Origin of the sequence: Kosakonia pseudosacchari (assembly GCF_900184035.1) — a bacterium.
Taxonomy (GTDB): Bacteria; Pseudomonadota; Gammaproteobacteria; order Enterobacterales; family Enterobacteriaceae; genus Kosakonia; species Kosakonia pseudosacchari.
In genome coordinates this window covers 1-57,348 of sequence record NZ_FXWP01000011.1, presented here as the reverse complement: position 1 = coordinate 57,348, position 57,348 = coordinate 1, and the positions used below count along the sequence as shown (strand labels likewise).

At 54.7% G+C, this 57,348-nt stretch carries 55 protein-coding genes and 1 rRNA gene (1 of these 56 only partly in view); 16 read left to right on the top strand and 40 right to left on the bottom strand.

Translation table 11 applies throughout. The features are described 5' to 3' along the window. The 11 genes from sseB to trmJ form a co-directional block, all read right to left on the bottom strand. Positions 1 to 115, bottom strand: the start of a protein-coding gene (sseB, locus tag BN2591_RS08885) for an enhanced serine sensitivity protein SseB (protein ID WP_086870761.1). Its footprint begins 662 nt before the window's first position; 115 of the gene's 777 nt are visible here — the first part of the coding sequence; it begins with the start codon at positions 113 to 115; its stop codon lies off the left edge, out of view. Positions 116 to 160: 45 nt separating this feature from the next. Beyond that, on the bottom strand, positions 161 to 1,447 hold the full coding sequence (gene pepB, locus BN2591_RS08880) for an aminopeptidase PepB (protein ID WP_086870758.1): 1,287 nt from the start codon (positions 1,445 to 1,447) through the stop codon (positions 161 to 163). Positions 1,448 to 1,507: 60 nt separating this feature from the next. Then, positions 1,508 to 1,708: a Fe-S cluster assembly protein IscX gene (gene iscX, locus BN2591_RS08875; RefSeq protein ID WP_007370809.1), complete on the bottom strand. Its 201-nt coding sequence runs from the start codon at positions 1,706 to 1,708 to the stop codon at positions 1,508 to 1,510. Position 1,709: 1 nt separating this feature from the next. Next, a complete protein-coding gene (gene fdx, locus BN2591_RS08870) occupies positions 1,710 to 2,045 on the bottom strand; it encodes an ISC system 2Fe-2S type ferredoxin (protein WP_017459006.1) in 336 nt (111 codons plus the stop codon). Position 2,046: 1 nt separating this feature from the next. Then, the gene (gene hscA / locus BN2591_RS08865) at positions 2,047 to 3,897 is read right to left on the bottom strand and encodes a Fe-S protein assembly chaperone HscA (protein WP_086870756.1); all 1,851 of its coding nucleotides are present in this window, start codon (positions 3,895 to 3,897) and stop codon (positions 2,047 to 2,049) included. 18 nt (positions 3,898 to 3,915) lie between these two features. Continuing rightward, positions 3,916 to 4,431 (bottom strand): co-chaperone HscB, encoded by a 516-nt coding sequence (hscB, locus tag BN2591_RS08860; RefSeq protein WP_086870754.1) that lies wholly within the window; start codon positions 4,429 to 4,431, stop codon positions 3,916 to 3,918. 73 nt (positions 4,432 to 4,504) lie between these two features. Beyond that, positions 4,505 to 4,828: an iron-sulfur cluster assembly protein IscA gene (gene iscA / locus BN2591_RS08855; RefSeq protein ID WP_017459009.1), complete on the bottom strand. Its 324-nt coding sequence runs from the start codon at positions 4,826 to 4,828 to the stop codon at positions 4,505 to 4,507. A 17-nt stretch (positions 4,829 to 4,845) separates the two neighbouring features. Further along, entirely contained in the window at positions 4,846 to 5,229 is a 384-nt protein-coding gene (gene iscU, locus BN2591_RS08850; protein ID WP_017459010.1) for a Fe-S cluster assembly scaffold IscU, read from the bottom strand. 26 nt (positions 5,230 to 5,255) lie between these two features. Continuing rightward, complete coding sequence (gene iscS / locus BN2591_RS08845; protein WP_017459011.1) at positions 5,256 to 6,470, bottom strand: cysteine desulfurase; 1,215 nt, start codon at positions 6,468 to 6,470, stop codon at positions 5,256 to 5,258. A 119-nt stretch (positions 6,471 to 6,589) separates the two neighbouring features. Next, complete coding sequence (gene iscR / locus BN2591_RS08840) at positions 6,590 to 7,081, bottom strand: Fe-S cluster assembly transcriptional regulator IscR (RefSeq protein WP_020454728.1); 492 nt, start codon at positions 7,079 to 7,081, stop codon at positions 6,590 to 6,592. A gap of 189 nt (positions 7,082 to 7,270) precedes the next feature. Next, positions 7,271 to 8,002, bottom strand: coding sequence for a tRNA (cytosine(32)/uridine(32)-2'-O)-methyltransferase TrmJ (gene trmJ / locus BN2591_RS08835; RefSeq protein ID WP_086870752.1), 732 nt, complete (start codon positions 8,000 to 8,002; stop codon positions 7,271 to 7,273). A 117-nt stretch (positions 8,003 to 8,119) separates the two neighbouring features. On the opposite strand from trmJ, the gene suhB reads away from it, so the two are divergent. Further along, on the top strand, positions 8,120 to 8,923 hold the full coding sequence (gene suhB, locus BN2591_RS08830; protein WP_086870749.1) for an inositol-1-monophosphatase: 804 nt from the start codon (positions 8,120 to 8,122) through the stop codon (positions 8,921 to 8,923). A gap of 42 nt (positions 8,924 to 8,965) precedes the next feature. On the opposite strand, the gene BN2591_RS08825 is transcribed toward suhB, so the two are convergent. Both BN2591_RS08825 and BN2591_RS08820 read right to left on the bottom strand, forming a co-directional pair. Next, on the bottom strand, positions 8,966 to 9,946 hold the full coding sequence (locus tag BN2591_RS08825) for a nickel/cobalt transporter (protein WP_086870747.1): 981 nt from the start codon (positions 9,944 to 9,946) through the stop codon (positions 8,966 to 8,968). Beyond that, positions 9,937 to 10,575: a DUF1007 family protein gene (locus tag BN2591_RS08820; RefSeq protein ID WP_086870745.1), complete on the bottom strand. Its 639-nt coding sequence runs from the start codon at positions 10,573 to 10,575 to the stop codon at positions 9,937 to 9,939. Before BN2591_RS08820 ends, BN2591_RS08825 begins: the two co-directional genes overlap by 10 nt. 124 nt (positions 10,576 to 10,699) lie before the next feature. Here BN2591_RS08820 and csiE point away from each other — a divergent pair, with 124 nt between their 5' ends. Then, positions 10,700 to 11,977: a stationary phase inducible protein CsiE gene (gene csiE / locus BN2591_RS08815; protein WP_086870743.1), complete on the top strand. Its 1,278-nt coding sequence runs from the start codon at positions 10,700 to 10,702 to the stop codon at positions 11,975 to 11,977. Here the strand turns inward: csiE and BN2591_RS08810 are convergent. Beyond that, positions 11,974 to 13,116, bottom strand: a complete 1,143-nt coding sequence (locus tag BN2591_RS08810) for a 3-phenylpropionate MFS transporter (RefSeq protein ID WP_086870741.1) — start codon at positions 13,114 to 13,116, stop codon at positions 11,974 to 11,976. The genes csiE and BN2591_RS08810 overlap by 4 nt on opposite strands. 127 nt (positions 13,117 to 13,243) lie before the next feature. Continuing rightward, a complete protein-coding gene (gene rcnR / locus BN2591_RS08805; protein ID WP_017459019.1) occupies positions 13,244 to 13,516 on the bottom strand; it encodes a Ni(II)/Co(II)-binding transcriptional repressor RcnR in 273 nt (90 codons plus the stop codon). A 143-nt stretch (positions 13,517 to 13,659) separates the two neighbouring features. Here rcnR and BN2591_RS08800 point away from each other — a divergent pair, with 143 nt between their 5' ends. Further along, a complete protein-coding gene (locus tag BN2591_RS08800) occupies positions 13,660 to 14,529 on the top strand; it encodes a nickel/cobalt efflux protein RcnA (RefSeq protein WP_086870739.1) in 870 nt (289 codons plus the stop codon). Positions 14,530 to 14,578: 49 nt separating this feature from the next. On the opposite strand, the gene glyA is transcribed toward BN2591_RS08800, so the two are convergent. Beyond that, on the bottom strand, positions 14,579 to 15,832 hold the full coding sequence (glyA, locus tag BN2591_RS08795; protein ID WP_008502165.1) for a serine hydroxymethyltransferase: 1,254 nt from the start codon (positions 15,830 to 15,832) through the stop codon (positions 14,579 to 14,581). Between the two features lie 316 nt (positions 15,833 to 16,148). Here glyA and hmpA point away from each other — a divergent pair, with 316 nt between their 5' ends. After that, a complete protein-coding gene (gene hmpA, locus BN2591_RS08790; RefSeq protein ID WP_086870737.1) occupies positions 16,149 to 17,339 on the top strand; it encodes an NO-inducible flavohemoprotein in 1,191 nt (396 codons plus the stop codon). 37 nt (positions 17,340 to 17,376) lie between these two features. Here hmpA and glnB read toward each other — a convergent pair whose 3' ends face one another. The 5 genes from glnB to purL form a co-directional block, all read right to left on the bottom strand. Then, complete coding sequence (glnB, locus tag BN2591_RS08785; protein WP_002438074.1) at positions 17,377 to 17,715, bottom strand: nitrogen regulatory protein P-II; 339 nt, start codon at positions 17,713 to 17,715, stop codon at positions 17,377 to 17,379. 74 nt (positions 17,716 to 17,789) lie between these two features. After that, the gene (gene glrR, locus BN2591_RS08780) at positions 17,790 to 19,127 is read right to left on the bottom strand and encodes a two-component system response regulator GlrR (RefSeq protein WP_017459023.1); all 1,338 of its coding nucleotides are present in this window, start codon (positions 19,125 to 19,127) and stop codon (positions 17,790 to 17,792) included. Further along, positions 19,124 to 19,861, bottom strand: coding sequence for a two-component system QseEF-associated lipoprotein QseG (gene qseG, locus BN2591_RS08775; RefSeq protein WP_086870735.1), 738 nt, complete (start codon positions 19,859 to 19,861; stop codon positions 19,124 to 19,126). Before qseG ends, glrR begins: the two co-directional genes overlap by 4 nt. Continuing rightward, positions 19,858 to 21,294 (bottom strand): two component system sensor histidine kinase QseE/GlrK, encoded by a 1,437-nt coding sequence (gene qseE, locus BN2591_RS08770; protein WP_086870733.1) that lies wholly within the window; start codon positions 21,292 to 21,294, stop codon positions 19,858 to 19,860. Before qseE ends, qseG begins: the two co-directional genes overlap by 4 nt. Before the next feature lie 535 nt (positions 21,295 to 21,829). Further along, positions 21,830 to 25,717: a phosphoribosylformylglycinamidine synthase gene (purL, locus tag BN2591_RS08765; protein ID WP_086870731.1), complete on the bottom strand. Its 3,888-nt coding sequence runs from the start codon at positions 25,715 to 25,717 to the stop codon at positions 21,830 to 21,832. A gap of 239 nt (positions 25,718 to 25,956) precedes the next feature. On the opposite strand from purL, the gene mltF reads away from it, so the two are divergent. After that, positions 25,957 to 27,549, top strand: a complete 1,593-nt coding sequence (gene mltF / locus BN2591_RS08760; protein WP_244172997.1) for a membrane-bound lytic murein transglycosylase MltF — start codon at positions 25,957 to 25,959, stop codon at positions 27,547 to 27,549. 19 nt (positions 27,550 to 27,568) lie between these two features. On the opposite strand, the gene tadA is transcribed toward mltF, so the two are convergent. After that, the gene (tadA, locus tag BN2591_RS08755; protein ID WP_425268950.1) at positions 27,569 to 28,093 is read right to left on the bottom strand and encodes a tRNA adenosine(34) deaminase TadA; all 525 of its coding nucleotides are present in this window, start codon (positions 28,091 to 28,093) and stop codon (positions 27,569 to 27,571) included. A gap of 45 nt (positions 28,094 to 28,138) precedes the next feature. Continuing rightward, positions 28,139 to 28,774, bottom strand: a complete 636-nt coding sequence (gene yfhb / locus BN2591_RS08750) for a phosphatidylglycerophosphatase C (RefSeq protein ID WP_086870725.1) — start codon at positions 28,772 to 28,774, stop codon at positions 28,139 to 28,141. Between the two features lie 193 nt (positions 28,775 to 28,967). Between yfhb and BN2591_RS08745 the strand changes: the two genes are divergently transcribed. Together BN2591_RS08745 and BN2591_RS08740 are read left to right on the top strand one after the other, a co-directional pair. Beyond that, positions 28,968 to 30,212 carry an MFS transporter gene (locus BN2591_RS08745; protein WP_086871056.1) on the top strand — a complete coding sequence of 415 codons (1,245 nt, stop codon included), beginning with the start codon at positions 28,968 to 28,970 and terminating at the stop codon, positions 30,210 to 30,212. Between the two features lie 130 nt (positions 30,213 to 30,342). Next, positions 30,343 to 31,191, top strand: a complete 849-nt coding sequence (locus BN2591_RS08740; RefSeq protein ID WP_086870723.1) for a MurR/RpiR family transcriptional regulator — start codon at positions 30,343 to 30,345, stop codon at positions 31,189 to 31,191. 34 nt (positions 31,192 to 31,225) lie between these two features. Here BN2591_RS08740 and BN2591_RS08735 read toward each other — a convergent pair whose 3' ends face one another. After that, positions 31,226 to 32,521, bottom strand: coding sequence for an SGNH/GDSL hydrolase family protein (locus tag BN2591_RS08735; protein ID WP_244172992.1), 1,296 nt, complete (start codon positions 32,519 to 32,521; stop codon positions 31,226 to 31,228). Between the two features lie 352 nt (positions 32,522 to 32,873). Here BN2591_RS08735 and BN2591_RS08730 point away from each other — a divergent pair, with 352 nt between their 5' ends. Continuing rightward, positions 32,874 to 33,134: a YfhL family 4Fe-4S dicluster ferredoxin gene (locus BN2591_RS08730; RefSeq protein ID WP_086870719.1), complete on the top strand. Its 261-nt coding sequence runs from the start codon at positions 32,874 to 32,876 to the stop codon at positions 33,132 to 33,134. Here the strand turns inward: BN2591_RS08730 and acpS are convergent. From acpS to rpoE, 11 genes are all read right to left on the bottom strand, one after another. Continuing rightward, positions 33,131 to 33,511 (bottom strand): holo-ACP synthase, encoded by a 381-nt coding sequence (gene acpS, locus BN2591_RS08725; protein ID WP_086870717.1) that lies wholly within the window; start codon positions 33,509 to 33,511, stop codon positions 33,131 to 33,133. The two genes, BN2591_RS08730 and acpS, sit on opposite strands and share 4 nt — an antisense overlap. Next, positions 33,511 to 34,242, bottom strand: a complete 732-nt coding sequence (pdxJ, locus tag BN2591_RS08720; RefSeq protein WP_017459035.1) for a pyridoxine 5'-phosphate synthase — start codon at positions 34,240 to 34,242, stop codon at positions 33,511 to 33,513. The genes acpS and pdxJ overlap by 1 nt, the downstream gene beginning before the upstream one ends. Before the next feature lie 66 nt (positions 34,243 to 34,308). Next, the gene (gene recO / locus BN2591_RS08715) at positions 34,309 to 35,016 is read right to left on the bottom strand and encodes a DNA repair protein RecO (RefSeq protein WP_086870715.1); all 708 of its coding nucleotides are present in this window, start codon (positions 35,014 to 35,016) and stop codon (positions 34,309 to 34,311) included. 134 nt (positions 35,017 to 35,150) lie between these two features. After that, the gene (era, locus tag BN2591_RS08710; RefSeq protein WP_086870713.1) at positions 35,151 to 36,056 is read right to left on the bottom strand and encodes a GTPase Era; all 906 of its coding nucleotides are present in this window, start codon (positions 36,054 to 36,056) and stop codon (positions 35,151 to 35,153) included. Further along, positions 36,053 to 36,733, bottom strand: a complete 681-nt coding sequence (gene rnc, locus BN2591_RS08705) for a ribonuclease III (protein ID WP_044489704.1) — start codon at positions 36,731 to 36,733, stop codon at positions 36,053 to 36,055. The genes era and rnc overlap by 4 nt, the downstream gene beginning before the upstream one ends. 210 nt (positions 36,734 to 36,943) lie before the next feature. Then, positions 36,944 to 37,918 carry a signal peptidase I gene (lepB, locus tag BN2591_RS08695; protein ID WP_020454748.1) on the bottom strand — a complete coding sequence of 325 codons (975 nt, stop codon included), beginning with the start codon at positions 37,916 to 37,918 and terminating at the stop codon, positions 36,944 to 36,946. 15 nt (positions 37,919 to 37,933) lie between these two features. Next, entirely contained in the window at positions 37,934 to 39,733 is a 1,800-nt protein-coding gene (lepA, locus tag BN2591_RS08690; protein WP_086870710.1) for a translation elongation factor 4, read from the bottom strand. 156 nt (positions 39,734 to 39,889) lie between these two features. Beyond that, positions 39,890 to 40,369, bottom strand: a complete 480-nt coding sequence (gene rseC, locus BN2591_RS08685; RefSeq protein WP_086870708.1) for a SoxR-reducing system protein RseC — start codon at positions 40,367 to 40,369, stop codon at positions 39,890 to 39,892. Beyond that, on the bottom strand, positions 40,366 to 41,319 hold the full coding sequence (gene rseB, locus BN2591_RS08680; protein WP_086870706.1) for a sigma-E factor regulatory protein RseB: 954 nt from the start codon (positions 41,317 to 41,319) through the stop codon (positions 40,366 to 40,368). The genes rseC and rseB overlap by 4 nt, the downstream gene beginning before the upstream one ends. After that, positions 41,319 to 41,969, bottom strand: coding sequence for an anti-sigma-E factor RseA (gene rseA / locus BN2591_RS08675; protein ID WP_086870704.1), 651 nt, complete (start codon positions 41,967 to 41,969; stop codon positions 41,319 to 41,321). The genes rseB and rseA overlap by 1 nt, the downstream gene beginning before the upstream one ends. Before the next feature lie 31 nt (positions 41,970 to 42,000). After that, positions 42,001 to 42,576, bottom strand: coding sequence for an RNA polymerase sigma factor RpoE (gene rpoE, locus BN2591_RS08670; protein WP_000003307.1), 576 nt, complete (start codon positions 42,574 to 42,576; stop codon positions 42,001 to 42,003). 423 nt (positions 42,577 to 42,999) lie between these two features. Between rpoE and nadB the strand changes: the two genes are divergently transcribed. Beyond that, on the top strand, positions 43,000 to 44,619 hold the full coding sequence (nadB, locus tag BN2591_RS08665) for an L-aspartate oxidase (protein WP_017459044.1): 1,620 nt from the start codon (positions 43,000 to 43,002) through the stop codon (positions 44,617 to 44,619). Here the strand turns inward: nadB and trmN are convergent. Next, a complete protein-coding gene (trmN, locus tag BN2591_RS08660) occupies positions 44,604 to 45,341 on the bottom strand; it encodes a tRNA(1)(Val) (adenine(37)-N(6))-methyltransferase TrmN (protein WP_086870702.1) in 738 nt (245 codons plus the stop codon). The two genes, nadB and trmN, sit on opposite strands and share 16 nt — an antisense overlap. Positions 45,342 to 45,470: 129 nt before the next feature. On the opposite strand from trmN, the gene srmB reads away from it, so the two are divergent. After that, a complete protein-coding gene (gene srmB / locus BN2591_RS08655) occupies positions 45,471 to 46,805 on the top strand; it encodes an ATP-dependent RNA helicase SrmB (RefSeq protein ID WP_086870700.1) in 1,335 nt (444 codons plus the stop codon). Positions 46,806 to 46,847: 42 nt separating this feature from the next. Here the strand turns inward: srmB and grcA are convergent, their stop codons facing one another. Continuing rightward, positions 46,848 to 47,231, bottom strand: coding sequence for an autonomous glycyl radical cofactor GrcA (grcA, locus tag BN2591_RS08650; RefSeq protein ID WP_020454756.1), 384 nt, complete (start codon positions 47,229 to 47,231; stop codon positions 46,848 to 46,850). Between the two features lie 314 nt (positions 47,232 to 47,545). Between grcA and ung the strand changes: the two genes are divergently transcribed. Beyond that, on the top strand, positions 47,546 to 48,235 hold the full coding sequence (gene ung / locus BN2591_RS08645; protein WP_086870698.1) for a uracil-DNA glycosylase: 690 nt from the start codon (positions 47,546 to 47,548) through the stop codon (positions 48,233 to 48,235). Positions 48,236 to 48,443: 208 nt separating this feature from the next. On the opposite strand, the gene BN2591_RS08640 is transcribed toward ung, so the two are convergent. After that, entirely contained in the window at positions 48,444 to 49,562 is a 1,119-nt protein-coding gene (locus BN2591_RS08640) for a tRNA/rRNA methyltransferase (protein ID WP_086870697.1), read from the bottom strand. A gap of 204 nt (positions 49,563 to 49,766) precedes the next feature. On the opposite strand from BN2591_RS08640, the gene trxC reads away from it, so the two are divergent. The 5 genes from trxC (at position 49,767) to BN2591_RS08610 (ending at position 55,482) form a co-directional block, all read left to right on the top strand. Next, entirely contained in the window at positions 49,767 to 50,186 is a 420-nt protein-coding gene (gene trxC / locus BN2591_RS08630; RefSeq protein ID WP_020454759.1) for a thioredoxin TrxC, read from the top strand. A 69-nt stretch (positions 50,187 to 50,255) separates the two neighbouring features. Beyond that, entirely contained in the window at positions 50,256 to 50,954 is a 699-nt protein-coding gene (locus BN2591_RS08625; RefSeq protein WP_086870695.1) for a tRNA-uridine aminocarboxypropyltransferase, read from the top strand. A gap of 32 nt (positions 50,955 to 50,986) precedes the next feature. After that, the gene (locus BN2591_RS08620; RefSeq protein WP_086870693.1) at positions 50,987 to 53,641 is read left to right on the top strand and encodes a bifunctional acetate--CoA ligase family protein/GNAT family N-acetyltransferase; all 2,655 of its coding nucleotides are present in this window, start codon (positions 50,987 to 50,989) and stop codon (positions 53,639 to 53,641) included. Positions 53,642 to 53,760: 119 nt separating this feature from the next. Further along, on the top strand, positions 53,761 to 55,116 hold the full coding sequence (gene pssA, locus BN2591_RS08615; RefSeq protein ID WP_086870690.1) for a CDP-diacylglycerol--serine O-phosphatidyltransferase: 1,356 nt from the start codon (positions 53,761 to 53,763) through the stop codon (positions 55,114 to 55,116). Positions 55,117 to 55,161: 45 nt separating this feature from the next. Further along, the gene (locus tag BN2591_RS08610; RefSeq protein ID WP_086870688.1) at positions 55,162 to 55,482 is read left to right on the top strand and encodes a YfiM family lipoprotein; all 321 of its coding nucleotides are present in this window, start codon (positions 55,162 to 55,164) and stop codon (positions 55,480 to 55,482) included. A 3-nt stretch (positions 55,483 to 55,485) separates the two neighbouring features. On the opposite strand, the gene BN2591_RS08605 is transcribed toward BN2591_RS08610, so the two are convergent. Further along, entirely contained in the window at positions 55,486 to 56,784 is a 1,299-nt protein-coding gene (locus tag BN2591_RS08605) for an MFS family transporter (RefSeq protein WP_086870686.1), read from the bottom strand. A gap of 442 nt (positions 56,785 to 57,226) precedes the next feature. Then, positions 57,227 to 57,342 (bottom strand): 5S ribosomal RNA (gene rrf, locus BN2591_RS08600). Between the last annotated feature and the right edge of the window lie 6 nt (positions 57,343 to 57,348).

Here is a 57,348-nt window from a genome sequence, read left to right as displayed (position 1 = left end):
TGCCTGGCACCCAAACGGTGGATTCCAGCAGCGTGCGGAAAAAGGCCGGACGATAAGCAGGCTCAGTTGCGGCCTGTTCCAGCAGGGTTTCTAATTCGTTTTTGCTTTCTGACATAGTGGTTCCAGAGAGTTTCCTCTCCCTTGCGGGAGAGGAAAAAAATTACTTCGCGGTTAACAGATTCGCCAGGGTACGTACGCCAAGGCCGGTCGCTCCCGCCGCCCACTGCTCAACCGCCGCTTTACGATAGGTTGCTGAACAGTCGATGTGCAGCCAGCCCTGCTGGTAGTTTTCAACAAAGTGCGACAGGAAACCGGCTGCCGTGCTTGCTCCCGCCGGGAATGAACCCCCTGCGGTGTTGTTCAGTTCCGCAAAGTTAGACGGCAGTTGATTGCGATGGAATTCGGCCAGCGGCAAGCGCCAGAACGGTTCGTTTTCCGCGCTTGCGCTGTCGAGCAAACGCCCGGCAAGCGCATCGTCAAAGCTGAACAGCGCATGATAATCATTGCCCAGTGCGGTTTTCGCCGCGCCGGTCAGCGTTGCCGCATCAATAATCAGCTGCGGTTTCTGCGCAGAGGCGTCGATCAGACCATCCGCCAGCACCAGGCGTCCTTCCGCATCGGTATTCATAATTTCTACGGTTTTACCGTTACGATAACGGATGATATCGCCCAGTTTGAAGGCGTTGCCACTAATCAGGTTATCCGCACAGCACAGGTACAGTTTGATGCGTTTATCCAGCCCACGATGGATGGCAAATGCCAGTGCACCGGTTACCAGCGCTGCGCCGCCCATGTCGGACTTCATTGAATCCATTGAGGAAGTCGGCTTAATGCTGTAACCGCCGGAATCGAAGGTAATGCCTTTACCCACCAGCGCGGCATAAACCGGCGCATCCGGGTTACCGGTCGGGTTGAAATCCAGCGCCAGCAGTACCGGCGGGCGTTCGGAACCACGGCCAACCGTATGCAGACCGAGATAGTTCTGCTCGCGCAGATCTTCACCTTTGGTGATGCGATAAGAGACATTGTCGCCGCCGACTTTATGCAACAGATCGACCGCGCGTTGTGCCAGTTGTTCCGGCCCCAGCTCTTCTGCCGGGGCATTGATGGTATCGCGTACCCAGTCGATGACCAGCAGGCGGCTATCCAGCTCTTTTTGCTCGGCGTCGTTAAGCTGCGCCCATTCCACTTTGCGCGTGCCTTTTGGCCCTTTATAACCGGCCCAGAACGCCCAGCTGCGATCCGCGTCCCAGCCTTCGCCGCTCAGGGCAACATGTTTGATGCCCATGCCGTCGATTTTACGTGCGGCGCGTTGGATCAGGCCTACGTCATCTTTCCCGGTCAGATGCAGTGCGATGCCGTCGTTATTGATGCTGTAAGCGGCTTTCTCACCCCAGCGCGCGTCGGCGCTTTGCGTTGTCAGCGTAATTTTCATAGCTTCTGTCATTATTTTTATCCTTATGGCTGTTCATGAAAACGGGCCGCCCGAAGGCAGCCCGTTTGATGATTACGATGCTTCGTCTAACCAGACTAGCAGAATCGCTTCGAGAATTTTTTCATTCGATGCATTCGGATCATCGTCAAACTCTTCCAGCTCGCAAATCCACTGGTGCATATCGGTGAAACGCACGGTTTTCGGATCCACATCCGGGCGGCTGTCGTACAGCGCCTCGCCGATTTCACGGCTATCGGTCCATTTCAGCCCCATATTAGTGCTCCCGCGCGTGGTTGATGGTGTAGCGAGGAATTTCAACGACCAGATCTTCATCGGTAACACGCGCCTGGCAGCCTAAGCGGCTTTCCGGCTCCAGACCCCACGCTTTATCCAGCATGTCGTCTTCCTCTTCGCTGCTTTCCGGCAGCGAGTCAAAACCTTCACGCACCACACAGTGACACGTGGTACAGGCGCAGGATTTTTCGCAGGCATGCTCAATCTCAATCCCGCCGCGCAGGGCGACATCAAGAATGGTTTCACCGCTCTTAGCTTCCAGAACTGCGCCATCCGGACAGAGATCCTGATGAGGCAGAAAAACAATTTTAGGCATATTAAACCTCGTCGACGGAATGGCCTTTCAGCGCGGTACGTACGGATTGATCCATACGGCGTGCGGCGAATTCCTGGGTTTGTTTATCTACATTTTTAATGGCTTGTTCTATCGCGTCGGTGTCATCGCCGTCGGCAACAGCGCGTAACTGCGCGACTGCGTCGTCGATCTCCGCACGCTCTGCGGCGCTTAACAGCGCGGCGTCAGCGGCAAGCGCGCTGGTAAGGCTTTCCAGCACGCGCGCGGCTTCCACTTTCTGCTCCGCCAGCATGCGCGCTTTCACGTCCTGCTCGGCGAAACTCATGGAGTCTTTAATCATGTCGGCGATTTCGCCATCGGTCAGACCGTAAGACGGTTTCACCTGAATGGAGGCTTCCACCCCGGTGGATTTCTCCATCGCGGTTACGCTGAGCAACCCGTCGGCATCCACCTGGAAAGTGACGCGAATATGCGCCCCGCCAGCCGGCATCGCCGGGATACCGCGCAGGGCAAAACGCGCCAGGGAACGACAGTCGGCCACCAGCTCACGCTCACCCTGCATCACATGGATAGACATTGCTGTCTGGCCATCTTTAAATGTGGTGAACTCCTGCGCGCGCGCCACCGGAATAGTGGTGTTACGCGGGATCACTTTTTCTACGAGGCCACCCATCGTTTCCAGCCCCAGCGAGAGTGGAATGACGTCCAGCAACAGCATTTCGCTGTCTGGCTTGTTACCCACCAGGATATCCGCCTGGATTGCCGCGCCAATCGCCACCACTTTATCCGGGTCAATCGAGGTCAGCGGCGTGCGGCCAAAGAACTCGCCTACCCGCTCGCGCACCAGCGGCACGCGCGTTGAGCCGCCGACCATCACCACTTCCAGCACCTCTTGCGCTTCCACACCCGCATCTTTCAGCGCGCGACGGCAAGAGAGCAGCGTGCGTTTAACCAGTGTTGAAATCAATTCATCAAACTGGCTACGTGTGATAGTCCCCTGCCAGCCTGCCACATTCACGGTAACGCTGTCGGCATCGCTGAGGGCGATTTTTGCGGCAATCGCCGCATCCAGCAATTCGCGCTGTTGACGTACATCGCTGCGATCGGTAATGCCCGCCTGTTCACAGATGAAATCCGCCAGCAGATGGTCGAAATCGTCGCCGCCGAGTGCGGAATCACCGCCGGTCGCCAGCACTTCGAAAACGCCACGGCTCAGGCGCAAAATCGAGATATCAAAGGTACCGCCGCCGAGATCGTAAACCGCAATCACGCCCTCCTGGCCGGAGTCCAGCCCGTAGGCGATTGCCGCAGCGGTCGGTTCGTTCAGCAGGCGTAACACATGCAAGCCCGCCAGACGCGCCGCATCTTTGGTGCCCTGTCGCTGTGCGTCATCAAAATAGGCAGGAACCGTGATCACCACGCCATCCAGCTCGCCGGAAAGGGTCTCCTGCGCGCGAGCGGCAAGGGCTTTGAGAATATCCGCCGAGACGCGAATCGGGTTAACCAGACCGCCACGCGTGACAATCATCGGCAGACCATTTTCACTGGGCTGGAACTGCCACGGCAGGTGCGGGTAACGCGCCTGAATGTCGGCCAGGCTGCGCCCCATCAGGCGTTTCACCGAACTGATGGTGTTTACGGAGTCCAGCGCAGCGTTGGTACGGGCGTCATAACCGACAACATGGCTGTCGGCCTGGTAGTTAACCACCGAAGGGAGCAGGTGACGTCCGGCGCTGTCGGCCAGCGTCTCCGCCTGCCCGCTGCGCACGGTGGCAACCAATGAATTGGTGGTGCCGAGGTCGATACCCGCCGCCAGACGACGCTGGTGCGGCGCAGCGCTCAGACCGGGTTCACTGATTTGTAATAAGGCCATGATGTGCTTCCAAAAAAATTAAAAACCGAGCAGTTTTTCTTCGAGTTGTTCTGTTGCGCTGCGCAGTTTATCGAGAAAACGCAGTTTACGCACGGTATCCGCCGCCGCGTCCCACGTCTGGCTGGCTAATTGCTCCACCATTTGCCGATGGCGCGTGTCATACATCCCTTTCACACGCTGTTGAAATGCGTCCAGACGGGTTGCGTCTTGCGCTTTTTCAATCTCGTCCAGCTCTTCACGCAGCTCAAGTTGTTCCATCAGGAAAGCGGTATCGCGCACCGTGTGCTGCTCGGAGGCCAAATCAAAACCGTGCAACGACAGCAGATATTCTGCGCGCGTTAGCGGGTTGCGCAGCGTTTGCCATGCCTGGTTAATGGTAGCGGATTGCTGGACGGCAGCCAGTTGTTCCGCCTGAGGGCGGCTCGCGAAGCGGTCGGGATGGAACTGACGTTGCAGATCCTGGAAACGTGTCGCCAGCGCCTGGACATCAAGCTGATAGTCGGCCGGCAACCCAAAGAGGGTGAAGTAATCCATAACAATTCCGGGTGTGCAATCGAAACAGACCCCACACGCAGGACGCTGCGGTGGGGTCATCGGATGATGGCGATTAAACGTTGAAGCTTTCGCCGCAACCGCACTCGTCTTTGACGTTCGGGTTGGTGAATTTAAACCCTTCGTTCAGGCCTTCTTTTACGAAGTCCAGTTGAGTGCCGTCAAGGAATTGCAGGCTTTTGCCGTCAACCACTACCTTCACGCCTTTGTCTTCAAACACCGTGTCTTCTTCGTTCGGCGCGTCGACAAATTCAAGGACATAAGCCATACCAGAACAGCCGGAGGTTCTTACCCCCAGACGCAGACCAAACCCTTTACCACGGTTGGCCAGGAAGGTATTGACTCGCGCGGCAGCACTGTCGCTCAGGCTAATGGACATGACAACAACCTCCCGCCTTATTTCGCTTCTTGTTTACTTTTGTAATCCGCAATCGCGGCTTTGATCGCATCTTCCGCCAGGATTGAACAGTGGATTTTCACCGGCGGCAGTTCCAGCTCTTCGGCGATATCGGTGTTCTTGATTGCCTGCGCTTCGTCCAGAGACTTGCCTTTCACCCACTCGGTAACCAGTGAGCTGGAAGCGATTGCGGAACCACAGCCGTAAGTTTTGAAACGCGCGTCTTCGATAATGCCTTTATCGTTTACTTTGATCTGCAGTTTCATCACGTCGCCGCACGCCGGTGCGCCAACCATGCCGCTTCCTACGGTGTCGTCGTTGTCGAACGAGCCAACGTTGCGCGGGTTTTCGTAGTGATCGATTACTTTTTCGCTATAAGCCATTTTTTCTTCTCCTGCTTGCGCAACAATTAATGATGAGCCCATTCGATGGTGGTCAAATCCACGCCCTGTTTGAACATTTCCCACAGCGGAGAGAGTTCACGCAGACGGCCGATGGATTTACGTACCAGCGCGATGGTGTAGTCAATTTCTTCTTCGGTGGTGAAACGACCTAAAGAGAAACGGATGGAGCTGTGTGCCAGCTCATCATTCATGCCCAGTGCGCGCAGCACGTAGGACGGTTCCAGGCTTGCAGAGGTACAAGCAGAGCCGGAGGATACAGCCAGATCTTTCAGCGCCATGATCAGCGACTCGCCTTCAACGTAGTTAAAGCTGACGTTGAGGATGTTCGGTGCGCCGTGTTCGAGATCGCCGTTCAGATAAACTTCTTCGATATCGTTGATGCCGTTCCACAGACGGCTACGCAGGCCACGCAGACGTTCCATTTCGCTGGCCATCTCTTCTTTCGCGATGCGGTACGCTTCGCCCATGCCGACGATCTGGTGAACAGGCAGAGTACCGGAACGCATGCCGCGCTCATGACCGCCGCCGTGCATCTGCGCTTCGATACGCACACGCGGTTTACGCTGCACATACAGCGCGCCGATGCCTTTCGGCCCATAAATTTTATGGCCGGAGAAGGACATCAGATCCACTTTCAACTGGCTCAGGTCGATAGGCAGTTTGCCCACGCTCTGGGTAGCGTCAACGTGATAGATAATGCCGCGCGCACGGCACATTTCACCGATTGCCGCGATATCCTGCACCACGCCGATTTCGTTATTCACGTGCATGATGGAAACGAGGATGGTGTCTTCACGCATCGCCGCTTCCAGCTCTTTCAGGTCGATAATGCCGTTGCTCTGCGGGGCGAGATAGGTCACTTCGAAACCTTCGCGCTCCAGTTGACGACAGGTGTCCAGCACGGCTTTGTGTTCGGTTTTGCTGGTGATAATGTGCTTGCCTTTTTTCTGATAAAAGTTGGCTGCACCTTTGATCGCCAGGTTATCGGATTCGGTTGCACCGGAAGTGAAGACGATTTCACGCGGATCCGCGCCAACCAGTTCTGCGATCTGGTTACGGGCGATATCAACGGCTTCTTCAGCTTGCCAGCCAAAACGGTGAGAACGGGAAGCAGGGTTACCAAAGGTCCCGTCCAGGGTCAGAAACTGCATCATTTTCTCGGCAACACGCGGATCCACCGGCGTGGTTGCGGAGTAATCGAGATAAATCGGTAATTTCATTGATCTTTAAACTCCGTACATCGCTCTAATGCAAGGAATCAGGCAACCGGCTGGATGTACGACCGCGTTAACAGGGCACGGTTTTGTGCCCTGGCCCGATTCTGAATTCTGTTTTTTTATTATGCGCGCAGTTTGACGTCGATAGCGTCTTGAGCACGGGTGGTGCGATGGGATTCGTTACTGTGCTGACGGTCGGACACATCAAGGATTTCCTGGTTATTCACCAGTTCGCCCAGCGTGATGTTGTTTAAGAAACCGGTCAGACGGTCGCTCAGATCGCGCCACAGCGCATGGGTCAGGCACTTATCGCCCCCCTGGCAGCCGCTTTTACCCTGGCAGCGGGTTGCGTCTACGGATTCGTCAACCGCGCTAATCACTTCACCAACAGCAATGGTATTTGCGTCTTTACCCAGCAGGTAACCACCGCCCGGGCCACGTACGCTGGCGACTAAGCCATTTTTACGCAGGCGGGAGAACAGCTGCTCCAGGTAGGAGAGGGAAATTCCCTGACGCTCGGAAATATCAGCCAACGGAACCGGGCCCGCTTCGGAGTTGAGTGCAACGTCCAGCATTGCGGTCACGGCATAACGCCCTTTAGATGTCAGTCTCATGTCTTACAAGCCTCAAACTCGCCCCTGCCCGGGGTGTATTATTAATATGTTAATGTTGCATAGCAGACGCAAGTCTGACATTCCCGACTAAATTGGTCAACTATTTAGTTGACTGTTTTAGTCAGGTATTTGTCGTTTAGTGCTTTCATAGAGTTAGGCCGAAAAAGGGCATTTTCCCGGCCTCGCGCGTTACTCTTTATGCTTCTGTTCGATGGACGCAAGAATGCCGCGCAGGATATTAAGCTCCTGACTTTCCGGACGCGCGCGGGTGAACAGACGACGCAATTTATTCATCACCTGGCCGGGGTGGTTTTCACGAATAAAACCAGTTGCCAGCAGGGTTTGCTCCAGATGCCCGTAAAAACGCTCCAGATCGTCGACCAGCGGGTACGGCGTCTCTTCATGCTCAACCGCCGGGGCACTGCTCTCTTGTGCGGCCAGCCACGCCATACGCACTTCATAAGCAATAACCTGAACCGCCATCGCCAGGTTCAGCGAGCTGTATTCCGGGTTGGCGGCAATCGCCACGTGATAATGACACTTTTGCAGTTCATCATTAGTCAGGCCAACGCGTTCGCGACCAAACACCAGTGCGACCGGCGCATGTTCCGCTTCGGCAACGCTTTTCAGCCCGCATTCACGCGGATCGAGCATCGGCCACGGCAGCGTGCGGGAACGCGCACTGGTGCCGACAACCAGGCTGCAACCGGCGAGCGCTTCATCAAGCGTGTCGACGATGTGCGCATTGCCAATCACATCGCTGGCACCCGCGGCCAGCGCGATAGCCTGTGAATCCGGTTTTACCAGCGGGTTCACCAGCCAGAGATTCGTCAAACCCATTGTTTTCATTGCACGAGCAACAGAGCCCATGTTGCCGGTGTGGGAGGTTTCCACCAGTACGATTCGAATATTTTGCAGCATAGATTTTCAACGGCTAAAGAATATTCGCGCATATTATCATAAAGCAAAGACATAATCCGAATTCGCTGCTATGATATGCGCCGTTTTCCGTTCTTTAACATCCAGTGAGAGAGACCGATGCATCCGATGCTGAACATCGCCGTGCGTGCTGCGCGCAAGGCGGGTAATTTAATTGCCAAAAACTACGAAACGCCAGACACCGTAGAAACCAGCCAGAAAGGCAGCAATGATTTCGTGACCAACATTGATAAAGCAGCCGAAGCGCTGATTATCGAAACAATCCGCAAATCTTACCCGCAACACACCATCATCACTGAAGAGAGTGGTGAGCACGAAGGCACTGACCAGGATGTGCAATGGGTTATCGATCCACTGGATGGCACCACCAACTTCGTTAAACGCCTGCCGCATTTCGCGGTATCCATCGCCGTTCGTATCAAAGGCCGCACTGAAGTCGCGGTGGTTTACGATCCGATGCGTAACGAACTGTTCACCGCCACTCGCGGCCAGGGCGCACAGCTGAACGGCTACCGCCTGCGCGGCAGCACAGCTCGCGATCTGGATGGCACCATTCTGGCGACCGGTTTCCCGTTCAAAGCCAAACAACACGCCACTACCTACATCAACATCGTGGGCAAACTGTTCACCGAATGCGCGGACTTCCGCCGCACGGGTTCCGCTGCGCTTGATCTGGCTTACGTTGCCGCTGGTCGCGTGGATGGTTTCTTCGAAATCGCGCTGAAACCGTGGGATTTCGCAGCCGGTGAACTGCTGGTACGTGAAGCTGGCGGCCTGGTATGTGATTTCACCGGTGGTCACAACTATATGATGACCGGCAACATCGTGGCGGGTAACCCGCGCGTGGTGAAAGCGATGCTGGCGAATATGCGTGACGAGCTGAGCGACGCGCTGAAACGCTAAGTCTGGCGGTGCCCGGCGCTGGTTCGCCACCACCGGGCACAATCAAAATGGCCGTAATCCGCCGCCCGGCGGTAACGCACTGACCCACATCACTACCGACGCGCTAACCAACAACACGCCACCGGCCAGCGCCAGCGTGGTCCAGCCAACCTGCCGCCACAATACCGGCGCACGCTCCCCGCTTAATTTCACTGCCAGTTGGCGAAAGCCATGAACCAGCAGCGCCAGCGAGCTGATAGTCAGTGACGTTCCGACCGCCATTGCCAGCGCGGATGCCACACCCCAGCTAAACACGCCAATCACTTTACTGAACAGCAGCACCATGATAGCGCCGGAACAGGGGCGCATCCCCATCGACAAAATAATCATCAGCCGTGCGCGCCAGTCCTCACCGTTCTGCAGTTGCGCTGACGTCGGGAGATGCTGATGACCGCAGCCACAGTTGGCATGATGTTCATGATGTGGCGTGAACGCGCGGAATTTAGGCGCACGAAGCAGCGCGCGCAGCTTTTTCAACGCTCGCCAGCACAAAAGCACGCCCAGCACACCTACCAGTAAATAACTGCCCTTCTCCAGCCAGTAACCGCTTAAATGCAGTTGCCGCGCAGGCAGTGCCAGAATACTCAGCACAACCACCACCAGCGCAATCGCCACCAGCCCCTGCAATAACGAAGAGGCCAGCGTTAAGCCAATCGCCGGTTTCAGTTTTGACGGATGCGTAGCAAGCCAGGTGGCGATCACCACTTTGCCGTGCCCCGGCCCAAGCGCATGCAGCACACCATAGACAAAACTGAACAGCAGTAGCGCCCCACCAGCCTGATGCGGGTTTTCCACCACCGCTTTCAGCAAGCTGCTCATTTTCATATTCACATCGCGCTGCCAGATAACGCTTTTCACCATCACCTGCGGCCAGATCTGCCACAGCCACAACGCGGCTGCCAGCGCGCATACCATAAAAAGCACCAGCGGCCACCAGTGCAATAAGCGTCGTTTTCGCGCCGCAGCGCTCATCATCACGGACATGTCAGCGTCACCGTCTGGGCAAATTGTTTACCAAGTTGCATATCTTCCGCTGGCGCATCGGCTTTATCCAGCGATTGAGCATAATTCAGCACCTCTTCGCCAGGTTTGGGCGTTTGTACCGCCAGTTTGCAGCCCTGCGGCGCGGCGGAAGGCAATGTCGCATCGCTCGCTTTTGTGTAACTCATGTCGACGAAATAGGTGGGGTCAAAGGTTGAAAAAGTATACTGCTGACCGCCGAGCGGCTGCGGTTCGGCGAGCGGCAAAATAAACGTCAGCACCGCCTGGTGCGCGACCTGTTCCATGCCATATTCCGTAGGTCGGTTAAGAAACTTCACTTTCTGCCCGTGGTGCCAGACTTCGGTGAAATAGTGTTGACCCAGTACGTTTGCCATCACCTCTGCCGCCAGTTTTTTCCAGATCTCATCGCCGGGTTTTGCATTGCCCGCGTCATACAGCAGATCCGCTGAGGTGATCTCATCCATCGTCCAGCGCATTTTCAGCCCGGTGAACTGCCCATTTTCGATCAGCACTTGCGTTTTCATGCGGATAAAACTGTGCGGATGCGCCACCACTGAAAATGATAAAAGCGCGAGAAACAGGCCACTTGCGCATTGTTTAACTGCTTGCATGTCTTCCCCACGAGAAAAATTCTGTGATGCTCCCCGGCAATCCTGAATGAAAGAGCTGCCGCTGCGCTATCGCTGAGCATACCTTTAACTACGCTTATCAAAAACCCTAACTGGAACCTGACAGATGACAATTGTAATGACACCGCCATCTGCGCTCTCCAGTCCGCAGCGCCGCTGCCAGGTGCTTTTGATGCTCGCCTTGCCGGGGCAACACGTCACCATGGAACATATCAGCGCTATGAATGGAGTGGACGATGCCGTGGCTCGCCTGGATATTGCTGAAACGGAAAGTGAAATTCAGCGCTACCACCGGCTCTCTATCGTTCCCCACCCTAACGGCGGCTTTCGGATTGAGGGCGCACCACTCGATCAACGTTTATGCCTGTTGCACTGGCTTCGCCGTGCGCTGCGGCTGTGCCCGCAATTTATCACGCAACAGTTTACCCCGGCGTTAAAAACGGCGCTTAAACAGCAAGGTATTGCCCGAACGTTATACGACGACACGAACCTGCTGGCGTTAATTAATCTCTGTTCGCGCCGCCTGCAGCGCGTCTTTGAATGCCGGGATATGCAATTTCTGCGTCTCTATTTGCAATATTGTTTACTGCAACATCACCATGGACATACACCGGAATTTAACCCGGTTCAGCAAGAGTGGGCGAGAATGCGCGCCGAGTATCAGGTGGCGCAGGAGATTGTGCGGCACTGGCAGCGCCGTGTTGTCGACTCTCCGCAGCAGAATGAGCACCTGTTTTTATCGTTGCTGTTTATGCTGGTTCGCACGCCCGATCCGCTGCGTGACCAGCAACACCAGGATCGCCGTCTGCAAAAAGCCATCCGTCGGATGATTGCCCGCTTTCACGCTCTGGCAGGGTTGCGTTTCAGCGATGAGCAGGGCTTAAGCGCCCAGCTCTATGTTCATATTGCCCAGGCGCTGGATCGCAGCTTGTTCGGCATTGGTATTGATAACAGCCTGCCCGCAGAGATCAACCAGCTTTACCCGCGCCTGATGCGAACCACCCGCGATGCATTGCAGGAGCTGGAAGACGAGTACGATTTGCGCTTCAGCGATGAAGAAGCGGGGCTGGTGGCGGTGATTTTCGGTGCCTGGCTGATGCAGGACAGCGATCTGCATGAGAAACAAGTCGTGTTGATTACTGGCGAAGACAGTACGCGCGAACAACAGATTGAGCAGCAACTGCGCGAATTAACGCTGCTGCCGCTCAATATCCGCTATCTGCCGCTTAAGGAGTTCCGCGACGGTGGCGCGCCGAAGGACGTGACGTTGATTATCACGCCTTACACGACGCCGCTGCCGCTGTTCTCACCACCGTTGATTCATACCGATGGGCCGCTGAGCGGGCAACAGCAGCGGCATATCCGCGACATGCTGGAGAGTTAGCGGGTCTGCACTGCGACTTTCGGGCGCAGGAACAGTGCCGGAATGGCCAACACCGCCATGACAAAAAACAGCCCCTGATGCAGATGTTCAAACAGGAAACCGGCGATCATGGTCATCAGCGCGATACTGCCGCCCATGGCTACCGCTGAATAGACTGCTTGTAAGCGGATGACTTCACTGCCCTGCCGCGCCGAGATATAGCGCATCGCGGCAAGATGGCACACGGTGAACGTACCGCAGTGCAGGATCTGGGCAATAATCAGCCACGGGAGCGTGGTCGTCCAGCCCATCAGGCTCCAGCGCACCAGCCCGCAAACGGCGGAAAGCAGCAGCAGATCGCGCGCGCTGAAGCGACGGAACAGACGGTTACTGAGCGCGAAAATTACCACTTCCGCCACCACGCCTAACGACCACAGATATCCCACCGTTGAAGCAGAATACCCCGCCGACTGCCAGTAAATGGCGCTGAAGCCGTAATAGGCAGCATGTGCGCCCTGCAGCAGCGACACACAGGCGAGGAAACGCCAGTTCTGCACAATCAGTGCCCGCCACGCCTGCCAGCCTGCGCCGTCCTGCTGGCGATTTTCACCCTGCGGCAAAATGGAAGGACGCAGCAGCATCCCCAACAACATGGATGCCGCGCCCAGCGTCAGCAACACCAGAATCGCCTGGTAATCAAACAGGCTCACCAGTTTGCCGGTTAACGCCGAACCAATCACAAAAGCAATCGATCCCCACAGCCGCACGCGTCCGTAGTCCATCGGGAACTGTTTTTGCCAGGTACCCGCCAGCGCATCGGTGAGCGGCACCAGCGGCGAAAAAAAGAGGTTAAAACCAATGATAATGACCGCCAGCCACGCCACATGCGTTCCGGCATAAAATGCCAGCGCAAACAGCAACGTTGCCAGCGCCAGCACGCGCAAAGCCGTAATCAAGCGGGAAGGATCACTCACGCGCGGGGCGATGAAAAGGCTGCCAAGAAAGCGGGCGACAAGACCTGCGCCGAGCAACATCCCGATGATTTCGGGGGTCAGCCCCACGCCTTTGAGCCAGACGCTCCAGAAAGGTAAGAAGATGCCGTAGCTAAAAAAATAGGTGAAATAAGCGAGCGCCAGCCAGCGCGTGGACTGCAAGACCATGATTTCCTCCTGAATGGAGGCGATAGTCTGGCGATAAATAACAGGGCTGGCAAGTAACAATCAGGCAACACATGCGCTTGCCCAACGTTTGCAGGCGAATATCAGCCTCCGGGTTGCTCACGGTTGCTTAGCGAATATAAGAATCCAGCACGCTCAGCACCACATCCAGATCCGCTTCACGCTTAATTTCGTCGTTCTCATGCACGATATGATCGGTCAGATGGCCTTTAATTACTTCGCGCATTAAGCCGTTTACCGCGCCGCGGATCGCCGCGATTTGCTGCAAAACCTGAGCGCATTCATGCGGCTCATCAAGCATTTTTTTCAGCGCGGCAACCTGGCCTTCTATTTTGCTCGCCCGCGCTTTTAACTTTTTCTTGTCCCGGATGGTATGCGACATACAGACCTCAAATCGACCGTGCTTAAACGAACCTTAGCATAACATGCATCAACTGGGGGGGAGTTTATTTCTACTGGGGGGTAGTATTTACTACTGGGGGGGAGTAGATTTGAGCGCACAAATTTTTACCGAGAATTATTCTCATGAATGACTTCACCACGCTTTTTCAGCAAGGGAACGCCTGGTTTTTTATTCCGAGCGCCATCCTGCTCGGCGCGCTGCACGGCCTCGAACCGGGGCACTCTAAAACAATGATGGCGGCATTTATTATCGCTATCAAAGGCACAGTGAAACAGGCCGTGATGCTGGGTCTCGCCGCAACGCTATCGCACACGGTGGTAGTGTGGCTGATTGCGCTCGGCGGCATGTATCTCAGCAGCCAGTTCACCGCCCAAGCCGTTGAACCCTGGCTGCAAATGGTGTCTGCGGCGATCATTTTTGCGACCGCTGTGTGGATGTTTCTCCGTACCTGGCAAGGTGAACGTTCGTGGCACGCCGGGCATCATCATCACCATGAACATGACCACGGCCACGCGCACCGTGCTCCAGGCCTGGTGCTTCAGCCGCTACAACCGGTGCGTGTCAACGCACAACCAACCATTCTGTCGCTGCGTAAAATGACCAAAGAAGAGGAGTACCAGGATGCGCATGAGCGGGCGCACGCGCGGGATATCGAGCGCCGTTTTACCGGCGGCGAGGTGACGAACGGTCAGATCCTGCTATTCGGTTTAACCGGCGGGCTTATCCCCTGCCCGGCGGCGATCACTATTTTGCTGATCTGTATTCAGTTAAAAGCCATCACGCTGGGCGCAACGTTAGTGGTCTCTTTCAGTATCGGGCTTGCCCTCACACTGGTCGCGGTTGGCGTTGGCGCGGCAATCAGCGTCCAGCAAGCGGCAAAACGCTGGTCCGGGTTCAATACGCTGGCACGTAAGGCACCCTATTTCTCCAGCGCGCTTATCGCCCTTGTTGGCGTTTATATGGGCATCCACGGATACACCGGGCTGCAATAATCAGGCATAAAAAAACCCGCACAAGGCGGGTTTTTTTGTCGGGCTACACTTACGCGTAAACCGGGAAACGGGCGCAGATATCCAGAACTTTACCTTTGACGCGCTCGATAACCGCTTCGTCATTGATGTTGTCCAGCACGTCACACATCCAGCCAGCCAGCTCCTTCACTTCCGCTTCTTTAAAGCCACGACGGGTCACAGCCGGGCTACCGATACGGATACCGGAAGTGACAAACGGGCTCTTCGGATCGTTCGGCACGCTGTTTTTGTTCACCGTGATGTTTGCACGACCCAGCGCAGCATCCGCTTCTTTACCGGTCAGGTTTTTGTCTACCAGATCCAGCAGGAACAGGTGGTTTTCAGTACCGCCAGACACCACTTTGTAGCCACGGTTCAGGAACACTTCCACCATCGCTTTGGCATTTTTGGCAACCTGCTGTTGGTAAACTTTAAACTCTGGCTCCATCGCTTCTTTCAGTGCCACCGCTTTTGCCGCGATAACGTGCATCAACGGGCCGCCCTGCGCGCTTGGGAAAACGGCGGAGTTCAGTTTTTTGTACAGCTCTTCGTCACCGCCTTTCGCCAGGATCAGACCGCCGCGCGGGCCTGCCAGGGTTTTGTGGGTGGTGGTGGTCACAACATGTGCGTGCGGAACCGGGTTCGGGTAAACACCGGCGGCGATCAGACCCGCAACGTGTGCCATGTCAACGAACAGGTAAGCACCGATGCTGTCGGCGATTTCGCGCATTTTCGCCCAGTCAACGATACCGGAGTAAGCAGAGAAACCACCGATGATCATCTTCGGTTTATGCTCTTTCGCCTGCTTCGCCATGTCTTCGTAATCAATCTTACCGGACTCATCAATACCGTAAGGGATGATGTTGTACAGTTTGCCAGAGAAGTTAACCGGGGAGCCGTGAGTCAGGTGGCCGCCCTGCGCCAGGTTCATACCCAGAACGGTATCACCCGGTTGCAGCAGCGCAGTGTAGACCGCGAAGTTCGCCTGCGAGCCGGAGTGCGGTTGCACGTTAGCGTAATCAGCGCCAAACAGTTCTTTCGCGCGATCAATCGCCAGTTGCTCCACGATATCCACATACTCGCAACCGCCGTAGTAGCGTTTGCCCGGGTAGCCTTCGGCGTATTTGTTCGTCAGCTGAGAACCCTGAGCCTGCATTACACGCGGGCTGGTGTAGTTTTCGGAGGCGATCAGTTCAATGTGTTCTTCCTGACGTACTTTTTCCTGCTCCATAGCCTGCCACAGTTCGGCATCATAATCGGCAATGTTCATTTCACGCTTTAACATCCGCATCTCCTGACTCAGCTAACAAAACAACTCTAAATGAGGGCCCAAATTTGGGGAACGGCCCACAGTATAACTGATTAATATTCTGATAACAGGTCTTGACAAAGGTTTTTACGCAAACGATTGGCTCCGCGTCAGACAAGGGTTTGAGCGATAACGCACTTCCCTGTTAAAGCGGATTTCTTTTCAGGTTTGTGATGCAACATATTCACGATGTAAATCCCTTTACCTTGCCCGCTCTTTACAAGCCAGGTCGCTGCGCTATAAGATGCATTTAAAATACAACTTTAAATAATCTGCAAAAAAGGAAGCCATCATGCTCGACGCCCAAACCATCGCTACGGTCAAATCCACCCTACCCCTGCTGGCAGCAACCGGACCAAAACTCACCGCCCATTTTTATGACCGGATGTTCACTCACAACCCGGAGCTGAAAGAGATTTTCAATATGAGCAATCAGCGCAACGGCGATCAGCGTGAAGCGCTGTTCAACGCCATCGCCGCTTACGCCAGCAATATTGATAATCTTGCCGCACTGCTGCCGGCGGTTGAGAAAATCGCCCAGAAGCACACCAGTTTTCAGATCCAGCCGGAGCAGTACAATATTGTGGGTACACACCTGCTGGCGACGCTGGATGAGATGTTCAGCCCGGGGCAAGAAGTGTTAGACGCCTGGGGAAAAGCCTATGGCGTCCTGGCGGGCGTCTTTATCAACCGTGAAGCGCAAATCTACAGCGAACACGCGGAAAAAGCAGGCGGCTGGCAAGGCACGCGCGCGTTCCGCCTGGTAGAGAAAAAACCGCAGAGCGCACTTATCACAAGCTTTGAATTCGAACCGGTCGACGGCCAGCCAGTCGCCGCTTATCAACCGGGGCAATATCTTGGTGTCTGGCTGAAACCAGAAGGTTTCGCCAATCAGGAGATCCGCCAGTATTCCCTGACCCGCCAGCCTGACGGCAAAAGCTACCGTATCGCGGTAAAACGCGAAGCGGGTGGCCAGGTCTCTAACTGGCTGCATAACAGTGCGAAAGTGGGCGATGTTGTGCATCTTGCTGCGCCTGCCGGGGATTTCTTTCTTGATGTGCAGAGCAGCACGCCGGTCACGCTGATCTCCGCGGGTGTCGGTCAGACACCGATGCTGGCAATGCTCGACAGCCTTTCCAAATCACAACATGCTGCGCAGGTAAACTGGTTCCACGCCGCGATGAATGGCGAGGTGCATGCCTTTGCCGATGAAGTGAGCAAACTGGGTGCTTCACTGAACCATTTTTACCAGCATGTCTGGTATCAACAGCCTGCGACAGCTGAGGTGAACAGCGGTCGCTATCACAGTGAAGGGTTGATGGATTTGCGCGCGCTGGAAGGGAAGTTCAGCGATCCGGCGATGCAGTTTTATCTCTGCGGCCCGGTCGGTTTTATGCAGTTTGTCGCGCAACAACTGGTCGCGCTTGGTGTGAACAAAGAGAGCATTCATTACGAATGCTTTGGCCCGCATAAAGTGTTGTAAAACAGATACCCTCACCCTGCGGGGTGAGGGAAAAACATCAGATTGCGGCGTCGTCTTCTTCACCGGTACGGATACGCACTACGCGCGCAACATCAAAGACGAAGATCTTACCGTCGCCGATCTTGCCGGTCTGAGCAGTACGGATAATGGTGTCCACGCAGGTATCAACGATGTCGTCAGTCACGACAATTTCAATCTTCACCTTCGGCAGAAAATCCACCATATACTCCGCGCCACGGTAAAGTTCAGTGTGGCCTTTCTGGCGACCAAAACCTTTCACTTCCGTTACCGTCATCCCGGTGATGCCGACTTCAGCCAGCGCTTCACGTACGTCATCCAGTTTGAAAGGTTTAATAATCGCATCAATCTTTTTCATGGTCGTTCCTTACACGCTCTTGCCAGTCTGCTGCATCGTAATCGGTTGCTCACAGTACCATAATCATTTCGCCATTACTCTTTAAAGTCGTTGGCGTCCAGCTCATGGCGGGAGAGTAATTTGTAAAACTCAGTGCGGTTGCGCCCCGCCATGCGCGCGGCATGCGTGACATTGCCCTTAGTGATTTGCAGCAGCTTGCGCAGGTAGTTCAGCTCAAACTGATTACGCGCCTCAACAAAGGTTGGCAGCGCGGTGTTTTCCCCTTCCAGCGCCTGTTCCACCAGCGCATCACTGATCACGGGCGATGAGGTGAGCGCCACACACTGCTCAATAACGTTAACCAACTGGCGCACGTTGCCAGGCCAGCCGGCGGTCATCAACCGCTTCATGGCATCGGTGGAAAACGCGCGCACAAACGGTTTATGCCGCTCTGCCGACTGTTTCAGCAAGTGATTGGCCAGCAGCGGAATATCTTCCGCCCGTTCAGCCAGCGCCGGGATCTTCAGGCTCACCACATTCAGCCGATAGTAGAGATCTTCGCGAAACTCGCCGCGCGCCATCGCTTTCGGTAAATCACGGTGCGTCGCTGAAATGATGCGCACATTAATATCGATATCGCGGTTGCTGCCGAGCGGGCGCACTTTGCGCTCCTGTAACACGCGCAGCAGTTTGACCTGCAACGGGATCGGCATATCGCCAATCTCATCAAGGAACAGCGTGCCACCTTCCGCCGCCTGAAACAGCCCCTCGCGGCTGCTGACCGCGCCGGTAAACGCACCGCGCGCGTGACCAAATAACTCCGATTCCAGCAGCTGTTCCGGCAATGCGCCGCAGTTAATGGCGATAAACGCGCTTTTGCTGCGCGGGCTGGCGTTATGAATCGCCTGCGCGAGTACCTCTTTTCCGGTGCCGCTCTGGCCGTTAATCAGCACGCTAACATCAGATTGCGCCACCATCCGCGCCTGCTCCAGCAGACGCAGCATTACCGGGCTGCGGGTGACAATGGTTTCACGCCACTGGTCATCCATTGCCGAACCGCTGTGCTCCAGCGCATCATCAATCGCTTTATACAGCGCGTCTTTGTCCACCGGTTTGGTCAGAAAGCTGAATACACCCTGCTGGGTTGCGGCCACCGCGTCGGGAATTGAGCCATGCGCCGTAAGGATAATCACCGGCATGCCCGGCTGTACGCGCTGGATTTCGGCAAACAGTTGCATGCCATCCATCTCATCCATGCGCAGATCGCTTATCACCAGGTCGACCTTTTCCCGCGCGAGAATGCGTAATCCTTCCTGCCCGCTTTCCGCCGTAACGATGCTATAACCTTCGCTGGTGAGGCGTAGCCCCAGCAGTTTTAACAGCCCCGGATCGTCATCCACCAGCAACAAATGGGCAGGTTTACGGCTGGTCATGGTTTCACATCCTCCTGAGTGCCGTCGCTTTTAGACGGGTGAGAGCCATCCGGCAGATCGGTGGCGGCGGGTTTATTGCGCGTGGAGAGACGCCGTTCGATATCGGTGAGATTTTCCAGTTTGCGTGTAGTGGTTTCCAGTTGTTCACGCAGGAATTGCTGCTGCTGACGCAGGCTATCGAGCTCGCTATCCGCCGATTGCTGCAATTTCGCGTAACGGGCGCGCTCTTCCGCCAGTTGCAACTGGGCTTTTTCGCCATCGCGCCAGAGCTCAAACAGGGGGCGAACCTGTGCCGGGATCGTGGGGCTCAATGCGCCTAACCGCTCGGTGTATTCACGACGCTCAAGCGGCGAAATTTTGGCGTTCGAGAGCAAAATGCCGCGCCTGAATGTGGCCTGCCAGTTATCGTCAGACCAGCTACGGGCTTCGGCACGCGCTGCGGCGGGCGATAAACGCTGGGCACAGTCCATACCGCGCAGCCAGTAAAGCGGGTTGGTGTCGACGTTTTGCCCGGACAGCGACCAGATATCGTCGCAATCGGTGGACAAGAAATCGGCCAGTTGATGTTCAGGGAGCCGTTCTTCCTGGGTGTCATGAATCGCGCTTTGCGGCTTTTGTGCAACACACCCCGCCAGCAGCAAACAGGGAAATACGCGAAGCCAGGCGTTTTGCTGTGTAACCGCGTTAACCACGCGGGAAAAAACATGCGACATACTCACCAGATTCAGATTCATTGAGTGGATTTTTCCGGCGCATTGAGAGGAAGCTCAATACGGAAACAGACATCAGCTTTGCTACTCGCCACCAGATGCAGCTCGCCTTGCATACGGCGAATGCAGTCTCTGGCAATGCTTAGCCCCAACCCGCTGCCTTTCACCGCTCCTTTTCGCTGGTGGCTACCCTGAAAGAACGGTTCGAAGATCATTTCACGCTCCGTTTCAGGGATCGGCGAACCGGTATTTGCCACTTCGATACAGAGCCGTGCGTTGGCGGTATAGCTGTGCAGAGAAATGTTACCGGATTCAGCACCATAGTGCACCGCGTTGGAGTAAAGATTATCCAGCACGCTCATCAGCAACATCGGTTCGGCCTGGCAGGTCGCCACATCAAGGGCGACATCGGTATGCATCATTTTAGCTCGCGCCGGCAAACTGTGGGCAGAGATCACCATTTCTACCAGTGGCGCAAGTTCCACGGTTTCCAGCTCCACCGATCCTTCGGCCAGCTTGCGGTTGTAATCGAGCAACTGCTCAATCAGTTTTTGCAGATTGCGGCTGCTGGCATCGAGGATTTCAACTACCTCTTTCTGTTCCACCGTCAGCGGTCCGACAACCTGATCGGCCAGCAACTCGGTGCCTTCGCGCATACTGGCGAGCGGTGTTTTAAGCTCGTGGGAAAGATGGCGTAAGAATTGATGGCGCTGTGATTCAAGCCAGGCCAGCCTTTCACTCAGCCAGAGGATCCGTTCGCCAACATAACGCAGCTCGCGCGGGCCTTTAAAGACCACACTGCGCCCCAGGGTTCTCCCCTCGCCTAAGCGATTAATCATCCGCTCAATGCCCTTCACCGGGCCGATGATCATGCGGGTAAACAGCAGCACCAGCGCCAGACTCACCAGAAACAACACCAGCGCCTGCCAGCCGAAAAACTGGCCGCGCTCAGCAATTTCCAGCTGAAGTTGCTGCCCGCGGGAAAAGACCACCGCACGTGTCGATTGCACCATCTCGGTATTGGCGGCGGCAAACGCCTCAAGCTGCGCAGAGGCCTCGGCAGACGGGCCGCTATTTTTACACTGCAACTGGGCAAGCGCATTCAAATCCTGGCGCAGCGCCTGGTAAAGTTTATCGTCGGGAAGCACGCCAGCGTGGGCATCGAGCATTTCGCTATAGCGCTTACGCTGATTCTGGTACACGCGCGCCAGAGTGGCGTCATCCAGCACACAGTACTGCCGGTAGCTGCGCTCCATTTCCAGTGCGGCATTGGTCATGGCTTCACTGCGACGCGCGTCAATCAACGTTGTGCGGTTGGTCTGCAACGCCTGTGCGCTAAGTGCGTTCAGGCTTTGCCACGCCTGCCATGCCAGTACCAGCAACGGCAACAGAATTAACAAAAACGCCATCATGACCAGTTGGCGAAGCGAGCGGGGGAAAACAGGCCAGCGTTTCAATGCAGTTCTCTCGCAAAAAAAGGTAGGGAGATGCTAACTGATTTACCAAAAGCCAGAAACAACAAAGCCGGGTATTAACCCGGCTTTGTTATGAAATTAGGCGGTGCCTAACTCGACGTTTCGCCCGATGTCTGATAAAGCAGTGCAATAATCAGCAGGTGGACGGCAGGCACCTTTAAGTGCGTCATTCGAAGTTTATGTAGCACGTCCCGAAGGGGCTGACATAAGAAGGTGAATGAGCCACTGCTTAATATTATGCAGATATTGTGCCAATATGCCAATAATTAATTTAAGTCATTGATTACAATCAGTTTGCTATTTTAAAAATGAAAATGTGATGTGTTTATCATTTCAACAACCTGTCGCTATTTAGCAACACACTGATAGCACCAAAAATAAACCATTTATAATCAACAAATTAAATGTCTCCTTTTGGAGACACCTCGCAATACCCAATGTCGGGAAATACAGACACTTTTGCTCTGGCAAAAAAAAAGCCCTCTTACCGGAAGAGGGCTGACTGATAATGGCGAAATTAACCCAGTTGCTTACGGGCGTTGCGGAAGATACGCATCCACGGGCTATCTTCGCCCCAGTTTTCCGGGTGCCAGGAGTTGGAAACGGTGCGGAACACGCGCTCCGGGTGCGGCATCATAATGGTTACGCGCCCGCTTTCGCTGGTCACGGCCGTAATGCCGTTCGGAGAGCCGTTCGGGTTCGCCGGGTAGGTTTCCGTCACGGCCCCGGTGTTATCCACATAGCGCAGCGCCACCAGCCCTTTGCTTTCCAGCTGCGCCAGATGCGCGCCATCACGTACTTCCACGCGACCTTCGCCATGGGAAACGGCGATCGGCATCTGCGAGCCAACCATACCGCTCAACAGCAGCGACGGGCTTTGTGTCACTTCCACCAGGCTGAAGCGCGCTTCAAAGCGGTCAGAGTGGTTACGCACAAAGCGCGGCCACAGTTCGCTACCCGGGATTAGTTCACGCAGGTTAGACATCATCTGGCAACCGTTACACACACCCAGCGCCAGCGTCTGCGGACGGTGGAAGAAAGTTTCGAACTCATCGCGCACACGCTCGTTGAACAGAATCGATTTTGCCCACCCCTCACCAGCACCGAGCACATCGCCATACGAGAAACCACCGCAGGCCACCAGCGCCTGGAAGTGCTCAAGGCCAGTGCGCCCTGCCAGCAAGTCGCTCATATGCACGTCAATGGCATCAAAACCGGCGCGATGGAACGCAGCCGCCATTTCAACGTGCGAGTTGACGCCCTGCTCACGCAGCACAGCCACTTTCGGGCGCGCGCCGGTCGCAATAAACGGTGCCGCGATATCGTCGTTAATATCAAAAGAGAGCTTCACGTTGAGGCCCGGATCGTTGTCATTGGCTTTCGCCTGATGTTCCTGATCCGCACACTCCGGGTTATCACGCAGGCGCTGCATCTGCCAGGTGGTTTCCGCCCACCACATGCGCAGCTGAGTGCGGCTTTCACTGAACACCGCCTGACCATCGGCTTCAATCACAAAGCGATCACCAGAAACCGCCTTACCCAGATAATGTACGCAATCGCCAAGGCCGTATGCCGCCAGCACGCTTTCTACCGCTTCGCGATCGGCCGCGCGCACCTGAATCACCGCGCCCAGCTCTTCATTAAACAACGCCGCCAGACGATCATGGCCCAGAGAGGCGATATCAACGTTGATGCCGCAGTGGCCGGTAAAGGCCATCTCCGCCAGCGTCACCAGCAGGCCGCCATCGGAGCGATCGTGGTAGGCCAGCAGTTTGCGGTCCGCCACCAGCGCCTGAATGGCGTCATAGAAGCCTTTCAGTTGTTCGACATTACGCACATCGGCTGGTTTGTCACCCAATTGACGATAAACCTGGGCTAGCGCAGTGGCGCCCAGCGCGTTATTGCCGTTGCCCAGATCGATCAGCAACAGGGCGTTATCTTCCGTGGAAAGCTGCGGAGTAACCGTGTGACGAACATCTTCAACACGGGCAAACGCGGTGATCACCAGCGACAGCGGCGAAGTCATTTCGCGCTGCTCGCTGCCTTCCTGCCAGCGGGTTTTCATCGACATTGAGTCTTTGCCCACAGGAATCGTCAGCCCCAGAGCCGGACAAAGCTCTTCACCCACCGCTTTCACGGCGGCATACAGCCCGGCATCTTCGCCTGGATGCCCGGCAGCGGCCATCCAGTTTGCCGACAGCTTAATGCGTTTGATCTCGCCAATCTGCGTCGCGGCGATGTTAGTGAGCGCTTCGCCCACCGCCAGACGGGCGGAAGCGGCGAAGTCCAGCAGCGCAACCGGCGCGCGTTCGCCCAGCGCCATCGCTTCACCGTAGTAGCTATCGAGGCTGGCGGTGGTTACCGCGCAGTTCGCCACCGGAATCTGCCACGGTCCCACCATCTGATCGCGCGCGACCATACCGGTTACTGTGCGGTCGCCGATGGTCACAAGAAAGGTTTTTTCCGCCACGGTCGGCAGATGCAGCACGCGGTTAACCGCATCAGCAATGGAAATGCCCTGCACGTTCAGCGCTTCGCCAGCAGCCTGACGAGACGCGACATCGCGGGTCATCTTCGGCGTTTTACCCAGCAGTACATCCAGCGGCATATCGATCGGCTGGTTGTTAAAGTGGCTGTCGTTAAGCGTCAGATGTTGAGCTTCCGTCGCTTCACCAATCACCGCGTACGGCGCGCGCTCGCGGCGGCACAGCTCGTCAAACAGCGCCAGTTGATCGGCGGCAACCGCCAGCACATAGCGCTCCTGCGATTCGTTGCACCAGATTTCCAGCGGGCTCATTCCCGGCTCATCGCTAAGAATATCGCGCAGCTCGAAACGACCACCGCGACCGCCGTCGCTCACCAGCTCCGGCATAGCATTAGAAAGGCCACCCGCGCCAACGTCGTGGATAAAGAGGATCGGGTTGGCATCGCCGAGCTGCCAGCAGCGGTCGATAACCTCCTGGCAACGACGCTCCATCTCCGGGTTGTCGCGCTGTACGGAGGCAAAATCGAGATCCGCGTCGGACTGACCAGATGCCATTGAAGAGGCCGCGCCGCCGCCAAGGCCGATATTCATCGCCGGGCCGCCCAGCACGATCAGTTTCGCGCCAACGGTGATTTCCCCTTTCTGCACGTGATCGGCGCGGATGTTGCCGATGCCGCCCGCCAGCATGATCGGTTTGTGGTAGCCGCGCAGCTCTTCGCCGTTGTGGCTGTTCACTTTCTCTTCATAAGTACGGAAGTAACCGTTCAGTGCCGGACGACCAAATTCATTGTTGAACGCCGCGCCGCCCAGCGGGCCGTCGGTCATGATATCCAGCGCGGTGACGATACGATCCGGTTTACCGAAATCCTCTTCCCACGGCTGTTCAAAGCCCGGAATACGCAGGTTGGAAACAGAAAAGCCCACCAGCCCCGCTTTTGGCTTCGCGCCACGACCGGTCGCGCCTTCATCGCGGATCTCGCCGCCGGAGCCTGTCGCCGCACCCGGCCACGGCGAAATCGCCGTCGGGTGGTTATGGGTTTCCACTTTCATCAGAATATGCGCCGGTTCCTGATGGTAGTCGTAACGTCCTTCCCCGCGATCGGCGAAGAAGCGACCCACGTCGGAACCTTCCATCACCGCGGCATTATCTTTATAAGCTGACAGCACAAAATCCGGCGTTTGCTCGAAGGTGTTCTTGATCATTTTGAACAGCGACTTCGGCTGCGGTTTGCCATCAATCACCCAGTCGGCGTTGAAAATTTTGTGGCGGCAGTGCTCAGAGTTCGCCTGCGCGAACATATAAAGCTCAATGTCGTTCGGATTGCGCCCGAGGCGGGTAAACGCCTCTTGCAGGTAGTCGATTTCGTCTTCCGCCAGCGCAAGCCCCAGACGCAGGTTGGCGTCAATCAGCGCCTGACGGCCTTCACCCAGCAGATCCACGCTCTGTACCGGCGCAGGTTGATGATGCTCAAACAGCCGTTCGGCGTCTGCTTGTGAAGTGAATACGCTCTCCATCATGCGGTCATGCAGTTCTGCAGCAACGTCGTTCCACTGGGCGTCAGTCAGCCCGCTTGCCTCAACGTAATAAGCGACGCCGCGCTCAAGGCGATTGATTTTGTTGAGGCCGCAGTTGTGAGCGATGTCGGTTGCTTTTGAAGACCAGGGAGAGATGGTGCCGGGACGAGGAGTGACGAGCAGTAATTTTCCGGTCGGGGTATGGCTGCTAAGGCTCGGGCCGTATTTCAGCAGACGCTGGAGCCGCGCGGATTCATCTTCTGTCAGCCCATCATTGAGATCGGCGAAGTGAGCGTATTCGGCGTAAATGTTGCTTACCGGGAGGTTGGCAGCCTGAAAACGTGCCAGCAGTTTGTTGATACGGAAAGCGGACAATGCAGGCGAACCACGCAGAATTTCCATCATAAGTCTCTCGTCTTCGATTACGCAGCGTCGGGGACGCTTTAAGTGTGCACCAGGGGAAAACGGGCGTCATTATAGAGAATCCTGCGCGTAGACGAAACCGTTTGCGTCGAAATAAAATCGCCGTCAATTTTTAACAATAGCTGTCGCCGAATGCTCTAATTAGTTGCCAACTGGCGTTTTGTTGCGCAGAATGCCGCTCAATCACCGACAAACCTTACTGTTATCATTACGAGAATCTTCTGAGGCAAAGCACGGCGCAGAGAATTAACTCCTTGAAAAAATTTAAGATTAATTATCTGCTCATCGGCATTGTCACCCTGCTGCTGGCAGCGGCCCTGTGGCCTTCTATCCCCTGGTTCGGCAAAGCCGACAATCGCATCGCGGCGATCAAAGCTCGCGGGGAGCTGCGCGTCAGTACCATTGCCACACCGCTCACTTACACCACCGTTGATGGCAAAACGTATGGGCTGGATTACGATCTCGCGCAGCATTTCGCCGATTATCTCGGCGTAAAACTGAAAGTCACGGTGCGCCAGAATATCAGCCAACTGTTTGACGACCTTGATAATGACGATGCCGACATGCTCGCCGCCGGGCTGGTCTACAACAGTGAGCGGGTAAAAAACTACCAAACCGGGCCGGTTTATTACTCCGTTTCTCAGCAACTGGTGTACCGCGTAGGCAGCTACCGTCCCCGTACGCTGGAATCCGTGAATGCCAGCCAGTTAACCATCGCCCCCGGTCATGTCGCGCTGGACGATCTGCGTGAAATAAAAGAGAAGAAGTACCCGGAGTTAAGCTGGACGGTAGATGAAAAGCTCGGCACGACCGCGCTGCTGCAACAAGTGGTCGACGGGAAACTGAGCTACACCGTCGCCGATTCGGTCGCCATTAGTCTGTTCCAGCGTGTCCATCCTGAGCTGGCGGTGGCGCTGGATATCACCGATGAGCAACCCGTTACCTGGTTTAGCAAGCGCGATGACGATAATACGCTGTCGGCCGCGATGCTCGATTTCTTCAATAATATGAATGAAGACGGCACGCTTGCGCGGCTGGAGGAGAAATACCTCGGCCACGGCGAGGGTTTTGACTATGTCGACACGCGTACCTTTTTACGCGCCGTCGATAGCGTGCTGCCGGATCTGCAACCGCTGTTTGAAAAGTACGCCCAGGCGATTGACTGGCGATTGTTAGCGGCTATCTCTTATCAGGAGTCGCACTGGGATTCCCAGGCCACCTCCCCCACCGGCGTTCGCGGCTTGATGATGCTGACGCGCAATACGGCGCAGAGCTTAGGTTTAAGCGATCGCACTGACGCCGAGCAAAGCATCAGCGGCGGCGCGCGTTATCTGGTGGACATGATGAGCAAAGTACCGGACACCGTTCCGCAGGATGAAAAGATCTGGTTCGCGCTGGCGGCTTACAATATGGGCTACGCGCATATGCTGGATGCCCGCGCGCTGACGGCAAAGACCAAAGGTAACCCGGACAGTTGGGCTGATGTGAAGCAGCGCCTGCCGTTATTGAGCCAGAAACAATATTACAGCAAGCTGACTTACGGCTACGCGCGCGGGCATGAAGCCTATGCGTATGTAGAAAATATTCGTAAGTATGAAATCAGCCTGGTCGGTTATTTGCTGGAAAAAGAGAAAGAGGCCGCAAAGGCGTTGAAAATGGCGAAGAGTTACCCGGCGGTATCAACAGAGGAATTAAATCGCCCGGCTTACGGCGTGCTGCCCTTTAGCGCGTTAACCGCGAATGAAGCCTTCCCGCGTAACCCGCTACTGGTGTCCGACGCACTGGTGCAGAACCCGCTGAAAGTTAACCGCTAGCACTTAACGCCAATACGCGCTAGGAAGCCGTGGGATCGCCCGTCGGTTTTTTCAGGGCTTTCTTCTCCAGCCGACGCTGACGGAAAAAGTCGCTCAGCATCGCGGCGCATTCGTCGCGTAACACGCCTTCGGTTATCGCCACCCGATGATTCATGCCTGGATGGTGCAACACATCAATTAGCGATCCCGCCGCGCCGGTTTTCGCATCCCGCGCGCCAAAAACCAGTTGGCCAATACGGCTGTGCACCATGGCACCCGCGCACATAACGCATGGCTCCAGCGTGACGTATAAAGTGGTATCAATAAGACGGTAGTTTTGCAGCACCAGCCCGCCCTGGCGCAACGCCATAATTTCCGCATGCGCGGTCGGATCGTGGCGGCCAATCGGTCGGTTCCAGCCTTCGCCGATCACCTGCCCGTTATGCACCAGCACCGCGCCTACCGGCACTTCACCCTCTTCCCAGGCGCGTTTCGCCAGGGTGAGCGCATGACGCATCCAGACGTCGTGATTCAGTTCAGGAATGGACAAAGTGGGATACTCCAGTAATTCAGGCGGAGCGCATTATACACAGCCGTTATCGGTTCGACACTACTCCAGCTGTTGCAAGTCGCCACGTGGCGTCACGCGCCAGCGGTGCTGGCAAAAATAGAGCAGCGGATTATCTTGCTTGCTGTCGCTGTAACCGCTGTAAAGACGCAACGGCGTGCCGATTTTGCGTTCAAGCTGGGCGACTTTTTCATGACCGAGGCAGCGCATAGTCAGCACCCAGCCACCGTAGCGACGGCTGATTTGGCTGGCTATCAGGTTCACGCGCGGCAGCCACGGGGTATCAAAATAGACCTGCTCCACCAGCGGCTGCGGTGAGCCGGTAATCAGCCAGATATCTGCATCGGAGGCGGCAAGGTAGTTGGTTAATCGCGTCTGTACCACCGGAAAGGCCGTGACATGCCCGCGAAACCACTGGACAAATTTCGCCTGCAAGGCGTTCAGATGGCGTTCGCTATGGCCAAACGTGCAGCCCCACAGCAGCAAGCTCATTGGCCAGCGCGCGGCGCGTCCTTTGAGTAATAATCCGCCCGCAATCACCGGCAACAAAGGCAGCACCAGCAACGCATTCAACGGCTGATGACGCAAAACATAACGCAGAAACGTGCCAAACATATCCTGCTGGTGCAGGGTTCCATCAAGATCAAAAAAGACGACGCGGCGCTCGCTGTTAGCCAAATGGGAGTCCTCTGTTGGTTAACCTTCGACCGCCGGGCCTCTCCTTCTGGCGATCGCTCTTTCAATAGCCTAACAGATAGCCCCTCACTTTTCCGGTAACAATCGGTCACCGATACCTGTAATAATCAGCGGCTATGTTGGCAAGGCCAGGATGCTTTACACTGGCCCGAACCTTTACTTCACCGCGATCCTGATGACAACACAACATACGCGCGCCTTTCATTTTGCCCCATTTCGCCATCTGTTTTTTGCCCGTCTGCTGACGGTGCTCGGTAACGGCATTGCCCCCATTGCGCTGGCTTTTGCGGTGCTGGACATTGGCGGTTCCGCCACCGAGCTCGGTATTGTGGTGGCCGCACGCTCATTGTTTAACGTGGCATTTTTGCTGGTTGGCGGCGTGCTGGCCGATCGCTATTCACGCAGCCGGGTGCTGGTGTTGTCGTCGCTGGTCGCCGCCTGTTCGCAAGGCGTTGTCGCCTGGCTGGTGCTGGATGGTTCAGCAACGGTGATGCTACTGGCGATACTCGGAACGATTAACGGCGCAGCGGCGGGGATCGCGCTGCCGGCTTCGTCCGCGCTGGTGCCGCAAACGGTGCCAGCGCATAACCTGCGCGAAGCCAATGCGTTTATCCAGCTCGGTATTTATAGCGGAACGGTCGTCGGCGCGTCGCTCGGTGGCATCCTCACCAGCGCCGTCGGGCCTGGCTGGGGGCTGGCGATTGACGCGCTGGGTTTTGCCGCCTCGGCTCCGCTTTATCTGGCCATTCGCATGGGCGCCATTCAGGCGGCAGCGGGGCAAAGCAATATCCTGCAAGATCTGCGCGATGGCTGGAAAGAGTTCATCAGCCGCGCCTGGGTGTGGGGCATTGTCGTGCAGTTTACCATTATTAATGCCGCGTTCAGCGGGGTGGTGATGGTGCTCGGCCCGATCATTGCCGATGCTTCGTTTGGCCGTGCGCGTTGGGGGATGATCGTCGCCGCACAGAGCGTTGGTTTGATTGTCGGTTCGTTCCTCGCGCTGCGCTGGCGTCCGCGACGCGACCTGTTTATCGGCGTGATGCTGGTTGCCATATGCGCAGTGCCGATCTATCTCCTGAGCAAAAGTGTATCTACTCCGTGGTTGCTGGCCGCGTTTTTTCTGGCTGGCGTCAGTTTTGGTTTGTTCGGCGTGGCGTGGGCGCAGTCATTACAAACACATATTCCGCCAGAGAAGCTGGCGCGTGTTTATGCCTACGATGCAATGGGATCATTTATCGCCATTCCGGTTGGTGAGCTGGCCGCCGGGCCGTTGGCGACGCACTTTGGTAGCAGCAACGTGCTGATCGCCTCATCCATCGCTGTGATCATTGCCTGCGCGGGTGCCAGTTTTATTCCGGCAATTCGCCGGCTTGATAATTCACCGAAAGTTAAACAACACGGCCTCAGCGGATCCTCTTGATCGCTGTCAAAACCCATTCAGGGATATTTTGTGCTAAAAGAATTTTTAATTCATAATCTCAATCTATTACTGGAATATTAAATTCATTCATCGGCAAAATATTGCGGATGGGTTTACACCCGGAGATCTTATGAATTGTCTAATCCGCATTCGCCAGCGCTACCCAGGCCTTGCACAGAGCGATAAAAAGCTGGCGGAATTTCTGCTGGAAAACCCCGATCGCGCACGCCATTTGAGTTCGCAACAGCTGGCCGCCGAAGCGGGTGTCAGCCAGTCCAGCGTGGTGAAATTTGCCCAGAAGATGGACTTTAAAGGCTTTCCGGCAATGAAACTGGCGATCAGCGAAGCGTTAGCCAGCAATAGCAATCCGTGGTCGGTGCCAGTACATAACCAGATCCGGGGTGATGATCCGCTGCGGGTGGTTGGCGAAAAGCTGATTAAAGAGTATCAGAGCGCCATGCATGCCTCGCTGGATGTCAACAGCGAGGAGAAATTGCTGGAGAGCGTGCGGCTACTGCGCGAAGCGCGGCGTATTATTCTGACCGGAATCGGCGCTTCCGGGCTGGTCGCACGTAATTTTGGCTGGAAGCTGATGAAAATCGGCGTTAACGCCGTGGTCGAGCAGGATATGCACGCGCTACTGGCAACCGTGCAGGCGATGGAGCCGGGCGATCTGTTGCTGCCCGTCTCTTATAGCGGTGAACGCCGCGAAATCAATATAGCTGCCGATGAGACACTGCGCGTTGGCGGCAAAATCCTCGCCATAACCGGCTTCACGCCGAACGCCTTACAGCAGCGGGCCACACACTGCCTGTACACTATCGCGGAAGAGCAAGCGACACGCAGCGCGGCGATTTCTTCCACCAGCGCGCAAATGATGCTCACGGATTTACTGTTTATGGCGCTGGTGCAACAGGATCTTGAGCATGCGCCGGAGCGTATTCGCCATAGCGAAGAGCTGGTAAAAAAACTGGTGTAATCCCCCGTCCTGGCGGGCGAGGAGCTTTATCACGTTACTCGCCGCCACTGGTGAGATGTTGCACTATCGTTTCCCGAATCATTTCTGCCAGCAGAGCATGGGTTTTGGTGGTCGGATGCATAGTGTCCCAGAAAACAAACGCCCCGTTCGCCGCTTTACATGTCGGCTTCACCGCAATGCCTGTGGCGTAAGAGATGCCTGAAGCGGAGATATTCAGGCACGATTCGCTGGTATTAACAAAGCCATATTTATCGCTTTCACTGAGCAAATCATTAAACGCGCTATCCAGTTTGACGGTGAAAAAATTCACCTTCGGATACGCGGTGCGTAATTCGCCGAGCAAGCGGTCTAATTGCTGGTTTAAGTTCTCTGATTTGTTTTTTAGCGCCCCTTTTTCTGCGGGTGTCCACGTAGCGACATGAGGAATGCGAGAAAAATCAGGCAGCCTGAAAATGGCAATATGTTGCGCGCCCATTGTCGCCAGACGCGCCAGTTGGACGCGATACATGGCAATGATATCGTCCGGCGATTTTCCACCAGCGATAAAATCATTCCCGCCAAACAGCACCGTAAACAGCGTTTGCGCGATGTCATCGTTCTCTGTTTTACCCAGATAAGCGCTGAAAGAATCCAGTTGCTTGTCAAAATCGTTAAATAAAGGTTTCTCGCCGCTTTCCGCATTGACCGTCGCCCAAACGTAGCCCGGTAAATTAAGCGAACCGGCCAGATATTCGTGCCAGACTTTGCCATTAGAAAAATGACCAACAAACCACGATGCGTGATTTGGAACCGTGCCGTAGGAGCCGTTATAAACATTAATCGTATCGCTAAGGCTGTCGCCAAATATGACCATGCGATCAATTTTATTATTCCCGAACAGTATCGCCGGTTGTGCCTGACCCTGATGCCAAATCCTGTAATACCAGGAGAGCGTGTAATCGGAGGCATAAGGAATAATGGTTTCTGCGTTAATATGACTGGCCTTTAACGAACTCCGACAGATATTCACCAGGCTTGCGTAGGATGATTCGCTATAAAACATATTTGCCAGCGGCGTGGCGCTATACCAATACCCGCGCAGCTTCAGATAGTTACTCCCGTCTCGCGCCCATGCCCACGATGAAGCAGGATTGCTCTGGTCCTGATTATCGATGTTATACACACATTTAATATACGTTGACGTCTCTTCGTTTGCCCGCAACGCCCGCTGGTTTGCGGAGGATTCATGCGCAGGTGGTACCGGCGTTGTATAAATATATGTATTCGCCGCATTCGCCAGCCCGCTCGTGATACTGGCAATAAATGCGATATATAATTCCGCTTTTTTCATCATAGTCCCTTATTAATTATCCCTGGTACGTCGCAAAAAAGACATATGCAATATTTGTATATCACAGACGGGGTAATTATTCTTAATCAAGAAAAAAACACCGCGATCTATTCTGCACAGGTGTTATTTTTATTTTCAGCGCAGAAATATTCTCCGGTCAATGGTGCTTTTCTTATGTTTGATTAAGAACATTCACCAAAATGTCCCAACAAGGAGTAAGAAAAGTTCTCCGCGCATTTTTGTGCGCAAAAGCATCAGCGTGATTGGGGCTATCCGGTTTCTGTGGTAAAGTGCGCCGGTTAACATCCAGTAGTTTCCAGATAGCATCCAGATTTGACGGTAATTCTTTGAAATGGCTTTACTAATTACAAAACGCTGCATCAATTGCGACATGTGCGAACCGGAATGTCCGAACGACGCTATTTCGATGGGCGACAGCATTTATGAGATCAATAGCGATCGGTGTACCGAGTGCGTTGGACACTACGAAACGCCGACCTGCCAGAAAGTGTGCCCGATACCTAATACCATCCTCAAAGATCCGGCGCATGTGGAAACTGAAGAACAGCTATGGGACAAGTTTGTCCTGATGCACCACGCAGATAAGATTTAGCTCTCGATAATCACCGTCGCGCAGGCGTAATGGCGTTCATCCGCCAGCGTCACGTGCATTGTGCGCACGCCCATCTGTTCCGCCATCCGCAGTGCTTCATCCCAAAGACGCAGGCTCGGTTTGCCCAGCGCGTCGTTAAACACTTCGAACTGATTAAACGCGAGCCCGTTACGGATCCCCGTGCCTAAGGCTTTTGCCGCCGCCTCTTTGACCGCAAAGCGTTTCGCGAGGAAGCGAACCGGCTGCTGATGCGCCTGATACAGCGCCCACTCATTGTCGCTCAGCACCCGTTTAGCCAGGCGATCGCCGCTACGGGCGACCACCGCTTCGATGCGGGCTATCTCGACGATATCCGTACCTAATCCCAGAATCGCCATTACGCACGCGCTTCCAGCATCAACCGTTTCATCTCGGCTACCGCCTCTTTCAGACCGCTCATCACCGCGCGGCCAATAATGGCGTGGCCGATGTTCAGCTCATGCATTTCCGGCAGCGCGGCAATGGCTTTGACGTTGTGATAGGTCAGGCCGTGTCCGGCGTTAACTTTCAGGCCGAGGCTTGCAGCGTAGGTCGCCGCTTTAGCAATGCGTTCGAGCTCTTTTGCCTGATCGGCATCGCTTTTCGCATCCGCGTAGCAACCCGTGTGAATTTCAATGTACGGTGCGCCAACTTCCGCCGCGGCCTTGATCTGCTCAGCATCGGCATCAATAAACAACGACACCAGGATACCCGCCTGCGCCAGGCGCTGACAGGCATCGCGCATTTTCTCGCGCTGCCCGGCAACATCCAGCCCACCTTCGGTGGTCACTTCCTGGCGTTTTTCCGGCACCAGGCAGCAAAAATGCGGTTTGGTTTCGCAGGCAATCGCCAGCATCTCTTCGGTCACCGCCATTTCAAGATTCATTCGGGTATGCAATGTCTGGCGCAAAATGCGCACGTCGCGGTCGGTGATATGGCGACGATCTTCGCGCAAATGCACGGTAATCCCGTCGGCTCCCGCTTGCTCGGCGATAAACGCCGCCTGAACCGGATCCGGATAGGCCGTCCCGCGCGCGTTACGCAGTGTGGCAATGTGATCGATGTTGACGCCCAACAGTAATTCAGCCATGACAATCCTCAATGTTCTCAAAGGTACCGACGCGCGCTTCGCCACGCCAGCCCGGTTGTTATTCCGCTATTTTTTTGGCACGAACTGCCGGAACAGCTCCCGGCTTTTCAGCGGTTTGCCTCCAAGATACGGCTTTAACGCGATACGGGTAAAGCGCTTTGCGGCGCGTAGCGTGTCGGCATCCGGGAACTCCCGCTCCGCCAGGGCGCGTAAATGCCGCCCGGTAAAAGTGCTGTTATCTATCACCACGCTGGCAATAAAGCCCTTCTCTTCCCGGTAACGATAAGTCATTACATCATCGACCGGCTCACCACTGCCGGCGCAGTGGAGAAAATCAACGCCATAACCCAGATGACCGAGCAGCGCCAGCTCAAAACGACGCAACACCGGTTCCGGCGTGCTGGTGACGCCCGCCAGAGCCTGGATACAGTGCAGATAATCAAAAAACAGTTCAGAAAAGCGCGTCTCGTGTTCAAGCACGCGGGAGATAAGTTCGTTAACGTAGAGACCGCTGTAGAGCGTGATGCCGCTGAGCGGCAGTGCCAGCGATACCGCTTCCGCGCTACGCAGCGTTTTGACTTCGCCACGCCCGCCAAAGCGCACCAGCAGAGGAGTAAAAGGCTGTAATGCGCCCTTCAGATTAGAACGTTTGGAACGTGCGCCTTTGGCAACAAGGCGCACACGGCCAGACTCTTCCGTGAAGACGTCCAGCATCAGGCTGGTTTCGCTCCATGGGCGACTATGCAGAACAAAAGCGCGCTGCCAGCCTTCCATATTATTCTCGTCGTCTTTCAAGCCGCAGGAGCGCTGGCTTCATCTGCTCATCCAGAGCGTTTATTCGGGCAAGCGCCTGAATACTCACGGCCTGACCGTCTGCCTGCAACCTGAGAGCCATAGAGAGCAGGCTCTTAGAGATCGTCTACGTAACCGAGACTACGCAGCGCGCGTTCGTCGTCGGCCCAGCCGGATTTCACTTTCACCCACAGTTCCAGGTGAACTTTGGCTTCGAACATCTCTTCCATATCTTTACGGGCTTCAATACCGATGGTTTTGATTTTGGAACCTTTGTTGCCAATCACCATTTTCTTCTGCCCTTCGCGCTCAACAAGGATCAACCCGTTGATGTCATAACCACCGCGTTCGTTGGTCACGAACTGTTCGATCTCCACGGTGACCGAGTACGGCAGTTCCGCACCGAGAAAACGCATCAGTTTTTCGCGGATGATTTCCGAGGCCATAAAGCGCTGTGAGCGATCGGTCACGTAATCTTCCGGGAAGTGATGCACCGCTTCCGGCAGATGCTTACGCACGATGCCGGCGATGGTATCAACATTCAGACCGGTTTCTGCAGACAGCGGAACGATATCAAGGAAGTTCATCTGGCTGCCCAGCCACTGGAGGTGCGGCAACAGATCGGCTTTCTCCTGCACGTTGTCCACTTTGTTGACCGCGAGGATCACCGGTGTTTTGCCATCACGCAGCTTGTTCAGCACCATCTCGTCGTCCGGCGTCCAGCGCGTACCTTCGACAACGAAAATAACCAGTTCAACGTCACCGATGGAGCTACTGGCAGCTTTGTTCATCAGACGGTTGATAGCGCGTTTCTCTTCCATATGCAGGCCTGGGGTATCGACGTAAATCGCCTGATACGCGCCCTCAGTATGGATACCAACGATACGGTGGCGCGTGGTCTGCGCCTTACGAGAGGTGATGGAAATCTTCTGCCCAAGCAGATTATTCAACAAGGTGGATTTGCCAACGTTGGGACGTCCAACGATGGCAATAAATCCGCAATAGGTTTTTTCTTCGCTCATTCCAGCTCCAGTTTTTTCAGCGCCTGTTCGGCGGCAGCCTGCTCCGCCTTGCGACGGCTGGAACCCGTGCCAACCACCGGTTCACTCAGGCCGCTGACCTGGCAGTGGATAGTAAATTCCTGATCGTGCGCTTCGCCGCGCACCTGCACCACCAGATAAGACGGTAGCGGCAGATGGCGACCCTGCAAAAACTCCTGCAGGCGCGTTTTTGGATCTTTTTGTTTATCGCCCGGGCTAATTTCGTCAAGGCGCGTTTGATACCAGCTCAGAATTAATTGTTCGACGGTCTGAATATCGCTATCTAGAAACACCCCGCCAATTAATGCCTCAACGGTGTCTGCCAGAATGGATTCACGGCGAAAACCGCCGCTTTTCAGTTCGCCCGGCCCTAAACGCAGACATTCACCCAGCTCGAATTCGCGGGCAATCTCCGCCAGCGTATTTCCACGCACCAGCGTCGCGCGCATGCGGCTCATATCACCTTCGTCCACACGCGGGAAACGATGATAGAGCGCGTTAGCAATCACATAACTTAAAATAGAGTCACCGAGAAATTCGAGACGTTCATTATGTTTGCTACTGGCGCTGCGGTGGGTTAATGCCTGCTGCAACAGATCCTGATGTTGAAAAGTGTAGCCCAGCTTCCGTTGAAGCCGATTAATTACGATGGGGTTCATGCGATACCAATAAATAAATGCGTCAACAATGCAGCACACGAAACCGACCTGAGAAAACCAACGCGGTTTCGTGTGCTGTGGCGCCCGGGGGAACCAGCCTTAAACTTCGGGGGAATATTCTATACGCAACGACCGGGGTTGTCGTTAGTCTGGTGGGAATAATATTGGAAATAATTAAGGGCGCAATCGCGGTGATTGCGCCCTGGCTAATTAATGAATTCCGCCGATACGATTCAGGCGCACGCCTGTCGGCCATTCACCTTCTTGTTTTTCGAAACTCATCCAGATTGCTGTGGCGCGGCCAACCAGGTTCGCTTCCGGCACAAAGCCCCAGTAACGGCTGTCTGCACTGTTATCGCGGTTGTCGCCCATCATAAAGTAATGGCCCGGCGGCACAATCCAGGTGGCCAGCGGCTGGCTCTGCTGACGATAGTAGATCCCCAGTTGATCCTGCGCGATAGGCACGGTCAGAATGCGGTGCGTCACATCTCCCAGCGTCTCTTTACGCTCGGTTAAACGTACACCATCCGGCAGGGACTGGCCTTTCGGTAACTGGAAGAAACCGCTGCTTGCCTCGCCACCGGAGCGACGCCCGAAGGTCTGCACAAAGTCACTCTCTTCAACGTTGCTGTAAGTGATAGGCAGAGCGCTGCCGCAAGCCTGACCAGAACTACAGTTCGGCTGCACGGTCACTTGTTTGGTCACCGGATCGTAAGTCACTTTATCGCCCGGCACACCAACCACACGCTTGATGTAATCCAGACGCGGATCGTCCGGGTATTTAAATACCGCTATGTCACCGCGTTTCGGGTGACCGGTTTCAATCAGCGTTTTCTGGTAGATCGGATCTTTAATTCCATAGGCGAACTTTTCCACCAGAATGAAATCACCGATAAGCAGCGTTGGCATCATTGAACCAGACGGGATCTGAAACGGTTCGTAAATAAACGAACGCACCACCAGCACAATAGCCAGTACCGGGAATACGGAAGCTCCTGTCTCCAGCCAGCCTGGCTTCGGACCGATCTTTTTCAGCGTTTTTGCATCGAGCGCATCGCCTGTCGCAACCTGCGCAGCGGCCTGACGTTCCCGGCGTTTTGGTGCAAAAATAAACTTATCCAGGCACCATAAAAAACCCGTCACCAGTGTCGCGATCACCAGGATCAGGGCAAACATGTTCGCCATGCCAACTCCTTACGATTATTTGCTATCTTTGCCCACATGCAGAATGGCAAGGAACGCTTCCTGCGGCAGTTCGACGTTGCCGACCTGCTTCATGCGTTTCTTACCTTCTTTCTGTTTCTGCAGCAGTTTTTTCTTACGGCTGACGTCACCGCCGTAGCATTTCGCCAGCACGTTTTTACGCAGCTGTTTCACTGTCGAGCGGGCAATAATGTGGTTACCGATCGCCGCCTGAATCGCGATATCAAACTGCTGACGCGGGATCAGTTCTTTCATTTTCTCAACCAGTTCACGACCACGGTACGGTGCGTTATCGTTATGGGTGATCAGCGCCAGCGCATCCACACGCTCACCGTTGATCAGCACGTCCACACGCACCATGTTAGAGGCCTGGAAACGTTTGAAGTTGTAATCGAGCGACGCATAACCGCGCGACGTTGACTTCAGGCGATCGAAGAAGTCCAGCACCACTTCCGCCATCGGGATTTCATAAGTCAGCGCAACCTGGTTACCGTGGTAAACCATGTTGGTCTGCACGCCACGTTTCTCTACGCACAGCGTGATAACGTTGCCAAGATACTCCTGCGGTAGCAGCATGTGACACTCGGCGATAGGCTCGCGCAGCTCATCAATGTTGTTCAGCGGCGGTAGCTTAGACGGGCTGTCGACATAAACCACTTCTTTATTGGTGGTCTGCACTTCGTATACTACGGTCGGCGCGGTAGTAATCAGATCCAGATCGTATTCACGCTCAAGACGCTCCTGGATGATCTCCATGTGCAGCAGACCGAGGAAGCCGCAGCGGAAACCAAAGCCCAGCGCGGTGGAACTTTCCGGTTCGTAGAACAACGAGGCGTCGTTGAGGCTCAGTTTGCCGAGCGCATCGCGGAAGTTTTCGTAATCGTCAGAGCTGACCGGGAACAGACCGGCGTAAACCTGCGGTTTCACCTTCTTAAAGCCAGGCAGCGCTTTATCTGCCGGGTTGCGGGAAGAAGTCAGGGTATCGCCCACTGGCGCGCCGAGAATGTCTTTAATTGCACAAACCAGCCAGCCTACTTCGCCACACTTCAGTTCGGTGCGATCAACCTGTTTCGGTGTGAAAATCCCAAGGCGGTCGGCGTTATAAACCTGCCCGGTGCTCATCACCTTAATTTTGTCGCCTTTGCGCATGGTGCCATTTTTGATACGCACCAGAGAAACCACGCCAAGGTAATTATCGAACCAGGAGTCAATAATAAGCGCCTGCAACGGCGCATCCGGGTCGCCTTCCGGCGGCGGAATGTCGCGCACCAGGCGTTCCAGCACGTCGGGCACGCCCACGCCGGTTTTCGCCGAGCAGCGCACCGCATCGGTGGCGTCGATGCCAACAATGTCTTCAATTTCTTCTGCAACACGCTCAGGATCGGCGGCTGGCAGGTCGATTTTATTCAGTACCGGTACGACTTCCAGATCCATCTCGATGGCGGTATAGCAGTTCGCCAGTGTCTGCGCTTCCACGCCCTGACCTGCATCCACCACCAGCAGCGCACCTTCGCAGGCAGCGAGCGAACGGGAAACCTCGTAGGAGAAGTCAACGTGACCGGGGGTATCGATAAAGTTCAGCTGGTAGGTTTCGCCATTGTTGGCTTTGTAATCCAGCGTGACACTTTGCGCTTTAATGGTAATGCCGCGCTCACGTTCAAGATCCATGGAATCAAGAACCTGGGCTTCCATTTCGCGATCGGAAAGACCACCGCAAATCTGGATGATACGGTCAGACAGCGTCGACTTACCGTGGTCGATGTGAGCGATGATCGAAAAGTTACGAATATTCTTCATATAGTGAGTTTTTATGCCTTACGAGTAACTAAGAGGCCTGTTCGCGCCTGACGTCAATGTACTGAAACGCCGCATTCTACACTACAACCACAATGCGGGGAAATGCTGATACCAGGCAGAAAAGTATCGCTGAAATTGTAAGACTTAACGAGGATATTACGGCTGGCTTTCGGCGGATGCGTTATCAACGCGGATAAGATCCGGAGGCAGGCCTACGCTGAGAATAACCGGCTGCCATTCGCTGCGGGTAGCAAGCTTCGGCGACAAACCGCGTGCCAGTAAAAAACCACCGACGCCGCCAAGTACTGCCCCGCAAAGTGCGGCCAGATCCTGACCAAACAATGTCTGGAAAATCGCGCCCATAACAAACAGACCAACCAGCGGCGACATATAGACCAGTACCGCTGAGCCCAGCAGGCTGCTCTCGGCGATGCCTAATTCCACCTTCTGCCCGGCAACTAACGGCTCGGCACTGGGCACGGCAATGGTGTGCGTAGTTTGCGGACCGAGTTTATTCAGCACGCGGCTGCCGCAACCGGCACGCGAAGCGCAACTGCTACAGGAAGCTTTGACATCACATTCGACCAGCGCGCTACCATTTTGCCAGGAGACGACGGTCGCCCACTCTTTTATCATTGTGCGGCCCTAAATTTGAGACTGTCCGCAATACGTTTTGCGGTTTGCGGCGGCAATTCACCGACGACTGTGATTTCGGCGTTATCACGAACCGTTGTGCTCACGGTACGCCGACCGGTGCGCAGCATCTGATCGGCGCTGTTCTGATTAGCACGGTTAACGTTAACGGAGAAGCTGAACAAGCCGTCGGAATAAAGGCGGGATTCAACGGGCATATCCATGGTCGGCAGTTGGCGACGGCTGCTGGAGACTTCGCTAAAGCCCTGCGGCAACCAGGCGGGTTCCCAGTTAAATGCAACTTTATCGCCAGCCGGAAGTGAAAGCAGCGGCGGCAAACTGGCTTTCGCCAGTGTTTGCATGCTGTTGGTCACCTGACCGTTGACGGTCACCGCAATAACGCGGAACTGTTCAAGGGTTTCACCATCACGATCAAGCAGATCAACGCGCATCGGCAGGCGGGTTTCTTCATCCATCCACACTATATAGCTATAACGGGTGCCATCACGCGCCACAACGCGGATCACTTCGCACAGCCGGTCGGCAATGCGCGTGCGTCCCACGGAGATGAAATCGTAATAAGGAGAAAGACGTTTGAAGTCGGTATACACCAGCGACGGCAGTGAATCGACGATGAAATTGCCGTTAAGCGTGAAAGGTTCAAGACCCGGTTCGAAGTAGCTGATCTCATTGCCGCGCTGCACCACTTCGCGGCGGGGGCCGTCCATTTGCAACAACTGCGCAAGCGGCTGATCGTTAAGACGCACATGGCGGTAACGTAACGATTCGACACCCTGCTTATTGATGCTGACAAAAGAGAGTTCATAGTTGAGCGACTGGCTCGCTACGTTCATTTGCTGCAGCAACGCCCCGGACGAAACATCAGCCGAGGCGTTGACAGAGAAGAACAAGCCAGTTGCCACAAAAGACATGGCACACCAAAGTTGCTTCATTACTGCGATTGCGTTCCTAAAGTTTGATTTCCTGGCACCTGAACAGCAGCTTGCTGTGTTTGCGCCTGCTCAAACTGAAGCTGTTCGGAGTGCAGACGGCGTTGCAGTTCGTAATCCTGCAGCATCGCATTAATGCGACGACGTTGTTCCTGCACCTGCTGTTGCTGACCGGCATTTGCCGTCGCATCAGACGGAACACCCAAACTCACCGGACTGGCTTTACCCATCATCGGCAGCGTGTTAAACACTGGCGCTTCGGGCTGTTGGGTTGATTCAGCCGAGCCATTATAGTGCTGGACGCCAACAATTACAGCAAGCGATACGCATGCCGCAACGCCCATCTGGGTAAGCTGGCTGGCCCATGGACGCACTTTGTGCCAGAACGGCATTTTCTGCCATTGGTGAGGAGCGGGCTGAGCTTCAGGAATCAACGGCGCCGGTGCCTGAACAGCGTCATTCTCAATCGCGGCCATGACTCGGGCTGAGATATCGAAATGGAGGAGATCGGCGGTATCACCACGCATGGAATCGCGGATGAGATGGTAGCTCTCCCAGGTTCTCTGCATTTCCGGATCCTGAGACAACTCAACGAGCAGCTCACTATCCAGCATTTCACCATCCATTAAAGCGGAAAGTTGTTCTTTCTGCATGCCTAATACCTTTTTCAGTATCCCGCTATCGTCAACGCCTGATAAGCGGTTGAACTTTATTATCAATAGCTTCCCGCGCACGGAAGATACGAGAACGAACAGTACCTACCGGACAATCCATTATGGCCGCAATCTCTTCATAACTCAGGCCATCCAGCTCCCGCAACGTAATTGCCATGCGTAAATCTTCCGGGAGCGACTCAATGGTACGGAAAACTATTTGTCGCAGTTCTTCTGACAACATTAAGTTCTCAGGGTTCGAAATTTCTTTCAGTGCACCGCCACTTTCGAAGTTTTCTGCTTCAATTGCGTCCACATCACTGGATGGCGGCCTGCGCCCTTGGGCAACCAGGTAATTTTTCGCTGTATTAACCGCAATTCGGTACAGCCAGGTATAAAAAGCACTATCCCCCCTGAATGAATCAAGCGCGCGATAGGCTTTTATAAATGACTCTTGTACGACATCAGGCACATCGCCCGAAGGGACATAACGGGAAACCAGACTCGCCACTTTATGCTGGTAGCGCACCACCAGTAAGTTGAACGCTTTCTGATCTCCTTTCTGGACCCTTTCGACCAGGACCTGATCCGTTAACTGCTCGCTCATCCGAGGTAAAGTCTCCCCAAAACCAATTTCCACGCGTATCCAGAAACGCCACTCCAATACTGCACAACATGAGCAAGCAGCCAATTAGAGGACCGGTCTGTAATAAAGTTCCGTTACGCCTTTGTTTTTGTGCATCGTTCTACAGACTTTTCATTCTGACTCATTATAAGTCTGCAAACTTTGAACAATGTATTTTCTCAAAGAAAAGACCTTAAGATCGCCAGAGAGTAACGCAATACCGCTTTTTTTTCACCTCTAATACACCTTAGCTAACAAACTGCTTCTTAATATCTTTTTCCTGGATGGATATTTCCGACCCGGTCATCATGTTTAGCCATTAGTACAAAAAACGCAAAAAACAGTGATCATCTTCCTCTTACGGTGCTATGCTGCGCAAACACTGTTTAGTAAATTAAACAAACCATGAAAACGACTCCTGAACTCTCCTGTGATGTACTGGTCATCGGCAGCGGCGCGGCCGGTCTTTCGGTGGCTTTGCAGCTTGCAGACAAACATAGGGTCATAGTTTTAAGCAAAGGGCCCATTAGCGAAGGTTCGACATTTTATGCTCAGGGCGGTATCGCTGCGGTATTTGATGAAACCGACAGCATCGAATCGCATGTGGAAGATACGCTCATTGCCGGCGCCGGAATTGTTGAGCGCCACGCAGCGGAGTTTGTCGCCAGCAACGCGCGCCAGTGTGTCCAGTGGCTGATTGATCAAGGCGTGTTGTTTGATACCGAAGTCGCTGCAAACGGCGAAGCCAGTTACCACCTCACGCGTGAAGGCGGGCATAGCCACCGCCGCATCCTGCATAGCGCCGACGCGACGGGCAAAGAGGTCGAAAACACGCTGGTCTCCCAGGCGATTAACCATCCGAACATTCGCGTGCTTGAGCGCTGCAATGCGGTGGATCTGATTATCTCCGACAAAATTGGCCTGGCCGGAACGCGCCGCGTAGTGGGCGCGTGGGTGTGGAACCGTAATAAAGAACAGGTGGAAACCTGTCAGGCAAAAGCCGTGGTGCTGGCAACCGGCGGCGCCTCGAAGGTCTATCAGTACACCACCAATCCGGATATCGCTTCTGGTGACGGCATTGCAATGGCCTGGCGTGCGGGCTGCCGGGTGGCGAATCTGGAGTTTAATCAATTTCACCCTACTGCACTGTTCCACCCGCAAGCACGCAATTTCCTGCTCACGGAAGCATTACGCGGTGAAGGCGCCCATCTGAAACGCCCGGACGGCACACGTTTCATGCCAGATTTTGACGCGCGAGGTGAATTAGCGCCACGCGATGTGGTCGCCCGCGCGATCGATCATGAAATGAAACGTCTCGGCGTCGATTGCATGTATCTCGACATTAGCCATAAACCGGCTGAATTTATTCGTCACCATTTCCCGATGATTTATGAAAAGTTGCTCGGGCTTGGCATCGATTTAACCAAAGAGCCCGTTCCGATTGTACCCGCGGCACATTACACCTGCGGCGGCGTGATGATTGACGATCGCGGGCGTACCGATGTCGACGGGCTGTATGCAATTGGAGAAGTGAGTTATAGCGGTTTGCACGGCGCGAACCGCATGGCGTCGAATTCGCTGCTGGAGTGCCTGGTCTATGGCTGGTCGGCGGCGGAAGATATCGCCCACCGTATACCGCATGCCCATGCGGTCACGACGCTGCCAGCTTGGGATGAAAGCCGCGTGGACGATGCCGATGAACGGGTGATTCTGCAACACAACTGGCACGAATTACGGCTGTTTATGTGGGATTACGTCGGCATTGTGCGCACCACTAAACGCCTTGAGCGCGCACTGCGCCGTATAACACTGCTACAGCAGGAAATCGATGAGTACTATGCGAACTTCCGCGTCTCGAATAACCTGCTGGAGCTGCGCAACCTGGTGCAAGTCGCGGAGTTAATTGTCCGCTGTGCGATGGCGCGCAAAGAGAGCCGTGGGTTGCATTTCACGCTGGATTACCCCGATTTACTGCCGGAATCCGGCCCGACGGTGCTCTCGCCACAAAACTACATAAACAGATAAAACGCCTGGGTCAGCGCGGTGTAGCTCTCTGAGTAACGCTGATCTGGCCCACGGATCACCAGACGATCGGCAAACAGTTCGCCGTCTCGCGGTGAGAAAGCCAGCAGGACCCGATGCGGCAAGCGGCTTTCTGTTTCAGTCACATCCGTACGCAAACGCAGATGCCAGCCCAGCGTTTGCGCTTTGCTGACAAAGGCTTCGCTGATTTCAATCGGCAGAACGACGCAGAAAAAACCCTCTTCCGTAATCAGCGTTGCGCCAATTTCCAGCAAGGATTCATGATCAAGCGTTGTGGTATAGCGCGCTTTTTCGCGCTCAGGCGTGGCACACTGCACCCCTTCGTCAAAATAGGGCGGGTTGCTGACAATCAGATCGTAACGGGCGGTATTTTCCGTGGCCCACTGGCAGATATCCGCCTGATGCACGGTAATGCGTGCAGCCCACGGCGAGGCCTGAACATTTTCCAGTGCCTGCCCGGCAGCATGCACATCCAGTTCGACGGCATCAATCGTCGCCTCCGCAGAAGTGCGTTGCGCCAGCATCAGCGCCAGCAGCCCGCTGCCGGTACCAATGTCCAGCACATGCCGCGCTTTGGAAACCGGCGCCCACGCGCCTAACATCACCCCGTCGGTACCCACTTTCATGGCGCAGCGATCGTGAGCAACAAAGAATTCTTTAAACGTGAAGCCGTCACGGCGCAGCTGAGCCTTTGACTGGGACATCTTTACAACCTCGGTTCGGAAACCGGTGTAGCATAGGGGAAAGCAAAGCGCTGGAAAAGCAATAAGCAGACAACAGATGAAGATTGCAGCCGTAACGTCTATAATCGGCGCCCCACACAGAGGTAGATCATGACTGTAACGACTTTTTCCGAACTCGAACTTGACGACAGCCTGCTGGACGCGCTCCAGAGTAAAGGCTTTACACGCCCGACCGCCATCCAGGCCGCCGCCATTCCGCCTGCGCTTGAAGGGCGTGATGTCCTCGGTTCCGCCCCTACCGGCACCGGTAAAACAGCGGCATATCTGCTGCCTGCGTTGCAGCACCTTCTGGACTTCCCACGTAAAAAATCCGGCCCACCGCGCATCCTGATCCTGACGCCGACCCGCGAACTGGCGATGCAGGTTGCCGATCACGCGCGTGAGCTGGCCGCTAACACGCATCTGGATATCGCCACCATTACCGGCGGTGTAGCGTATATGAACCACGCGGAAGTGTTCAGCGAAAACCAGGATATCGTGGTCGCGACCACTGGCCGCCTGCTGCAATATATTAAAGAAGAGAACTTCGACTGCCGCGCGGTAGAGACGCTGATCCTTGACGAAGCAGACCGCATGCTGGACATGGGCTTCGCGCAAGATATTGAGCACATTGCCGGTGAAACCCGCTGGCGCAAGCAGACCATGCTGTTCTCCGCGACGCTGGAAGGCGACGCCATTAAAAGCTTTGCCGAGCGCCTGCTGGAAGATCCTGTCGAAGTTTCCGCCACGCCATCAACGCGCGAGCGCAAGAAAATTCACCAGTGGTACTACCGTGCCGATGACGTCGCACATAAAACCGCGCTGCTGGTGCATCTGCTCAAGCAACCTGAAGTGAGCCGCTCTATTGTGTTTGTGCGCAAACGCGAGCGTGTGCATGAGCTGGCAAACTGGCTGCGTGAAGCGGGCATTAACAACTGCTATCTCGAAGGTGAGATGGTGCAAGCGAAGCGTAACGAAGCGATCAAACGCCTGACGGAAGGTCGTGTGAATGTACTGGTCGCTACCGATGTCGCTGCTCGCGGCATTGATATCGATGATGTCAGCCACGTCTTTAACTTCGATCTGCCGCGCAGCGGCGATACCTACCTGCACCGCATCGGTCGTACGGGTCGTGCAGGTCGTAAAGGCACTGCGATTTCGCTGGTCGAAGCGCACGATCATCTGCTGCTGGGTAAAATCGGTCGTTATGTTGAAGAGCCGCTGAAGCCGCGCGTGATAGACGACTTGCGTGCGAAAACGCGCGCGCCCAGTGAAAAGCTGACAGGCAAACCGTCGAAGAAAGTGCTGGCGAAACGGGCAGAGAAGAAAAAAGAGAAAGAAAAAGAGAAGCCGCGTGTGAAGCAACGCCATCGTGACACCAAAAACATTGGTAAACGACGTAAGCCGAGCGCTGCAAGTACTGCGCCGCAAAAAACAGAAGAGTAAAAAAACGCCGGGATATCCCGGCGTTTTTATCTGTGCCTGAAATTACAGGCTTTCAGTAAAGGTACGAGCAATAACGTCGCGCTGCTGTTCTGGTGTCAGAGAGTTAAAGCGCACTGCATAACCGGAGACACGAATTGTCAGTTGAGGGTATTTTTCCGGGTGTTCAACGGCATCAAGCAGGGTTTCACGACGCAGCACGTTAACGTTCAGGTGCTGACCACCTTCAACGCGTACTTCCGGTTTCACTTCCATCGGAATTTCACGGTATTCGATGTCACCGAGTTTGCTGACCGCAACCACTTCATCTTCTGCATAACCGGCTTTGGCACACACGCAACGTGCTTCGCCTTTGTCGTTATCGAGCAGCCAGAATGAGTTCAGCAGGTTGTCATTAGCAGCTTTAGTAATCTGGATACCAGTAATCATGCATAGCCTCCCTTAGGCACAGTATTTGATTCGCCGGACTCATTCCGGCCAATTGGTAAAACCATTGTTGTCTGATTGTTTATATACCAGTCTGGCATGCGTCATTCTTTGATTTAAATCAACAAAAACCATACAGTGAAAATGGCTATTAGGTAATATACTTGTTTTATATCAAGTTACGCCAATTATGCCGACTTAAAATTTTTGTAAATTTTAAAAATATTTTTAGGATTACCGTTCACAGACGACAGTGAATTTTGTTCCGGGGAAATAAGCAGTTAAGCTACAGGGAACGAACTTCGCAGGAGAGCGGGATGACCACTTCATTAACATGGCATGATGTGCTGGCAGAAGAAAAACAGCAGCCGTACTTTATTAACACCCTTAGCACAGTGGCGGCTGAGCGCCAGTCTGGGATCACCATCTATCCGCCGCAGAAAGATGTGTTCAACGCCTTTCGCTTCACTGAACTTGGCGATGTCAAAGTTGTGATCCTCGGCCAGGATCCTTACCACGGCCCTGGACAAGCACACGGTCTGGCGTTTTCCGTTCGTCCGGGCATTGCGCCTCCCCCTTCTCTGCTGAATATGTATAAAGAGCTGGAGGCCAGCATTCCAGGTTTTGCCCGCCCTCAACACGGTTACCTTGAAAGCTGGGCGCGTCAGGGCGTGCTACTACTTAATACTGTGCTCACCGTGCGCGCCGGTCAGGCGCACTCGCACGCAAGCCTCGGCTGGGAAACCTTCACCGATAAAGTGATTAGCCTGATTAACGAGCATCGCGAAGGCGTGGTATTTCTGCTTTGGGGTTCGCACGCGCAGAAGAAAGGGGCGATTATCGACGCAAAACGCCATCATGTTCTGAAAGCACCGCATCCGTCTCCGCTCTCCGCGCACCGTGGATTTTTCGGCTGTAACCATTTTGTACTGGCGAATCAGTGGCTGGAAAAACAGGGCGAAGCGCCAATCGACTGGATGCCAACATTACCGGCCGAGAGTCAGTAAAAAATCCGCCTTTATAAAAGACGGCATTGATTGCGCCCTGAAAGAGCGTACGAACGCCTCTGTCAGGCTCGTGAGAGTGAAATTCAAAGGCAATAAAGCAGAGCCAAAAAGGTGTTGATGACCATGCCCACAGGATGTGGTTTTCAGCGGGTAGAATACAAAAATGCCAGCATTACGCTGGCATTTTTTATTGCACCTGACGTAGCGATCAGGCTTTATTTTGACGCCACCACTCTGCCAGCAACACGCCGGTTGCGACAGAAACGTTGAGACTTTCAACGTTTCCGGTGCCTTCAATTGAAACGCTTAAATCTGAACGAGACAGGGTAACATCAGACAAACCATCGCGCTCCTGGCCCAGCACCAGCACCATTTTTTTCGGCAACTCGGCTTTAAACAGCGGCGTCCCGTTGTGGCTGGACGTCGTCACCAGCGCGTAACCCGCCTGACGGAACTCTTCCAGCGCATCGACAAAGCTATCGCCGGTGATCGGCTGAACATGTTCCGCGCCGCCTTCTGCGGTACGGACTGCCGCGCCCGATTCAACCACTGCCGCATCCTGTAATACCACGCCTTTCACACCGAAATGCGCGCAACTGCGCATAATAGCGCCGAGGTTGTGCGGGTTCCCTACATCTTCCAGCGCCAGCACGCAATCTTCTTCTGCGGCGTTCGCCACCCATTTCTGGACGCTCAAACCATTGCGCTTTTTGATCAGGAAGCACACGCCGCCGTGGTGTTCTGTGCCGGAGGCTTTCGCCAGTTCATCTTCATCAACCACGTGATACGCTTTACGGTTCGCGGCCATCCAGCGCAGGGCTTCTTTAAAACGCGGGGTCACGCTCTGCACAAACCAGGCGCGAACAATCGATTCAGGACGGCTATTGAACAGTGCCTGACAGGCATTTTCGCCATAGACACGCGTCTCTTCCGCGCGCTGGCGGCGCAGCACTTCCGGATCGATAAAACTTTTGCCGCTAATACCACCATGATCCGGTTTTTCCGGCGTTTCGTCGCCCGGAGCACGGGAAACAGTACGCCACGGTGAGTCACTGTGGTTGCTGAAATTGTCTCGCTGCGGGCGGCTTCTGTCATCACGAGCAGGGCGGCCACGGTCATCGCGGGCAGAACGACTTCTGTCGTCACGACCAGTACGACCTTTATCATCGCGGGAGGTGCGACGGTCATCGCCACCGCGCGAAGACGTTCCGCTACGTGCTGGCCCTTTCCCGGTGCGCGGGTTATAGCCACGTTTATCGGAATCATCATCACTGCGGACATACATCACTTTGACCTTGCCGCTTTTATTCTTTAATTCATCGTTCATGCTTTTCTCCACCAGCGCTGCGCGAAGCGCGCAGATTACCTGATGTGCTGGCGCTTAGCCATTAATTCGTTCAAAAGTTATCGGCTATTGTACTCATTGAATAAAACGCGTTGTCGTTTAAAACCTTCTTATCAATAATATGTAACATTGAAGAAACATACCGGCGAAACGCCGCTTTGTACCATCGTTTCCCTGAGGTTAGTTATGAATACCGTATGTGCAAGCTGTCAGGCGCTGAACCGCATTCCTGAAGAAAGAATGAACGACGGCGCGAAATGTGGGCGCTGTGGACATGAGTTGTTCGATGGAGATGTGATCAATGCGACTGGCGAAACCCTGGATAAACTGCTGAAAGATGACCTGCCCGTGGTCGTTGATTTCTGGGCGCCATGGTGCGGCCCGTGCCGCAACTTCGCGCCGATTTTCGAAGATGTTGCGGAAGAACGCAGCGGCAAAGTGCGCTTTGTAAAAGTTAACACCGAAGCCGAGCGCGAGCTCAGTGCGCGTTTCCGCATTCGCAGTATTCCGACCATTATGCTGTTTAAAAATGGCGAAGTAGTGGACATGCTGAGTGGCGCGATGCCAAAAGCGCCGTTCGACAGCTGGCTTAACGAATCACTGTAATCCCTTCGGGGCGCATCTTGTGCCCCGTTTTCAGCTCTGCGACAATGGCGTTTTTATTGCGCGACCTTCATGACCCATAACGCTGTTCTCCAACTCCGTGCTGAGCGCCTTGCCCGCTCGACGCGCCCGTTTCTGGCGCGTGGCAACCGCATTCGCCGCTGCCAGCGCTGCCTGCTGCCGCTGAAAAACTGTCTGTGTGATACCTTAAAACCGGCTTGCGCCAACAGCCGCTTTTGCCTGGTCATGTTTGACACCGAGCCAATGAAACCCAGCAATACCGGGCGTTTGATTGCCGATATCCTGCCTGATACGCTGGCTTTTCAGTGGTCGCGAACTGAGCCACCACAAGCGCTGATCGACTTGTGTACCAGCGAAGCGTACCAACCGATGGTTGTCTTTCCGGCTTCTTACGCGGGCAGCGAACGTCAGGTGTTGAGCGCTCCGGCCGCCGGCAAACCGCCGTTGTTTATTATGCTGGATGGCACCTGGACCGAAGCGCGTAAAATGTTTCGCAAAAGCCCCTATCTGGATGCATTACCGGTTATCTCCGTCGATCTCTCACGCGTGTCTGCCTATCGTTTAAGGGAAGCGCATGCAGATGATCAATACTGCACGGCGGAAGTGGCCATTGCCCTGTTGGATCTCGCTGGCGACAACACCGCAGCGCAAGCGCTCGGCGATCACTTCACCCTGTTTCGTGAACGCTACCTGGCGGGGAAACCGCATCATTCGCCTGCCATCACAGCAAACGACGCAGAAAACGTTTAATATCATCGGGTCACTCTTTTGCGGAGGCCGGTATGAGCCAACGAGGGCTGGAAGCGTTATTACGTCCCCGATCGATTGCGGTGGTGGGGGCATCCATGAAGCCGGATCGCGCGGGTTTTTTAATGATGCGCAATTTGCTGGCAGGCGGTTTCGCAGGTCCTGTCTTACCGGTAACGCCCGCCTATAAAGCCGTGCAGGGCGTTCTGGCGTGGCCGGATGTCGCCAGCCTGCCTTTCACGCCGGATCTCGCGGTGTTGTGTACCCACGCAAAACGTAATTTGACGCTGCTTGAGGCGCTCGGCCAAAAGGGGTGTAAAACCTGCATTATTCTTTCCGCTCCACCCGAGCAGCATGCCGATTTGCTGGCCTGCGCCGGCCGCTACCAGATGCGATTGCTTGGCCCGAACAGCTTAGGCTTGCTTGCCCCCTGGCAAGGGTTGAACGCCAGTTTCTCCCCAGTGCCGATTACACGCGGCAAACTGGCGTTTATTTCCCAGTCTGCCGCCGTTTCTAATACCATTCTCGACTGGGCGCAGCAGCGGGAAATGGGGTTTTCTTATTTCATCGCACTCGGCGATAGCCTCGATATTGACGTCGATGAGCTGCTCGATTTCCTGGCGCGCGACAGTAAAACCAGCGCTATCCTGCTCTATCTGGAACAGTTAAGTGATGCCCGTCGCTTTGTTTCCGCCGCACGTAGCGCATCGCGTAATAAACCGATTCTGGTCATAAAAAGCGGGCGCAGCCCGGAAGCGCAGCGTTTGCTGCATTCCCATGCGGGGCTGGATCCGGCCTGGGATGCGGCGATTCAGCGCGCCGGTTTATTGCGAGTACAGGATACGCATGAGCTTTTTTCTGCCGTCGAAACACTCAGCCATATGCGTCCGTTGCGCGGTGAACGGTTGATGATCATCAGTAATGGCGCGGCCCCCGCCGCACTGGCGCTGGATGAACTCTGGTCACGCAACGGTAAGCTGGCGACACTGAGTGAAGAGACGATAACACAGTTGCGCGCCGTGCTGCCGGAGTATGTGGATCCCGCCAACCCGCTGGACTTGCGCGATGACGCCAGCAGCGAACGCTACATCGCCGCGTTGAATATTCTGCTTGATAGCCAGGATTACGATGCGCTGATGGTGATCCACGCGCCCAGCGCCGCCGCGCCGGGCAGTGAAAGCGCGGTGGCGTTAATTGATGCGCTGAAAAAACATCCCCGCGGGAAATATGTCACCGTGCTGACCAACTGGTGCGGTGAGTTTTCCTCTCAGGAAGCGCGGCGTCTGTTTAGTGAAGCCGGATTACCGACCTATCGAACCCCGGAAGGCACGATTACGGCGTTTATGCATATGGTGGAATATCGACGAAACCAGAAGCAATTGCGTGAAACGCCAGCGCTCTCCGTGAGCCTGACAGCAGATACCGCCGCAGCGCACAACCTTCTGCAGCAGGCGCTGGCCGATGGTGCATCAACGCTGGATACCCATGAAGTACAACCGATCCTGCGCGCCTGGGGACTGCAAACGCTGCCGACCTGGATTGCCAGCGACAGTGCGGAAGCCGTGCATATTGCCGAACAGATTGGTTACCCGGTCGCGCTGAAGTTGCGTTCGCCGGATATCCCGCACAAATCGGAAGTCCAGGGGGTAATGCTTTATCTGCGTACCGCAAAAGAGGTGCAACAGGCTGCTGATGCCATTATCGATCGCGTCAAAATGAACTGGCCGCAAGCGCGCATCCATGGTTTGCAAGTGCAGAGCATGGCGAACCGTGCTGGCGCGCAGGAATTGCGCGTAGTGGTAGAGCACGATCCGGTTTTCGGTCCGTTGATCATGTTAGGTGAAGGCGGCGTTGAGTGGCGGGCGGAGGATCAAGCCGCCGTGGCACTTCCACCACTCAACATGAACCTGGCACGCTATCTGGTTATTCAGGCGATCAAAAGTAAAAAGATCCGTGGGCGCAGCGCATTACGCACGCTGGATATCCCCGGCCTGAGCCAGTTTTTAGTTCAGGTCTCAAACTTGATCGTCGATTGTCCGGAAATCGAACGGCTCGACATTCACCCTTTGCTGGCTTCCGGCAGCGAATTCACGGCGCTGGATGTCACGATGTCTATTGCGCCCAGCGCCGGGAACAGTGAGACGCGTCTTGCGATTCGCCCCTATCCGCAGCATCTGGAAGAACACGTTGAAATGAGAAATGGCGAGCAGTGCTTGTTCCGCCCGATTCTTCCCGAAGACGAACCTCAGTTGCAGGCATTTATCGCAAGGGTGACGAAAGAAGATCTCTACTATCGCTACTTTAGCGAGATCAACGAATTTACCCACGATGATTTAGCGAATATGACGCAGATCGACTACGATCGGGAAATGGCCTTTGTGGCTGTGCGCAGCACCGATCAGGGCGAAGAGATTTTGGGCGTAACCCGCGCTATTTCCGATCCGGATAATATCGACGCCGAATTTGCCGTGCTGGTGCGATCCGATTTGAAAGGGCTCGGGCTCGGACGACGTTTACTTGAAAAGCTCATCAGTTATACCCGGGATCACGGACTTAAGCGCTTGAATGGTATTACTATGCCCAACAATCGCGGCATGGTAACGCTGGCGCGTAAACTGGGATTCGATGTCGATATCCAACTGGAAGATGGCATAGTCGGTTTGTCGCTCCATCTGACACAGACAGAGTAATCCCGAGTAAGGTACTGGAAATGTTGACCACTTTAGCAGGCTCGGTGTTATTATTGCCCGCTTATGTCGTCTGCATGCTACAGAAGACCCTTCAATAAACAGAGAAGAAACGCACTGTGATGTTGTCAAAATTTAAGCGTAATAAACATCAACAACACCTTGCCCAATTACCCAAGATTTCTCAGTCAGCTGATGATATAGAGTTCTTCTATGCGCCTGCTGATTTCAGGGAGACGCTGCTTGCGAAGATAGCCACCGCAACGCGCCGGATCTATATCATTGCCCTGTATCTTGAGCAGGATGATGGCGGGAAAGGAATTCTGAACGCGCTGTATGAAGCAAAACGCCAACGCCCGGAGCTGGATGTGCGCGTCCTTGTTGACTGGCACCGCGCTCAGCGCGGCCGTATTGGCGCAGCAGCGTCAAATACCAATGCGGACTGGTACTGCCGCCTGGCACAGGAAAACCCAGGCGTTGTCGTTCCCGTTTACGGCGTGCCGGTTAACACCCGCGAAGCGCTTGGCGTGCTCCACTTCAAAGGCTTCATTATTGATGACTGCGTGCTGTATAGCGGCGCGAGCCTTAACGATGTTTATCTGCATCAGCACGATAAATACCGCTATGACCGTTATCAGCTAATCCGCAATCCACAGATGGCAGATGTCATGCAAGGCTGGGTTGAGCAGAATCTGATCCAGGGTCGTGGCGTGAACCGCCTTGATGATACGCAGCGTCCTAAAAGCCCGGAAATCAAAAATGATATCCGGCTGTTCCGTCAGGAATTGCGCGATGCGTCGTACCATTTCCAGGGCGATGCGGATAACGAGCAACTGGCTGTGACTCCGCTGGTTGGTCTGGGAAAATCCAGCCTGCTGAACAAAACGATTTTTCATCTGATGCCGTGTGCAGAGCACAAGCTGACGATTTGTACGCCTTATTTCAACCTGCCAGCGGTACTGGTACGCAATATTATTCAGTTGCTGCGTGATGGGAAAAAAGTCGAAATAATCGTTGGCGATAAGACGGCGAATGACTTTTTCATTCCTGAAGATGAGCCGTTTAAGATTATTGGCGCGTTGCCTTATTTGTATGAGATCAACCTGCGTCGTTTCTTAAGCCGCCTGCAATATTATGTGAATACCGACCAGCTTGTTGTTCGCCTGTGGAAAGATGACGACAACAGCTACCATCTGAAAGGGATGTGGGTTGACGATGAGTGGATCCTGCTCACCGGGAACAACCTGAACCCACGCGCCTGGCGTCTGGATCTGGAAAACGCAGTGCTTATCCACGATCCGAAACATGAGCTGGCCGCACAGCGTGATAAAGAGCTGGAGCTTATTCGCACGCACACCACAGTGGTAAATCATTACCGTGATTTGCAGAGCATTGCGGATTATCCGGTGAAGGTGCGTAAACTGATACGCCGCCTGCGCCGTATCCGCATTGATAAGCTTATTAGCCGCATTCTTTAATATTAAGCCCCGTCTCTGTGATGGGGCTTTTTTTCAGGTCTTGTAATGAAATACACCTTGCTGGCAACAACGCTGCTGCTGACAGGCTGTAGCCATATGGCGAACGATAGCTGGAGCGGGCAGGATAAAGCACAACATTTTATTGGTTCGGCCATGCTTTCCGCAGCCGGCAACGAATACGCACAACATCAGGGCATAAGCCGTGACCGTAGTGCGTTGCATGGCCTGATGTTTTCTGTCAGTCTTGGCGCATCGAAAGAGTTATGGGATAGCCGCCCGGCAGGGAGCGGCTGGAGCTGGAAAGATTTCGCCTGGGATGTTGCCGGTGCCACAACAGGTTTTGCCGTGTGGCAACTGGCAAGATAGAAACTAAAGGCGGATGCCTTTCCCTTTGCGATGCAGCATCAAAGAAACCAGAAATGCCAATGCGCCCATCACGGTAACGTACCAGAAAAAGCTGCTTTCAAAACCGACCGATTTCAGCGACAGCGCAACATACTCAGCCGAACCACCAAACAGCGCATTCGCCACGGCATAAGATAACCCGACACCTAACGCACGAACCTGCGCCGGGAACATTTCGGCTTTCAGGATCCCACTGATCGAGGTGTAGAAACTGACTATCACTAATGCCATCATAACCAGCGCGAACGCGGCATAAGGCGAAGTGACACTGTGGAGCGCGCTGAGAATCGGGACTGTGCAAAGTGTGGCAAGACCGCCAAACAGCAACATTGAGGAACGGCGGCCGATCTTGTCCGACAACGCGCCGATTACAGGTTGAATCAGCATAAAGACAAATAACGCAACGGTCATAATGACGCTGGCAACGTTGGCATGCATTCCGGCAGTATTTACCAGATATTTTTGCATATAGGTGGTAAAGGTGTAGAACGTCAGCGAGCCGCCAGCCGTAAAGCCAAGCACCATAATGAAAGCCTTGCGGTTGCGCCACAGCCCTTTTAGCGATCCCGCCTCTTTCAGCGTTCTTACTTCCTGGCGCGAGGTTTCATCAAGTTGTCGGCGCAGCCACAACGCAACAATGGCCAGTGCGGCACCGAGCGCAAACGGAATACGCCAGCCCCAGGCACGTAAATCCTCGTCGCTCAGAACTTGTTGCAATACCACAACAACCAGCAGAGCCAGCAATTGCCCGCCGATCAGCGTGACATACTGGAACGATGCGTAAAATCCTTTTCGCCCTTCTACCGCAACTTCGCTCATATAAGTCGCGCTTGTGCCATATTCCCCCCCCACTGATAGCCCCTGGAACAGTCGAGCCAGCAATAATAGCGCTGGTGCCCAGGTACCAATGGACTCATAACCGGGTAAGCAGGCGATCACCAGCGATCCCAGGCACATCATGCACACCGAGATAAGCATCGATGTTTTACGTCCGCGCCTGTCCGCGATACGGCCAAATAACCAGCCCCCAATCGGTCGCATCAGGAAACCTGCGGCAAAAACCCCTGCAGTTTGCAATAACTGAGTCGTCGTGTTGCCGGCGGGGAAAAAGATGTGCGCGAAATAGAGGGAGCAAAAGGAGTAGACATAGAAATCAAACCACTCAACCAGATTACCTGATGAAGCACCAATGATCGCCCATACCCTGCGTCGGGTATCGCTACTGGTGAGCGATTCACCTGTTGTCACACTGCTTTCTGCCATTCTACTGATACTCCTGCTAAAGATTTTGAAGATATGAACCGCGTGAACATCCATATACACTCAGCGCAAAAACCAAAATGTTACACATTTGTTATATAACAAGAGTGACTTACATCACATTTCAACTTAGCAAGGTAAGCAATTCAGAATAGGGGCATATGTGGACTTGAGCAAAAAAGTCCGTGCTTTCGCATGAGGATTTTTGTTGAGCAGGCAGCCATGCTTGTTGCGAGCGGGATTAGGCAAGTAGGTTAGCTTCTGGCACTCCCTGCCTGTTCCGCATGAGGCTTTCTGAGCGTGAGCGGGTTCCGGCAGGCAGGCTGATTTTTCCGTCACTCGCAGAGGACTGCTGAATACCAGCAACCCGTTTCGCAAGCAGGAGTTTCGCCGCATAAGAACGCAAAAAGGCCATCCGTCAGGATGGCCTTTTCACTTAATTGATGCCTGGCAGTTCCCTACTCTCGCATGGGGAGACCCCACACTACCATCGGCGCTACGGCGTTTCACTTCTGAGTTCGGCATGGGGTCAGGTGGGACCACCGCGCTAGTGCCGCCAGGCAAATT

Coding starts and splice junctions, on each gene's coding strand:
- rseB (WP_086870706.1), bottom strand. CDS start 41,319: ATGAAGCAACTTTGGTGTGCCATGTCTTTTGTGGCAACTGGCTTGTTC.
- recO (WP_086870715.1), bottom strand. CDS start 35,016: ATGGAAGGCTGGCAGCGCGCTTTTGTTCTGCATAGTCGCCCATGGAGC.
- BN2591_RS08745 (WP_086871056.1), top strand. CDS start 28,968: ATGACAACACAACATACGCGCGCCTTTCATTTTGCCCCATTTCGCCAT.
- era (WP_086870713.1), bottom strand. CDS start 36,056: ATGAGCGAAGAAAAAACCTATTGCGGATTTATTGCCATCGTTGGACGT.
- BN2591_RS08610 (WP_086870688.1), top strand. CDS start 55,162: ATGAAATACACCTTGCTGGCAACAACGCTGCTGCTGACAGGCTGTAGC.
- BN2591_RS08825 (WP_086870747.1), bottom strand. CDS start 9,946: ATGTCCGTGATGATGAGCGCTGCGGCGCGAAAACGACGCTTATTGCAC.
- BN2591_RS08820 (WP_086870745.1), bottom strand. CDS start 10,575: ATGCAAGCAGTTAAACAATGCGCAAGTGGCCTGTTTCTCGCGCTTTTA.
- purL (WP_086870731.1), bottom strand. CDS start 25,717: ATGATGGAAATTCTGCGTGGTTCGCCTGCATTGTCCGCTTTCCGTATC.
- iscX (WP_007370809.1), bottom strand. CDS start 1,708: ATGGGGCTGAAATGGACCGATAGCCGTGAAATCGGCGAGGCGCTGTAC.
- rseA (WP_086870704.1), bottom strand. CDS start 41,969: ATGCAGAAAGAACAACTTTCCGCTTTAATGGATGGTGAAATGCTGGAT.
- iscU (WP_017459010.1), bottom strand. CDS start 5,229: ATGGCTTATAGCGAAAAAGTAATCGATCACTACGAAAACCCGCGCAAC.
- pdxJ (WP_017459035.1), bottom strand. CDS start 34,242: ATGGCTGAATTACTGTTGGGCGTCAACATCGATCACATTGCCACACTG.
- pepB (WP_086870758.1), bottom strand. CDS start 1,447: ATGACAGAAGCTATGAAAATTACGCTGACAACGCAAAGCGCCGACGCG.
- pssA (WP_086870690.1), top strand. CDS start 53,761: ATGTTGTCAAAATTTAAGCGTAATAAACATCAACAACACCTTGCCCAA.
- rcnR (WP_017459019.1), bottom strand. CDS start 13,516: ATGTCGCATACCATCCGGGACAAGAAAAAGTTAAAAGCGCGGGCGAGC.
- iscS (WP_017459011.1), bottom strand. CDS start 6,470: ATGAAATTACCGATTTATCTCGATTACTCCGCAACCACGCCGGTGGAT.
- glnB (WP_002438074.1), bottom strand. CDS start 17,715: ATGAAAAAGATTGATGCGATTATTAAACCTTTCAAACTGGATGACGTA.
- glyA (WP_008502165.1), bottom strand. CDS start 15,832: ATGTTAAAGCGTGAAATGAACATTGCCGATTATGATGCCGAACTGTGG.
- rseC (WP_086870708.1), bottom strand. CDS start 40,369: ATGATAAAAGAGTGGGCGACCGTCGTCTCCTGGCAAAATGGTAGCGCG.
- lepB (WP_020454748.1), bottom strand. CDS start 37,918: ATGGCGAACATGTTTGCCCTGATCCTGGTGATCGCGACACTGGTGACG.
- BN2591_RS08800 (WP_086870739.1), top strand. CDS start 13,660: ATGAATGACTTCACCACGCTTTTTCAGCAAGGGAACGCCTGGTTTTTT.
- qseG (WP_086870735.1), bottom strand. CDS start 19,861: ATGAATCTGAATCTGGTGAGTATGTCGCATGTTTTTTCCCGCGTGGTT.
- BN2591_RS08810 (WP_086870741.1), bottom strand. CDS start 13,116: ATGGTCTTGCAGTCCACGCGCTGGCTGGCGCTCGCTTATTTCACCTAT.
- BN2591_RS08605 (WP_086870686.1), bottom strand. CDS start 56,784: ATGGCAGAAAGCAGTGTGACAACAGGTGAATCGCTCACCAGTAGCGAT.
- iscR (WP_020454728.1), bottom strand. CDS start 7,081: ATGAGACTGACATCTAAAGGGCGTTATGCCGTGACCGCAATGCTGGAC.
- trxC (WP_020454759.1), top strand. CDS start 49,767: ATGAATACCGTATGTGCAAGCTGTCAGGCGCTGAACCGCATTCCTGAA.
- csiE (WP_086870743.1), top strand. CDS start 10,700: ATGACAATTGTAATGACACCGCCATCTGCGCTCTCCAGTCCGCAGCGC.
- glrR (WP_017459023.1), bottom strand. CDS start 19,127: ATGACCAGCCGTAAACCTGCCCATTTGTTGCTGGTGGATGACGATCCG.
- iscA (WP_017459009.1), bottom strand. CDS start 4,828: ATGTCCATTAGCCTGAGCGACAGTGCTGCCGCGCGAGTCAATACCTTC.
- rpoE (WP_000003307.1), bottom strand. CDS start 42,576: ATGAGCGAGCAGTTAACGGATCAGGTCCTGGTCGAAAGGGTCCAGAAA.
- rnc (WP_044489704.1), bottom strand. CDS start 36,733: ATGAACCCCATCGTAATTAATCGGCTTCAACGGAAGCTGGGCTACACT.
- BN2591_RS08640 (WP_086870697.1), bottom strand. CDS start 49,562: ATGAACGATGAATTAAAGAATAAAAGCGGCAAGGTCAAAGTGATGTAT.
- acpS (WP_086870717.1), bottom strand. CDS start 33,511: ATGGCGATTCTGGGATTAGGTACGGATATCGTCGAGATAGCCCGCATC.
- trmN (WP_086870702.1), bottom strand. CDS start 45,341: ATGTCCCAGTCAAAGGCTCAGCTGCGCCGTGACGGCTTCACGTTTAAA.
- BN2591_RS08740 (WP_086870723.1), top strand. CDS start 30,343: ATGAATTGTCTAATCCGCATTCGCCAGCGCTACCCAGGCCTTGCACAG.
- suhB (WP_086870749.1), top strand. CDS start 8,120: ATGCATCCGATGCTGAACATCGCCGTGCGTGCTGCGCGCAAGGCGGGT.
- hscB (WP_086870754.1), bottom strand. CDS start 4,431: ATGGATTACTTCACCCTCTTTGGGTTGCCGGCCGACTATCAGCTTGAT.
- BN2591_RS08620 (WP_086870693.1), top strand. CDS start 50,987: ATGAGCCAACGAGGGCTGGAAGCGTTATTACGTCCCCGATCGATTGCG.
- lepA (WP_086870710.1), bottom strand. CDS start 39,733: ATGAAGAATATTCGTAACTTTTCGATCATCGCTCACATCGACCACGGT.
- BN2591_RS08735 (WP_244172992.1), bottom strand. CDS start 32,521: ATGAAAAAAGCGGAATTATATATCGCATTTATTGCCAGTATCACGAGC.
- grcA (WP_020454756.1), bottom strand. CDS start 47,231: ATGATTACTGGTATCCAGATTACTAAAGCTGCTAATGACAACCTGCTG.
- BN2591_RS08625 (WP_086870695.1), top strand. CDS start 50,256: ATGACCCATAACGCTGTTCTCCAACTCCGTGCTGAGCGCCTTGCCCGC.
- ung (WP_086870698.1), top strand. CDS start 47,546: ATGACCACTTCATTAACATGGCATGATGTGCTGGCAGAAGAAAAACAG.
- nadB (WP_017459044.1), top strand. CDS start 43,000: ATGAAAACGACTCCTGAACTCTCCTGTGATGTACTGGTCATCGGCAGC.
- hmpA (WP_086870737.1), top strand. CDS start 16,149: ATGCTCGACGCCCAAACCATCGCTACGGTCAAATCCACCCTACCCCTG.
- BN2591_RS08730 (WP_086870719.1), top strand. CDS start 32,874: ATGGCTTTACTAATTACAAAACGCTGCATCAATTGCGACATGTGCGAA.
- hscA (WP_086870756.1), bottom strand. CDS start 3,897: ATGGCCTTATTACAAATCAGTGAACCCGGTCTGAGCGCTGCGCCGCAC.
- trmJ (WP_086870752.1), bottom strand. CDS start 8,002: ATGCTGCAAAATATTCGAATCGTACTGGTGGAAACCTCCCACACCGGC.
- fdx (WP_017459006.1), bottom strand. CDS start 2,045: ATGCCTAAAATTGTTTTTCTGCCTCATCAGGATCTCTGTCCGGATGGC.
- srmB (WP_086870700.1), top strand. CDS start 45,471: ATGACTGTAACGACTTTTTCCGAACTCGAACTTGACGACAGCCTGCTG.